Consider the following 57,025-nt stretch of genomic DNA (forward strand, 5'->3'; position numbering starts at 1 on the left):
TTAACTATATTGTGAGGCTTGCATAATGGCATTCAGAATGAGTGAACAACCACGGACCATAAAAATTTATAATCTGCTGGCCGGAACTAATGAATTTATTGGTGAAGGTGATGCATATATTCCGCCTCATACAGGTCTGCCAGCAAACAGTACCGATATTGCACCGCCAGATATTCCGGCTGGCTTCGTGGCTGTTTTCAACAGTGATGAGTCATCGTGGCATCTTGTTGAAGACCATCGGGGTAAAACAGTTTATGACGTGGCATCAGGGGACGCGTTATTTATTTCTGAACTCGGCTCATTACCGGAAAATGTTACCTGGTTATCCCCGGAAGGGGAGTTTCAGAAGTGGAACGGCACAGCCTGGGTGAAGGATACGGAAGCAGAAAAACTGTTCCGGATCCGGGAGGTGGAAGAAACAAAAAACAGCCTGATGCAGGTAGCCAGTGAGCATATTGCGCCACTTCAGGATGCTGTAGATCTGGAAATCGCAACGGAGGAAGAAACCTCATTGCTGGAAGCCTGGAAAAAGTATCGGGTGTTGCTGAACCGTGTTGATACATCAACTGCACCTGATATTGAGTGGCCGGAAGAACCAGACACAATGTAAGCAAAAAAGAAAAACCGCAGACACGACGTATGCAGGACGTGCTGCGGTTTGGCTAGTAAACTTTTGATAGTGCGAGTATTGAATGATTTCCAGCCATTACTCATTTTACGCATTTCACGCGCAAGAGAAATTGAATTTTATTCCTCTGTCACCACATGACGGGGATTAATATTCTGGATTTTTTATTTCTAAATCAGATAAAGCATTAATTCTTATTTTTTCTAAGGCTTTATCCATGGCCCCCTTGATTCTGTATCCATAATCATCCGGTTCTTCATATTCCTGTGGGGACGGATTTGTACCAATATTCTCAATTAATTCATTTAAAATAACAGTTACTTCTTTATTAAGAAGGACTGCTTTAGTTAACATCATCTCTGTTAATGCTGTGAAGGCTAGGCTAAGTTTCTGTTGTAGCTCTTTATTTTTTAATTTAAGGTCTTCATCGTTTAGTGCTTTATCACGGTCTTCGTGAGCCTGTTGTACTTCATCCCAAAACTGCTTTTCTTGTTCTTGATTAAAATATCCTTGATAACTATTGGCTACATATGTTGGCATCATGTGAATCTCAATAATTTCAAATTCATTATCAGCCCATTTTTTTATACTAAGTAACTGAGTGTAAATGTACTCATACATATCGTACTTTTTTTGCCAGATTTGTTGAGAAATCCACAACTCAGAAGTAATCTTTTTTTCTATATCTTTGATAGTTGTTGTATTTAATGCTAACTGCTTTCTGAGTATTTCATAGTTAGCGTTGGTAGCAGAAATTTTTGCTTTTTCAGTTATAAAAGAAACAATAAAGTTCACTATGAGAGCTGCAATAATAATAGCGAAGCTCAACCCTAAAATCTCTGTGGTTGAGAAATTAGATGACTGTAATGCTTTGATAAGTTCAAAAAACTGTTTTTCTGTGAGCATGGTGCCTTACCAAAAATTAAGACTGTTATCTATATAAAAATGTTACCCAAGAGGGATTGTAATGAAATAACAAACCGGCACATTGGCCGGTTTGAAGTTCAAGGGGGTGAGATTGTAGAGGCGTTACCTTGTTCTATCACACCAGACCTAATCTTATAACTACCAAGGATGTTGACCGTTTTATTATTTTTCATCGCGTCAAAAATTAAGCCTATTTCATCAGGATCATTGATAAAACTGGTATCAACATAGATCGGGAATGAATCATCACCTGTTGGCTCATGGCAGCTTAACGTTAGCTTATCGGCTGAGCGTTTTATACTATCAATGACAACTTCCAATGTTTGCTGCTCTGACTTAGCCTTTTCAATTGGGTTCTTGATGATTTCTTGAACCTGACCTTGCGAAAGCTCAATATTGCTGGCCCCGCGGATCGTCACTTTGTCTGCATCAGATGCACCTTTAAGAACTCCAGTGTATGCCTTAGCTGTGTGCTCTTGGATACCTTCGGCGCGCTCTATCGTATCAATACCTTCATGTGCTTTTATTGCAGACAGCATACCATCGCGTAGAATTGTCATCCGCTCGGATTCTGCTCGCTGTTTTGCTTCTTCCAGTTGTAACTCAATAGTTTTGGTTTCGACTTGTGTCTGATGATCTAAGTAGGACGTACCGACCCATGCGCCGCCTAAAACTAAGACAGCAAACAGGAAACACATTGTTTTCTGTCTTGGGCTCATACCTTGTGTTACCTTCTCAAATGCGTTACCAAAGGAATCAATAAGTTCTTTAACTGAGGTGATAATTTCTGTGCAGCCAGGATTGATAGTAAAAACCAACTCTGCAGCTTCTCGATCCTCAGCAGTGAGCTTCTGTAAGTTAGAGGTTTTGTACTTGATTAGAGTAAAAACCTTGTACATCTCAGTTTGAAATTCACAGATACCCTGTGCCAAACTTGCAGGCAGAGTACCATTATACTTATCTTCATCACCAAAAAATTTGAAATCAATACTTTCTAAGAAGTTTAACTTCAAATTTTCAATGTGGATTTCTTCGCCTGAAATAACTCGTCCGAAAATATTTTCTATATCATCAATATCATTGATTTCATAGGCCTGAATTGCATCTTCCATGCGTGATCCTTGTGGCATACCAGTAAGAATGTGATCTAAATCACTTGGAGTTGTGTGTTAATGCGCTGATACTAGCGCGATTTAGATGGATACATAACCTGGTGTTTTATCAGTATATAATTGCTATTAATGCCACTGGTATCAGTGAATCACGTATATAAAAAGTCCTTGTTAAGGTGGCTGTCCATTAGCGGTTTTTTATTCTTCTGGAACCGCGGCTTCTTTGCGTATCTTTTGTTGTCTCTTCGCCGCCTAGTCTGTGTTCTGCTGAGACTGCTAATTTCTTGTTTTTGCTAGTGCTATAGTGGCATTGTCCAATCATGATTGGTGGGCTGCGGGAGTTGAAACCGCAGGCACGTCGTATGCAAGAACGTGCTGCGGTTGGCTGGTGAACTTCCGATAGTGCGAGTATTGAATGATTTCCAGCCGTTACTGATTTTACGTGCTAATTAGTGAACAAACCACTCGTCAGCAGATTCCCAGGTATCTTTCAGAGTTTCCTGAACAAAAGTTTTAGCTGAATCTTTATCGGCGGTGCGCGTAACAGAAAGGCCATCGTTGCTGGTGGCTTTTACGATCACCTCTACATCGTCATAACGCTTACTGATGCGTCGAGTTAATTCTTCCTTTAACGCATCCACAGCACCGTTTGGCATTTTAGTCATTTTCTCTTTGGCTATGCAGATCTCAATACGCATAAAAATCCCTCTACACTGTGTTTGTATACAGTGTTATTTTTAACTGTATGAATAAACAGTGTCAATAGAGCAAAGATTGCTGCATATACAAATGTTCTTTGGCTACAAATACACCTACTGATCATGTTCTGCTATGCTCTGATACCTCCAAAATGTACAATCAGCGGCATGAATTTTTCTTTGTACATATGATTGTACATAATCAAAGAGACAACAATTATGACAAGCCTTTTGGCCGCAGAGGTAGCGAAAAGAAGAACCTTTGCAATTATTTCTCACCCGGACGCCGGTAAGACTACCATCACCGAGAAGGTGCTGCTGTTCGGACAGGCCATTCAGACCGCCGGTACAGTAAAAGGCCGTGGTTCCAACCAGCACGCTAAGTCGGACTGGATGGAGATGGAAAAGCAGCGTGGGATCTCCATTACTACGTCTGTGATGCAGTTTCCGTATCACGATTGCCTGGTTAACCTGCTCGACACCCCGGGGCACGAAGACTTCTCGGAAGATACCTATCGTACCCTGACGGCGGTGGACTGCTGCCTGATGGTTATCGACGCCGCAAAAGGTGTTGAAGATCGTACCCGTAAGCTGATGGAAGTTACCCGTCTGCGCGACACGCCGATCCTCACCTTTATGAACAAACTTGACCGTGATATCCGCGACCCGATGGAGCTGCTCGATGAAGTTGAGAACGAGCTGAAAATCGGCTGCGCACCGATCACCTGGCCGATTGGCTGCGGCAAGCTGTTTAAAGGCGTTTACCACCTTTATAAAGATGAAACCTATCTCTATCAGAGCGGTAAAGGCCACACGATTCAGGAAGTCCGCATTGTTAAAGGGCTGAATAACCCGGATCTCGACGCTGCGGTTGGTGAAGATCTAGCACAGCAGCTACGTGACGAACTGGAACTGGTGAAAGGCGCGTCTAACGAGTTCGACAAAGAGCTGTTCCTTGCGGGCGAAATCACTCCGGTATTCTTCGGTACTGCGCTGGGTAACTTCGGCGTTGATCATATGCTGGATGGCCTGGTGGAGTGGGCTCCTGCGCCGATGCCGCGTCAGACTGATACCCGTACCGTAGAGGCGAGCGAAGACAAATTTACCGGCTTCGTATTTAAAATTCAGGCCAACATGGACCCGAAACACCGCGACCGCGTGGCGTTTATGCGTGTGGTGTCCGGTAAATATGAAAAAGGCATGAAGCTGCGCCAGGTGCGTACTGCGAAAGATGTGGTGATCTCCGACGCGCTGACCTTTATGGCGGGTGACCGTTCGCACGTTGAAGAAGCGTATCCTGGCGATATCCTTGGTCTGCACAACCACGGCACCATTCAGATCGGCGACACCTTTACCCAGGGTGAGATGATGAAGTTCACCGGTATTCCGAACTTCGCGCCAGAACTGTTCCGTCGTATCCGCCTGAAAGATCCGCTGAAGCAAAAACAGCTGCTTAAAGGGCTGGTACAGCTTTCCGAAGAGGGCGCGGTGCAGGTGTTCCGTCCGATCTCCAACAACGATCTGATCGTTGGTGCGGTTGGTGTGCTGCAGTTTGATGTGGTGGTAGCGCGTCTGAAGAGCGAATACAACGTTGAAGCAGTGTATGAGTCAGTCAACGTTGCCACTGCCCGCTGGGTAGAATGTGCGGACGCGAAGAAATTCGAAGAGTTCAAGCGTAAGAACGAAAGCCAACTGGCGCTTGATGGCGGCGATAACCTCGCTTACATCGCTACCAGCATGGTCAACCTGCGCCTGGCGCAGGAACGTTATCCAGACGTTCAGTTCCACCAGACCCGCGAGCATTAATTCTTGCCTCCAGGGCGCGGTAGCCGCTGCGCCCTGTCAATTTCCCTTCCTTATTAGCCGCTTACGGAATGTTCTTAAAACATTCACTTTTGCTTATGTTTTCGCTGATATCCCGAGCGGTTTCAAAATTGTGATCTATATTTAACAAAGTAATGACATTTCTGACGGCGTTAAATACCGTTCAATGCGTAGATATCAGTATCTAAAGCCGTTGATTGTCATTCTACCGATATTAATAACTGATTCAGAGGCTGTAATGGTCGTTATTCATCACCCATCGCTTTTGTGATGGCGGCCATTGACTTCTGTAGAGGGTGAAGTCTCTCCCTATTCAGCAATGCAACCTCGTGTTGCCAGGCTCAAATTACGAGCAAACATACAGGAATAAATCGATGACTATGACAAGACTGAAGATTTCGAAAACTCTGCTGGCTGTAATGTTGACCTCTGCCGTCGCGACCGGCTCTGCCTACGCGGAAAACAACGCGCAGACTACCAATGAAAGCACAGGGCAAAAAGTCGATAGCTCTATGAATAAAGTCGGTAATTTCATGGATGACAGCGCCATCACCGCGAAAGTGAAGGCGGCCCTGGTGGATCATGACAACATCAAGAGCACCGATATCTCTGTCAAAACCGATCAAAAAGTCGTGACCCTGAGCGGTTTCGTTGAAAGCCAGGCTCAGGCCGAAGAGGCAGTGAAAGTGGCGAAAGGCGTTGAAGGGGTGACCTCTGTCAGCGACAAACTGCACGTTCGCGACGCTAAAGAAGGCTCTGTGAAGGGCTACGCGGGTGACACCGCCACCACCAGTGAAATCAAAGCCAAACTGCTGGCGGATGACATTGTCCCTTCCCGTCATGTGAAAGTTGAAACCACCGACGGCGTGGTTCAGCTCTCCGGTACCGTCGATTCCCATGCACAGAGCGACCGTGCTGAAAGTATCGCCAAAGCGGTAGATGGTGTGAAAAGCGTTAAAAATGATCTGAAAACTAAGTAATTCGTCGTAATTCGACCTCCCGAACTTTGTCGGGAGGCGCGATGTGCACCACACTAAAAATATCGCGTTGAGTGATTTTCACGCTCATATCAAGCGGTGACATTAACTATGGTAAAGGAGACGCTTATGTTTCGTTGGGGCATCATATTTCTGGTTATCGCGTTAATCGCCGCCGCACTTGGGTTTGGTGGTCTGGCCGGTACTGCTGCAGGCGCAGCTAAAATTGTCTTTGTCGTCGGGATTATTCTGTTCCTGGTGAGTTTGTTCATGGGCCGAAAACGACCCTAGATTTCAGACCATTAAGAAAATTTTATCCAAAGCCAGTCCAGCGGACTGGCTTTTGCGGTTTTAGCGAATAATAAATTGCGTTACTTTGTCATTCTTTCACAACAAAAACAGGAAGGCAGAGGTGGGGCAGCGAATACCTGTAACGCTTGGTAACATTGCGCCGTTGTCGCTAAGGCCGTTCCAGCCTGGACGAATAGCTCTGGTGTGCGAAGGCGGCGGGCAGCGTGGAATTTTCACGGCTGGCGTGCTGGATGAGTTTATGCGCGCGCAGTTTAATCCTTTCGATCTTTATCTCGGCACATCTGCCGGGGCGCAGAACCTCTCGGCGTATATCTGCAATCAGCCCGGTTACGCGCGCAAAGTCATCATGCGCTATACCACAAAACGCGAATTTTTCGATCCATTGCGCTTTGTCCGTGGAGGAAATCTTATCGATCTCGACTGGCTGGTGGAGGCCACCGCAAGCCAGATGCCGTTGCAAATGGATACCGCCGCGCGGTTGTTTGACAGCGGCAAATCGTTTTATATGTGCGCCTGTCGTCAGGATGACTATGCGCCGAATTACTTTTTACCAACCAAACAAAACTGGCTGGATGTGATTCGCGCCTCCAGTGCGATACCTGGCTTTTATCGTAGCGGAGTGTCGCTGGAAGGCATTAACTACCTGGATGGTGGGATCAGTGATGCGATTCCGGTTAAAGAGGCGGCAAGGCAGGGCGCTAAAACGTTGGTCGTCATTCGCACTGTGCCGTCACAAATGTACTACACGCCGCAGTGGTTCAAACGCATGGAACGCTGGCTGGGTGACAGTAGCCTGCAGCCGCTGGTCAATCTGGTGCAGCATCATGAAACCAGCTATCGTGAGATTCAGCAATTTATTGAGAAACCACCGGGCCAGCTGCGGATATTCGAAATTTATCCGCCGAAGCCGTTGCATAGTATCGCGCTTGGCAGTCGGATTCCGGCGCTGCGTGAAGACTATAAACTTGGGCGTTTATGCGGTCGTTATTTTCTGGCAACGGTCGGTAAGTTATTAACTGAAAAAGCGCCGCTTACCCGCCATCTGGTGCCAGTGATGACGCCGGAATCGATCGTTATTCCGCCTGCGCCAGTCGCCAACGATACGCTGGTTGCCGAAGTGAGCGATGCTCCGCAGGCGAACGACCCGACATTTAACAATGAGGATCTGGCTTGATTTGCCGTTTTATCGACACCCACTGCCATTTTGATTTTCCGCCGTTTAGTGGCGATGAAGAGGCCAGCCTGCAACGCGCGGCACAAGCGGGCGTAGGCAAGATCATTGTTCCGGCGACAGAGGCGGAAAATTTTGCCCGCGTGCAGGCGTTAGCGGAAAAATATCAACCGCTGTATGCCGCATTGGGCTTGCATCCTGGTATGTTGAAAAAACATAGCGATGTGTCTCTTGATCAGCTACAGCAGGCGCTGGAAAGGCGTCCGGCGAAGGTGGTGGCGGTGGGGGAGATCGGTCTGGATCTCTTCGGCGACGATCCGCAATTTGAGAGGCAGCAGTGGTTACTCGACGAACAACTGAAACTGGCGAAACGCTACGATCTGCCGGTGATCCTGCATTCACGGCGCACACACGACAAACTGGCGATGCATCTTAAACGCCACGATTTGCCACGCACTGGCGTGGTTCACGGTTTTTCCGGCAGCCTGCAACAGGCCGAACGGTTTGTACTGCTGGGCTACAAAATCGGCGTAGGCGGTACTATCACCTATCCACGCGCCAGTAAAACCCGCGATGTCATCGCAAAATTACCGCTGGCATCGTTGTTGCTGGAAACCGACGCGCCGGATATGCCGCTCAACGGTTTTCAGGGGCAGCCTAATCGCCCGGAACAGGCCGCGCGGGTGTTTGCCGTGCTTTGCGAGTTACGCCCGGAACCAGAAGATGAAATTGCCGAAGTGTTGCTTAATAACACGTATACGTTGTTTAACGTGCCGTAGGCCGGACAAGGCGTTTACGCCGCATCCGGCCGTTGGCGCACAATGCCTGATGCGACGCTGACGCGTCTTATCATGCCTACAAGTCTGTGCCGAACCGTAGGCCGGATAAGGCGTTCACGCCGCATCCGGCAGCTGGCGCACAATGCCTGATGCGACGCTTGACGCGTCTTATCATGCCTACAGGTCTGTGCCGATCCGTAGGCCACATCCGGCATGTCACAAATATAGCGCCGGAAATATCAACCGGCTCACCCCGCGCTCCTGTAAAGCGCCAGCCAGGTGCTCAACATCTTCCGGCGTGGCGCTCGCCCAGCTTTGCGCTTCGCCATACACGCCGTGGGCATGAAACGCGTTCAGGCGTACCGGAACATCGCCAAGTCCCTTGATAAACGCCGCCAGTTCTTCGATGTGTTGCAAATAATCCACCTGGCCAGGGATTACCAGCAAACGCAGTTCTGCCAGCTTGCCGCGCTCGGCAAGCAAACAGATGCTGCGCTTAATCTGCTGATTATCGCGTCCGGTTAATTGCTGATGACATTCGCTCCCCCACGCTTTGAGATCGAGCATTGCGCCGTCGCACACCGGAAGTAATTTTTCCCAGCCGGTTTCGCTCAACATACCGTTACTGTCCACCAGACAGGTGAGATGGCACAGTTGCGGATCGTTTTTGATGGCAGTAAACAGCGCCACCACAAACGGCAGCTGGGTCGTGGCTTCGCCGCCGCTCACCGTTATCCCTTCAATAAACAGCACTGCTTTGCGGATATGGCTAAGCACCTCATCCACGCTCATGGATTGCGCCATTGGCGTGGCATGTTGCGGGCACATCTTCAGGCAGGTATCACATTGCTCGCAAACCACAGCGTTCCACACCACTTTGCCGTTAACAATCTGCAACGCCTGATGCGGACACTGCGGCACGCACTCTCCGCAATCATTACAGCGCCCCATCGTCCACGGATTGTGACAGTTTTTGCAGCGCAGATTGCAGCCCTGCAAAAACAGAGCCAGACGACTGCCTGGCCCGTCAACGCAGGAGAAGGGGATAATCTTACTGACTAAAGCGCATCTGCTGTTCATGGCTTATCACGCGCGGCTGGCGTTCCAGAATACGAGTGTTGCGTGCGGCTTCTTCTCCCAGCCAGGTGGTGTTGGTGCGTGAACCTTCGGCGCGATATTTTTCTAAATCCGACAAACGCACCATATAACCGGTAACGCGAACCAGATCGTTACCGCTGACATTGGCGGTAAATTCACGCATTCCGGCTTTAAAGGCACCGAGGCAAAGCTGTACCAGCGCCTGCGGATTACGTTTGATGGTTTCGTCGAGCGTCAGAATGTCGCTGATGCCGGAATAATAATAAGCATGATGCGGGGCGACGGTTTGCAGATGGGTGATCGGATCTGGCTCATCACCATACGGCAAGCGTGCACCCGGCGTGGTGCCAATATCGGAACTGATCCCCGACTGTGCGTGTAGCATGGCGCGTTTTTGCCAGCCATATTTCACGGGGGTATTGGCGACAAACTCCGCCAGTTGCGCGCTGATGCGATAACCCACTTCATTTGCAGCGGCTTCTTTACCGTAACGTGCGACAATTCCTTCTTTCTCACACAGTAAGTTAACTGCTTCCGCCAATCCGTACATGCCAAACATTGGCACAAAACGTTCAGGGTTAATCAGCCCTTCTTTCACCAGGAAGCTATTCTCAAAGAAGTGTGATTGTTGATAGAGGAATTCACACCGCGCATCGATGATGGCGATCTGCTGCTGGCAGTAGTGCGGTAGAGTGCGTGTAAAGAAGTCATCCAGCGATTCACTGCGCTCGGCAATGGCTTTCAGGTTAAGGCGTACCAGCGTGCTGCCACCACCCGCCAGCGGCAGTGAGTTGTAACAGCTCACAATCCCGTAGCCCCCTTTTGTGAAAATTTTATCATGCACCGGACCGTTGGCGATGTGCGGTTTGCTACATTCACAGATGTTCTTCGCCACTTCCAGCAGTAGGTCATCAGGGGTGATTTCAGGATCGTAGATAAAGGTCAGGTTCGGTGAAACCTGCTTCAACTCTGCGTCTGCACGTAAGATCGCGCGGGTAATGGGCGAATCAGACGGGCCGATATTGGCGTGCATAAAGGCGTCTGGCAGGGTTCTGTCGAGGTAACGCCAGAAACGTTTTATTCGAATATCGATCTCGTCTTGTGTTAGAATTCTAACATACGGTTGCAACAACGCATCCAGTTGCCCCAGGTAGACCGGCATCGATGTGACCGATGGTACGTGGTGGTAAAGAATGGTCAGCAGAGAGAGTGCATCATCAAGATCTTTCGCGCCTTCCAGCTCCAGCCATTCGGAACCGTTCGCCAGAAAACGGGCGTAATCGGGTAAGACATAGCGCGGTTTGTACGGCGCATGACCTTCAAACATATCGCAGATTACACCCTCATCCAGCGCGCGGCGGGCTTCGGCAGGAAGCTGCGGATAAGGCAGATTGTTTTCTGCTTCCAGAGCCAGAAAATGGCGCTTCTGCTCCGGGCTAAGCACTGGGCTGGTGACAATTTGCTGGCAACGTTGTTGCAGTGCATTTTCATGAGAAGTGGGCATCTTCTTTTCCTTTTATGCCGAAGGTGATGCGCCATTGTAAGAAGTTTCGTGATGTTCACTTTGATCCTGATGCGTTTGCCACCACTGACGCATTCATTTGAAAGTGAATTATTTGAACCAGATCGCATTACAGTGATGCAAACTTGTAAGTAGATTTCCTTAATTGTGATGTATATCGAAGTGTGTTGCGGAGTAGATGTTAGAATACTAACAAACTCGCAAGGTGAATTTTATTGGCGACAAGCCAGGAGAATGAAATGACTGATCTGAAAGCAAGCAGCCTGCGTGCACTGAAATTGATGGACCTGACCACCCTGAATGACGACGACACCGACGAGAAAGTAATTGCTCTGTGTCATCAGGCCAAAACTCCGGTCGGCAATACCGCCGCTATCTGTATCTATCCTCGCTTTATCCCGATTGCTCGCAAAACGCTGAAAGAGCAGGGCACCCCGGAAATCCGAATCGCTACGGTAACCAACTTCCCACACGGTAACGATGACATCGAAATCGCGCTGGCAGAAACCCGTGCGGCAATCGCCTACGGTGCTGATGAAGTTGACGTTGTGTTCCCGTACCGCGCGCTGATGGCGGGTAACGAGCAGGTTGGTTTTGACCTGGTGAAAGCCTGTAAAGAGGCTTGCGCGGCAGCGAATGTACTGCTGAAAGTGATCATCGAAACCGGCGAACTGAAAGACGAAGCGCTGATCCGTAAAGCGTCTGAAATCTCCATCAAAGCGGGTGCGGACTTCATCAAAACCTCTACCGGTAAAGTGGCTGTGAACGCGACGCCGGAAAGCGCGCGCATCATGATGGAAGTGATCCGTGATATGGGCGTAGAAAAAACCGTTGGTTTCAAACCAGCGGGCGGCGTGCGTACTGCGGAAGATGCGCAGAAATATCTCGCCATCGCAGATGAACTGTTCGGTGCTGACTGGGCAGATGCGCGTCACTACCGCTTTGGTGCTTCCAGCCTGCTGGCAAGCCTGTTGAAAGCGCTGGGCCACGGTGACGGTAAGAGCGCCAGCAGCTACTAAGTAAGATGCTTTACGCCTGATGCGCTGCGCTTATCAGGCCTACGAGACGTATCTACCCGTAGGCCGGATAAGGCGTAGACGCATCCGGCAAAAGCCGCCTCATACTCTTTTCCTCGGGAGGTTACCTTGTTTCTCGCACAAGAAATTATTCGTAAAAAACGTGATGGTCATGCGCTAAGCGATGAAGAAATTCGTTTCTTTATCAACGGTATTCGCGACAACACTATCTCCGAAGGGCAGATTGCCGCCCTCGCGATGACCATTTTCTTCCACGATATGACAATGCCTGAGCGTGTCTCGCTGACCATGGCTATGCGAGATTCAGGAACCGTTCTCGACTGGAAAAGCCTGCATCTGAATGGCCCGATTGTTGATAAACACTCGACCGGCGGCGTCGGCGATGTCACTTCGCTGATGTTGGGGCCGATGGTCGCAGCCTGCGGCGGCTATATTCCGATGATCTCCGGTCGCGGCCTCGGTCATACTGGCGGTACGCTCGACAAACTGGAATCCATCCCTGGCTTCGACATTTTCCCGGATGACAACCGTTTCCGCGAAATTATTAAAGACGTCGGCGTGGCGATTATCGGCCAGACCAGCTCACTGGCTCCGGCGGATAAACGTTTCTACGCGACCCGTGATATTACCGCAACCGTGGACTCCATCCCGCTGATCACTGCCTCTATTCTGGCGAAGAAACTGGCGGAAGGTCTGGACGCGCTGGTGATGGACGTGAAAGTAGGTAGCGGCGCGTTTATGCCGACCTACGAACTCTCTGAAGCCCTTGCCGAAGCGATTGTTGGCGTGGCTAACGGCGCTGGCGTGCGCACCACCGCGCTGCTCACCGATATGAATCAGGTACTGGCCTCCAGTGCAGGTAACGCGGTTGAAGTTCGTGAAGCGGTGCAGTTCCTGACGGGTGAATATCGTAACCCGCGTCTGTTTGATGTCACGATGGCACTGTGCGTGGAGATGCTGATCTCCGGCAAACTGGCGAAAGATGACGCCGAAGCGCGCGCGAAATTGCAGGCGGTGCTGGACAACGGTAAAGCGGCAGAAGTCTTTGGTCGTATGGTAGCGGCACAAAAAGGCCCGACCGACTTCGTTGAGAACTACGCGAAGTATCTGCCGACAGCGATGCTGACGAAAGCAGTCTATGCTGATACCGAAGGGTTTGTCAGTGAAATGGATACCCGCGCGCTGGGGATGGCAGTGGTTGCAATGGGCGGCGGACGCCGTCAGGCATCTGACACCATCGATTACAGCGTCGGCTTTACTGATATGGCGCGTCTGGGCGACCAGGTAGACGGTCAGCGTCCGCTGGCAGTTATCCACGCGAAAGACGAAAACAGCTGGCAGGAAGCGGCGAAAGCGGTGAAAGCGGCAATTAAACTTGCCGATAAAGCACCGGAAAGCACACCAACTGTCTATCGCCGTATCAGCGAATAACGGTATACTGATCTGATCATTTAAATTTGAAGCACTGAGTACGGAGAACATATGAAACGTGCATTTATTATGGTGCTGGACTCATTCGGCATCGGCGCTACAGAAGATGCAGAACGCTTTGGTGACGTCGGGGCTGACACCCTGGGTCATATCGCAGAAGCTTGTGCCAAAGGCGAAGCTGACCACGGTCGTAAAGGCCCGCTCAATCTGCCAAATCTGACCCGTCTTGGGCTGGCGAAAGCACACGAAGGTTCTACCGGTTTCATTCCGGCGGGAATGGATGGCAACGCTGAAGTTATCGGCGCGTACGCATGGGCGCACGAAATGTCATCCGGTAAAGACACCCCGTCTGGTCACTGGGAAATCGCCGGTGTCCCGGTTCTGTTTGAGTGGGGATATTTCTCCGATCACGAAAACAGCTTCCCGCAAGAGCTGCTGGATAAACTGGTTGAACGCGCTAATCTGCCGGGTTACCTCGGTAACTGCCACTCTTCCGGTACGGTCATTCTGGATCAACTGGGCGAAGAGCACATGAAAACCGGCAAGCCGATTTTCTATACCTCCGCTGACTCCGTGTTCCAGATTGCCTGCCATGAAGAAACCTTTGGTCTGGATAAACTCTACGAACTGTGCGAAATCGCCCGTGAAGAGCTGACCAACGGCGGCTACAACATCGGTCGTGTTATCGCTCGTCCGTTTATCGGCGACAAAGCCGGTAACTTCCAGCGTACCGGTAACCGTCACGACCTGGCTGTTGAGCCGCCAGCACCGACCGTGCTGCAGAAACTGGTTGATGAAAAACACGGCCAGGTGGTTTCGGTCGGTAAAATTGCAGACATCTATGCCAACTGCGGTATCACCAAAAAAGTGAAAGCGACCGGCCTGGACGCGCTGTTTGACGCCACCATCAAAGAGATGAAAGAAGCGGGTGATAACACCATCGTCTTCACCAACTTCGTTGACTTCGACTCTTCCTGGGGCCACCGTCGCGACGTCGCCGGTTATGCTGCGGGTCTGGAACTGTTCGACCGCCGTCTGCCGGAGCTGATGTCTCTGCTGCGCGATGACGACATCCTGATCCTCACCGCTGACCACGGCTGTGATCCGACCTGGACCGGTACTGACCACACGCGTGAACACATTCCGGTACTGGTTTACGGCCCGAAAGTAAAACCGGGCTCACTGGGTCACCGTGAAACCTTCGCGGATATCGGCCAGACTCTGGCAAAATATTTTGGTACTTCTGATATGGAATATGGCAAAGCCATGTTCTGATAATGGGTGCGGCTTGATGCCCTCACCCCGGCCCTCTCCCACAGGGAGAGGGTGAAAACATGTTGATAAGGATAAAACAATGGCTACCCCACACATTAATGCAGAAATGGGCGATTTCGCTGACGTAGTTTTGATGCCAGGCGACCCGCTGCGTGCGAAGTATATTGCTGAAACTTTCCTTGAAGATGCCCGTGAAGTGAACAACGTTCGCGGTATGCTGGGCTTCACCGGTACTTACAAAGGCCGCAAAATTTCCGTAATGGGCCACGGTATGGGTATCCCGTCCTGCTCCATCTACACCAAAGAACTGATCACCGATTTCGGCGTGAAGAAAATTATCCGCGTTGGTTCCTGTGGCGCTGTTCTGCCGCACGTAAAACTGCGCGACGTCGTTATCGGTATGGGTGCCTGCACCGATTCCAAAGTTAACCGCATCCGTTTTAAAGACCATGACTTTGCCGCTATCGCTGACTTCGACATGGTGCGTAACGCGGTAGACGCGGCTAAAGCACTGGGCGTTGATGCTCGCGTTGGTAACCTGTTCTCCGCTGACCTGTTCTACTCTCCGGACGGCGAAATGTTCGACGTGATGGAAAAATACGGCATCCTCGGCGTGGAAATGGAAGCCGCTGGCATCTACGGCGTCGCTGCAGAATTTGGCGCGAAAGCCCTGACCATCTGCACCGTGTCTGACCACATCCGCACTCACGAGCAGACCACTGCCGCTGAGCGTCAGACCACCTTCAACGACATGATCAAAATCGCACTGGAATCCGTTCTGTTGGGCGATAAAGAGTAATTGTGTTTTGCTGAAAGGCGATTGCCTTGTGAAGCCGGAGCGGGAGACTGCTCCGGCTTTTTAGTATCTATTCATCAATAGCAACTGATTTATAGATTTACTATTATTTTTCATATGGATAGAAAATAAAATCCATTCAAGTATCTATTCACGAATCTATTCATTTATGTTCAGCCGTCATCCAGGAAGGGCATATCAGCAACTCTGGTGGACAACCATAAATTCCTGCCATTTTGCTTTTGATGTTTGAACTAAGCCGTTCCGTCTTTTCGATCTGTTTTAGAGAATTAATGGAGATACCTAACATTTTACTTACTTCAGCAAGCGATAATTTATGCCTGATACGCACGGCGGTTAGCCAGGATATACCCTGGCTGAACATTAAATTGATAATCTCCCGTTCCTGGTTTTCCAGATCGATCATATTTCCTTCCCTGGATATTTTAATCAGCGAGTTACCTTACCGCCCCTGCCATCCACGCTGACAACTCCCGTAGCTCTTTTTCCTGTTCCGGGAAGTCAACCAGCAGCGCTTCGCACTCCTGTTGCAGCATATCCGCGCGGTACAGACAGCCTTGCAGTCGCCCGGCGAGGGCTTCCAGCGGCGCGGGGTTGAGGCTGTCGGTAAACACCTGGGCGCGGGTGATATGGCCTTTTTCAACGTCGAAATGCAGTTCCACGCCGCCCCAGGTAAAGCGTTCATCCAGCAGATGCGAGAATGCCGGAGCCTGACCGAAGTTCCATTCCCAGCTACTCTGGCGGGCAAAGGTTTCGGCGAAGTTTGGCAAGTCTGGCGTTTTGTCCGGGGAGATGATTTCCGCTTCCACGCGCTCGCCATAATGGGCGAAAAAGGCCTCGGTTATGGCCTCGCAAATCTGCTCATGGGTGATCCCCGGCAGCAATTCGGTCAGATTGGTCACACGGGAACGCACTGAGGTAATGCCTTTCGCCGCCAGTTTCTTTTTATCCGGATTGAGATAGTTTGCCAGGCGGCTAAGGTCGGCATTGAGTAGCAAGGTGCCGTGATGGAAGCCGCGATCTTTGGTTTCGCGATAGGCTGAGCCTGAGACTTTGCGGTCGCCTTCGGCGGTTTTCACCACCAGATCGTTACGTCCGGACGCTTCGGCGCTGACGCCGAGCGCGTTCAGAGCATTGAGCACAATCGACGTGGAGATGGTTTTATCGTACTCCGGCTTGCCAGCCATAAAGGTAAAGCAGGTATTGCCGAGATCGTGGAACACCGCGCCGCCACCGCTACTGCGCCGCGCCAGGCGGACGTTATCTTCTTCCATCCGCCGGGTATTACACTCTTTCCACGGGTTCTGCGCGCGACCAATCACTACCGTGTCGGCATTGCGCCAGAGAAACAGAACGCGCTGCGTGGCGGGCATCTGGCGAAAAATACACTCCTCCACCGCCAGGTTAAACCACGGGTCGTAAGAGTCAGAGATGAGCAGGCGTAATGTGGACATAACGATTTCCTTTCTTGTAGTAATGGGTCACTCTTTTTTCTCGCTTTCTTCCTCTTCCGGCACCGGTTTACTGGCGGTTAACAGGAAGGGCGATTGCTGCCAGCGGGTGCGTTTACCCTGTAGCAGCGTGCGGGTCAGCACTACGCCGATTGCCAGCGAGAGCAGCAACATCAGGCGTAAAATGTTAGTGGTGTTATCCACCTGTTGGGCTTCGGTGGCGAGCGTATGGGTGTCGAGCGTCAGGCGCAGATAGCCGAGCGGTCCGTTTTTACCCGCAATGGGTTCGACAATCTGCTGGTTAAAATAGCCGCCCGCTTTTTTGCCGTCGAGCGCCAGCCGGTCGCGCACGTCGACGCTTTCGCCAGAACGGGCGATAAGATCGCCTTGTTCATCATATACGCCCGCGTCGAGGATACGGCTTTCATCCGTTAACTGATCGAGGATCGCCTGAATGCGTTTTTCATCTGGTGACTCGGTACGCATCAGCGGTGCAACGTTCAGCGTCACCTGACGCGCCAGGGTGCGGGCCAGTTCTTCCAGCTGCGGATTACGCTGTCGCTGGTGGTTTTGACTAAACCATGACGCTCCCTGCATCAGCGCCACTAACAAGGCAAGACAGAACAGGACAATCACTGCCCGATGCAGCCGGAATTTCAGTTTTGTGCGAGCCATCTTCCACCCTTTGAAAATTTGAGACTTAATGTTGCCAGAAGCAATGGATACAAGGTAGCCTCATGCGTTATTTTCCCTGCTTCGAACGATTTTACAGGAGCCTTAATGCCTAACATTACCTGGTGCGACCTGCCTGAAGATGTCTCTTTATGGCCCGGTCTGCCTCTTTCATTAAGTGGTGATGAAGTGATGCCACTGGATTACCACGCAGGTCGTAGCGGCTGGCTGCTGTATGGTCGTGGGCTGGATAAACAACGTCTGACCCAATACCAGAGCAAACTGGGCGCGGCGATGGTGATTGTTGCCGCCTGGTGCGTGGAAGATTATCAGGTGATTCGTCTGGCAGGTTCACTCACCGCGCGGGCTACGCGCCTGGCCCACGAAGCGCAGCTGGATGTCGCGCCGCTGGGGAAAATCCCGCACCTGCGCACGCCGGGTTTGCTGGTGATGGACATGGATTCCACCGCCATCCAGATTGAATGTATTGATGAAATTGCCAAACTGGCCGGAACGGGCGAGAGGGTGGCGGAGGTAACCGAACGGGCGATGCGCGGCGAACTCGATTTTACCGCCAGCCTGCGCAGCCGTGTGGCGACGCTGAAAGGCGCTGACGCCAATATCCTGCAACAGGTGCGTGAAAATCTGCCGATGATGCCAGGCTTAACGCAGCTGGTACTCAAGCTGGAAACGCTGGGCTGGAAAGTGGCGATTGCCTCCGGCGGCTTTACTTTCTTTGCTGAATACCTGCGCGACAAGCTGCGCCTGACAGCCGTGGTAGCCAATGAACTGGAGATCATGGACGGTAAATTTACCGGCAATGTGATCGGCGACATCGTTGACGCGCAGTACAAAGCGAAAACTCTGACTCGCCTCGCGCAGGAGTATGAAATCCCGCTGGCGCAGACCGTGGCGATTGGCGATGGAGCCAATGACCTGCCGATGATCAAAGCGGCAGGGCTGGGGATTGCCTACCATGCCAAGCCAAAAGTGAATGAAAAAACGGAAGTCACCATCCGTCACGCTGACCTGATGGGTGTATTCTGCATCCTCTCTGGCAGCCTGAATCAGAAGTAATTGCCTGCCCGTCATCCTGCGGGCGGCACAGCATTAACGAGGTACACCGTGGCAAAAGCTCCAAAACGCGCCTTTGTTTGTAATGAATGCGGGGCCGATTATCCGCGCTGGCAGGGGCAGTGCAGCGCCTGTCATGCCTGGAACACCATCACCGAGGTGCGTCTTGCTGCGTCGCCAACGGTGGCGCGTAACGAGCGTCTCAGTGGCTATGCCGGTAGCGCCGGAGTGGCAAAAGTCCAGAAACTTTCCGACATCAGCCTTGAAGAGCTGCCGCGTTTTTCCACCGGATTTAAAGAGTTCGACCGCGTACTAGGCGGCGGCGTGGTGCCGGGAAGTGCCATTCTGATTGGCGGTAACCCAGGTGCCGGGAAATCCACGCTGCTGTTGCAAACGCTGTGCAAACTGGCGCAGCAGATGAAAACGCTGTATGTCACTGGCGAAGAGTCGCTGCAACAGGTGGCAATGCGCGCTCATCGCCTTGGCCTGCCGACTGACAATCTCAATATGTTGTCGGAAACCAGCATCGAACAAATCTGCCTGATTGCCGAAGAAGAGCAACCGAAGCTGATGGTAATTGACTCGATCCAGGTGATGCATATGGCGGATGTACAATCATCGCCTGGCAGCGTGGCGCAGGTGCGTGAAACGGCGGCTTATCTGACGCGCTTCGCCAAAACGCGCGGCGTGGCGATTGTCATGGTGGGGCACGTAACCAAAGATGGCTCGCTGGCTGGCCCTAAAGTGCTGGAACACTGTATCGACTGTTCAGTGCTTCTGGATGGCGATGCCGACTCCCGTTTTCGCACCTTACGCAGCCATAAAAACCGCTTCGGCGCGGTGAATGAGCTGGGCGTCTTCGCGATGACCGAACAGGGGCTGCGTGAAGTTAGCAACCCTTCCGCCATCTTTTTAAGCCGCGGTGATGAAGTGACCTCCGGTAGCTCAGTGATGGTGGTATGGGAAGGAACGCGTCCACTGCTGGTGGAGATTCAGGCATTGGTCGATCACTCGATGATGGCGAACCCACGCCGCGTGGCAGTGGGGCTGGAGCAAAACCGTCTGGCAATCCTGCTGGCGGTGCTGCACCGTCACGGTGGGTTGCAAATGGCCGATCAGGATGTATTTGTTAACGTGGTCGGCGGCGTGAAGGTGACGGAAACCAGCGCCGACTTAGCGTTACTGCTGGCGATGGTTTCCAGCCTGCGCGACAGACCGCTGCCGCAGGATCTGGTGGTGTTTGGTGAAGTCGGGCTGGCAGGGGAGATCCGCCCGGTGCCCAGCGGCCAGGAACGAATCTCTGAAGCGGCGAAACACGGTTTTCGGCGGGCGATTGTTCCGGCGGCTAACGTGCCGAAAAAAGCGCCGGAAGGGATGCAGATTTTTGGCGTTAAAAAACTCTCCGACGCGCTTAGCGTGTTCGACGACTTATAATGAGAGATACGGAGGGAGATATGTCGTCATTTGATTACCTGAAAACTGCCATCAAGCAACAGGGCTGCACGCTACAGCAGGTAGCTGATGCCAGCGGTATGACCAAAGGGTATTTAAGCCAGTTACTGAATGCCAAAATTAAAAGCCCCAGCGCGCAAAAGCTGGAGGCGTTGCACCGTTTTTTGGGGCTTGAATTTCCCCGCCAAAAGAAAACCATTGGTGTCGTATTCGGTAAGTTCTACCCGCTACATACCGGACATATCTACCTTATCCAGCGCGCCTGTAGCCAGGTTGACGAGCTGCATATCATTATGGGCTTTGACGATACCCGCGACCGCGCGTTGTTTGAAGACAGCGCCATGTCGCAGCAGCCCACCGTGCCGGATCGTCTGCGCTGGTTATTGCAAACCTTTAAATATCAGAAAAATATCCGTATTCATGCCTTCAACGAAGAGGGCATGGAGCCGTATCCGCACGGCTGGGATGTGTGGAGCAACGGCATCAAAAAGTTTATGGCTGAAAAGGGGATCCAGCCGGACCTGATCTACACCTCGGAAGAAGCCGATGCGCCACAGTATATGGAACATCTGGGGATCGAAACGGTGCTGGTCGATCCGAAACGCACCTTTATGAGTATCAGCGGTGCGCAGATCCGCGAAAACCCGTTCCGCTACTGGGAATATATCCCCACTGAAGTGAAGCCGTTTTTTGTGCGTACCGTGGCGATCCTTGGCGGCGAGTCGAGCGGTAAATCCACCCTGGTAAACAAACTTGCCAATATCTTCAATACCACCAGTGCGTGGGAATATGGTCGCGATTATGTCTTTTCACACCTCGGCGGTGATGAGATCGCATTGCAGTATTCCGACTACGATAAAATCGCGCTGGGACACGCACAATACATTGATTTTGCAGTGAAATATGCCAATAAAGTGGCGTTTATCGACACTGATTTTGTCACTACCCAGGCGTTCTGCAAAAAGTACGAAGGGCGGGAGCATCCGTTCGTGCAGGCGCTGATCGATGAATACCGTTTTGATCTGGTTATCTTGCTGGAGAACAACACCCCTTGGGTGGCGGATGGTTTACGCAGCCTCGGCAGTTCGGTGGATCGCAAAGAGTTCCAGAACTTGCTGGTGGAGATGCTGGAAGAGAACAATATCGAATTTGTGCGGGTTGAAGAAGACGATTATGACAGCCGTTTCCTGCGCTGCGTGGAGCTGGTGCGGGAGATGATGGGGGAGCAAAGATAATCATCTTTATAAGATGTTGAGTGGGATTACTGATTCAAAAGTGTACTTAGCACTCCATTTTGGTGTACAATGTACCTGCCAGGGAGGGGTAATGGGTAAGGCGATAATATTTATAGAGACGCCAATGTTTACGCGTCAGATCAAGCAGATTGCAACCGATGATGAATTAAAGGAATTGCAAAAAGAACTCATCGGAACTCCCGATAAAGGTGATCTCATTCAGCAGACTGGTGGATTGCGTAAAGTCCGAATGGTTGCGGGTTCACAGGGAAAAAGTGGCAGTGTCAGAATAATTTACTTTCTGGCGACGGAAGAGATTATTTATTTGATTATGGCCTATCCGAAAAATGCCAAAGATAGTCTGACAGATACGGAAAAAGCTCAACTAAAGAAGTTGACGAAACTGCTCAAAGGCGAGATATAAAATGAGTTTTTTTGATGAGTTGAAAACCTCTCTGGAAGAGGCTGTCGAGATTAAACAAGGTTTAAAAGAACCTGCACGGGTGACCCGCTACGAAATTGCGGATGTTAAAGCTATTCGTGAGCAACTCAACGTTTCGCAAAGTGAGATGGCAAAAGCTCTGGGAACCAGTGTGGATACCATTAAAAGCTGGGAATCGAAGCGAAGAAATCCTACGGGATTGGCTGCAAAAGTACTTGCCACAATTAAAGAAAATCCTGCCTTTTTCCGGGAACTTGCCTCCCATTAATCATTTAACTAATACCGGATGCGATGCTGGCGCGCCGCATCCGGCATTTTACGCATTACTTCGCAATACGCTTGTACTTGATACGCTTCGGCTCCAGCGCGTCTGCGCCCAGCGTGCGTTTCTTGTACTCTTCGTACTCGGTAAAGTTACCTTCGAAGAACTCAACTTTACCTTCATCCTGGTAGTCCAGGATGTGCGTGGCGATACGGTCGAGGAACCAACGGTCGTGCGAGATAACCATCGCGCAGCCCGGGAACTCCAGCAGGGCGTTTTCCAGCGCACGCAGGGTTTCGATATCCAGGTCGTTGGTCGGTTCGTCGAGCAGCAGCATGTTGCCGCCAACTTGCAGCAGCTTCGCCAGATGCAGACGACCGCGCTCACCGCCGGAGAGTTCACCAACGCGTTTACCCTGATCAACCCCTTTAAAGTTAAAGCGGCCAACGTAGGCACGGCTTGGCATCTCGGTGTTGCCGATCTTCATGATATCCAGCCCGCCGGAAACTTCTTCCCAAACGGTTTTGCTGTTATCCATTGAGTCACGGAACTGATCAACCGATGCCAGTTTCACCGTTTCACCTAAAGTGATGGTGCCGCTGTCCGGCTGTTCCTGACCGGAGATCATACGGAACAGGGTCGATTTACCCGCACCGTTCGGACCGATGATCCCGACGATCGCTCCTTTCGGGATCGAGAAGCTCAGGTCATCAATCAGCAGACGATCGCCATAGGATTTACGCAGGTTGTTGACTTCCAGCACTTTATCGCCAAGACGCGGTCCCGGTGGAATAAACAGTTCGTTGGTTTCGTTACGTTTCTGATATTCGGTGCTGTTCAGCTCTTCAAAACGCGCCAGACGTGCTTTACCTTTCGACTGACGGCCTTTAGTCCCCTGACGTACCCACTCCAGCTCTTTCTCAATCGACTTACGACGCGCAGCTTCTTGTGAAGCTTCCTGCGCCAGACGTTGATCTTTCTGCTCCAGCCAGGAGGAGTAGTTACCTTCCCACGGAATACCTTCACCACGGTCCAGTTCGAGGATCCAGCCCGCCACGTTATCGAGGAAGTAACGGTCGTGGGTAATCGCCACAACGGTGCCTTCGAAGTCGTGCAGGAAGCGTTCCAGCCACGCCACGGATTCGGCATCCAGGTGGTTCGTCGGTTCGTCGAGCAGCAGCATGTCTGGTTTTTCCAGCAGCAGGCGGCACAACGCCACGCGACGACGCTCACCACCGGAGAGGTTAGCGATTTTCGCGTCCCAGTCCGGCAGACGCAGCGCATCCGCCGCACGCTCCAGCTGAACGTTCAGGTTGTGACCGTCGTGAGCCTGAATGATCTCTTCCAGACGGCCTTGTTCAGCGGCCAGCTTGTCAAAATCGGCATCCGGATCGGCGTACAGCGCATACACTTCATCTAGGCGTTTCAGGGCGTTAACCACTTCAGAAACCGCTTCTTCAATGGACTCACGCACGGTGTGTTCCGGGTTCAGCTGCGGTTCCTGCGGCAGATAACCAATCTTGATATCCGGTTGCGGACGCGCTTCGCCTTCGATGTCTTTATCAATGCCCGCCATAATGCGCAGCAGGGTGGACTTACCCGCGCCGTTCAGACCCAGGACACCAATTTTTGCCCCAGGGAAGAAACTCAGAGAGATGTTTTTCAAAATATGACGTTTCGGCGGAACAACTTTGCCGACACGATGCATGGTATAAACGAATTGAGCCACGTTGGACTTCGCCTCTATGTTTATCGTGATGATGAGTTTTCAAAGGCGAAGTGTAGCCTGTTTCCTTATCTAATCCCAGCCGGTCGATCACCCTCGCAGTATACTCGTCATACTTCAAGTTGCATGTGCTGCGCTTACGCTCGCTCACCCCAGTCACTTACTTCTGTAAGCTCCTGGGGACTCACTCACTTATCGCCTTCCTGCAACTCGAATTATTTAGAGTATAAAAGTAAAAAAGTGTCCGTAACGTGGCGTAAACGGCAATGACTGGTTAGCATAAATCTATTACGCGGCATGACGCTGCATTGATGTATTTACACTTAGAGGATGCGCTTGTGGAAAAAGCCAAACAAGTTACCTGGCGGCTGTTGGCTGCCGGTGTCTGTCTGCTGACGGTCAGCAGCGTGGCGCGAGCCGACTCACTGGATGAGCAGCGTAGCCGCTACGCCCAAATCAAGCAGGCCTGGGATAATCGACAAATGGATGTGGTCGAACAAATGATGCCTGGACTGAAGGATTATCCGCTTTATCCCTACCTGGAATACCGCCAGATCACCGATGACCTGATGAATCAACCGGCGGTGACGGTGACTAACTTTGTTCGCGCTAACCCCACGCTTCCTCCCGCTCGCACGCTGCAATCTCGTTTCGTCAATGAACTGGCGCGGCGTGAAGACTGGCGTGGCTTGTTAGCCTTTAGTCCGGAAAAGCCCGGAACTACCGAAGCGCAATGTAATTACTACTATGCGAAATGGAACACCGGGCAGAGTGAAGAAGCCTGGCAAGGGGCGAAAGAGCTGTGGCTAACCGGCAAGAGCCAGCCTAACGCCTGTGACAAGTTATTTAGCGTCTGGCGTGCGTCAGGTAAACAAGATCCGCTGGCGTATTTAGAGCGTATCCGTCTGGCGATGAAAGCGGGTAACACTGGACTCGTAACAGTGCTGGCAGGGCAGATGCCTGCCGATTACCAGACTATCGCCTCGGCAATCATTTCACTGGCGAACAACCCTAATACGGTACTGACCTTCGCGCGTACAACCGGAGCGACCGATTTTACCCGTCAAATGGCGGCGGTGGCGTTTGCCAGTGTGGCGCGGCAGGATGCTGAAAATGCACGGCTGATGATCCCGTCGCTTGCCCAGGCGCAGCAGCTTAATGAAGATCAGATTCAGGAGCTGCGCGATATCGTCGCCTGGCGTTTGATGGGCAATGATGTCACCGATGAGCAGGCGAAATGGCGCGATGACGCCATTATGCGTTCGCAATCTACTTCGCTTATTGAACGGCGCGTGCGAATGGCGCTTGGCACCGGCGATCGTCGCGGCCTGAATACCTGGCTGGCGCGTTTGCCGATGGAGGCGAAAGAGAAAGATGAATGGCGTTACTGGCAGGCGGATTTACTGCTGGAACGCGGACGTGAAGCTGAAGCAAAAGAGATTTTGCATCAACTCATGCAACAGCGTGGTTTCTACCCGATGGTTGCAGCACAACGCATCGGTGAAGAGTATGAGCTGAAGATTGATAAAGCGCCGCAGAATGTTGACAGCGCCCTGACTCAGGGGCCGGAGATGGCGCGCGTGCGCGAGTTGATGTACTGGAATCTCGATAATACCGCGCGTAGCGAGTGGGCCAATCTGGTGAAGAGCAAGTCAAAAACAGAGCAGGCGCAACTGGCTCGGTATGCTTTCAATAACCAATGGTGGGATCTTAGCGTTCAGGCAACGATCGCCGGGAAGCTTTGGGATCATCTGGAAGAGAGGTTCCCGCTGGCCTACAACGATCTTTTCAAACGTTACACCAGTGGGAAGGAGATCCCGCAAAGCTATGCGATGGCGATTGCCCGTCAGGAGAGCGCCTGGAATCCGAAAGTGAAATCACCGGTAGGGGCCAGCGGCCTGATGCAGATTATGCCGGGCACGGCGACCCATACGGTGAAGATGTTCTCTATTCCTGGTTATAGCAGCCCTGGGCAATTGCTGGATCCGGAAACGAACATCAACATTGGCACCAGTTACCTGCAATATGTTTATCAGCAGTTTGGCAATAACCGTATTTTCTCCTCAGCAGCTTATAACGCCGGACCTGGACGGGTGCGAACCTGGCTTGGCAACAGCGCCGGGCGTATCGACGCTGTGGCATTTGTCGAGAGTATTCCGTTCTCCGAGACGCGCGGTTATGTGAAGAACGTGCTGGCTTATGACGCTTACTACCGCTATTTCATGGGGGATAAACCGACGTTGATGAGCGCCACGGAATGGGGACGTCGTTACTGATCCGCACGTTTATGATATGCTATCGTACTCTTTAGCGAGTACAACCGGGGGAGGCATTTTGCTTCCCCCGCTAACAATGGCGACATATTATGGCCCAACAATCACCCTATTCAGCAGCGATGGCAGAACAGCGTCACCAGGAGTGGTTACGTTTTGTCGACCTGCTTAAGAATGCCTACCAAAACGATCTCCATTTACCGTTGTTAAACCTGATGCTGACGCCAGATGAGCGCGAAGCGTTGGGGACTCGCGTGCGTATTGTCGAAGAGCTGTTGCGCGGCGAAATGAGCCAGCGTGAGTTAAAAAATGAACTCGGCGCGGGCATCGCGACGATTACGCGTGGATCTAACAGCCTGAAAGCCGCGCCCGTGGAGCTGCGCCAGTGGCTGGAAGAGGTGTTGCTGAAAGATCACTGATACACCGCATTATGAAACGGACTCAGCGCCAGGATCACCGCCTGGTGATAGACGCTGGCGCGGGTAAGTTTCCCGGCGGTAAACACGCCGATCGCCCCTTCCTTACGACCAATCTCATCAATACCGGTATAACGTGACATCACGGGACCGAGCGCCTCGCCTTCACGCACTTTTTCCAGAATCACCGCAGGTAACGGCAAAGTTGCCGAACGCGCCTCGCCGCGCTGGCTGGCGTTTTCAATCACCACCCAACTGAAGGTGCTGTCGCCATCAATGCCTGCTTCAATCGCCACCCAAAAATCAGCCTCTGGATGTAAACGGCGGGCATTTGCTACCCGATTTCGTGCGCCAGCGCGCGTTTCCTCACTGCCAAAGGGTTGTTCCGGTACACCGCTCTCGACGGCAACGGATGCAATATGGCAGGATCCTTCGCCGAAGATCTCGTGAAATGCCTGCAGAATGGCCTGAATTTTAGCGGGATTGGTGGTCGCACAGACAACTTGGTGCATAATCAGCATTACTCAGAAAATTAACGTTACAGCAGTATACGGAAAAAAAGCATGTTACAGGTATACCTAGTCCGCCACGGTGAAACGCAGTGGAACGCCGAGCGACGTATTCAGGGCCAGTCTGACAGCCCGCTGACCGCCAAAGGTGAGCAACAGGCGATGCAGGTGGCAACCCGTGCCAAAGAGCTTGGCATTACGCATATCATCAGTAGCGATTTAGGACGGACCCGGCGCACGGCGGAAATCATCGCCCAGGCCTGCGGCTGTGACATCATCTTTGATTCTCGCCTGCGTGAATTAAATATGGGTGTACTGGAAACAAGAAATATCGATTCACTCACCGAAGAAGAAGAGAACTGGCGTCGGCAGCTGGTCAATGGCACCGTTGACGGGCGTATTCCTGAAGGCGAGTCAATGCAGGAGCTCAGCGATCGCGTCAATGCGGCACTGGAATCTTGCCGGGACTTACCGCAGGGAAGCCGACCGCTGCTGGTGAGCCATGGTATTGCACTGGGATGTCTGGTGAGTACGATTCTCGGATTACCAGCATGGGCAGAGCGCCGCTTACGTCTGCGTAACTGTTCTATTTCGCGCGTGGATTATCAGGAAAGCCTGTGGCTGGCGTCTGGCTGGGTCGTTGAAACCGCAGGGGACATCTCGCATCTGGACGCCCCTGCATTAGATGAGCTGCAGCGTTAACGACGGATCGGAATCAGTAGTTCACAGCGCAGATTAATTGGGCGATCTCCCGCTTTGGCATCTTCTGCCGGGTAGTATCGCTCAATATCCTGACCTTTACGGCGCGTCAGGTTGAGCATTGGCATGCACGTCCCGTATACCGTCAGGATAAACTCCTGCACGCCGGTTCCCAGACCTTCATAGGTAAACATCACATATTCGCCGCCCTGCAGCATCACCGGATGCCCCGTCAGTACATAGCCATCTGCCTGATCCTGGGCTAACGCGGTGGTATAGAATACTTCTTGTTCGTCGTCTTTATCCTGACTCGGACGCGTTTCATTCAGGCCGTAGAGCACCGGCGGAATGGTCGGCGCGTTGCCGAGAAAATCGTGCCAGAACTGATAACGCATTTCATGGCGGAAATCAGAGATTTGCTCCAGCGAACAGGAGTAGCTCTGGGTAACACCAATCAGCGGCGTATCTTCCAGGGTGACAAATTTGTGCTCTGGCATAGTGAATTCACCCAGACGTAGCGGCGGGCGAATACCAAAGGCGCTCCATTCAGGAGAACGGCGGTAAAGTGCAGGAGTCTGGGCAAACTGCTTCTTGAATGCGCGGGTAAATGTCTGTTGAGAGTCGAAGCGGTATTGCAGCGCGATGTCCAGAATCGGACGCGCAGTCAGGCGTAGTGCGACCGCCGATTTCGACAAACGACGAGCACGAATATACGCGCCAATAGCATGGCCAGTGACATCTTTAAACATTCTCTGTAAGTGCCACTTGGAATAACCTGCTTTCGCCGCTACATTGTCGAGCGACAGGGGCTGATCCAGATGACCTTCCAGCCAGATTAAAAGGTCGCGAATAATGCCGGCCTGATCCATAAAATATCCTCATCCTTTCAACAACGAGCACCTGACATCAGGTAATTGGATAATAGCATTTTTTGCTGTTTTAGCATTCAGTGTTTTTTTCTTAGTAGAGTATGTTTTAGGACTTGACGGAAATAAAAGTATTGAGATTTTGTTCTTAATCAATATGTTATTTACCGTGACGAACTAATTGCTCGTGTAATAGATAAAAATGGTAACAATATGAAATACAAGCATTTGATCCTGTTTTTAAGCCTGATAATGCTGGGGCCATTGGCTCATGCAGAAGAGATTGGTTCGGTCGACACCGTATTTAAAATGATCGGCCCGGATCACAAAATTGTTGTGGAAGCCTTTGATGATCCCGATGTGAAAAATGTCACCTGTTATGTGAGCCGGGCGAAAACCGGTGGTATTAAAGGGGGATTGGGTCTGGCGGAAGATACCTCCGATGCGGCCATTTCTTGTCAGCAAGTCGGGCCGATTGAACTGTCGGATCGTATTAAAAACGGCAAAGCTCAGGGCGAGGTAGTATTCAAAAAACGCACGTCCCTGGTCTTTAAGTCGTTACAGGTCGTGCGCTTTTATGACGCCAAACGCAACGCGCTCGCTTATCTGGCTTACTCCGACAAAGTTGTAGAAGGTTCGCCGAAAAACGCGATTAGCGCGGTTCCTGTCATGCCGTGGCGGCAATAACAGAGGCGATTTATGCAACGGGAAACGGTCTGGTTAGTGGAAGATGAGCAAGGGATAGCCGACACGCTGGTCTACATGTTGCAGCAGGAAGGTTTTGCCGTCGAGGTCTTTGAGCGAGGCTTGCCGGTGCTGGATAAAGCTCGTCAGCAGGTTCCCGATGTCATGATTCTCGACGTTGGTTTGCCTGATATCAGTGGCTTTGAATTGTGCCGCCAGTTACTGGCGCTCCATCCGGCGTTACCTGTACTGTTCCTGACGGCCCGAAGTGAAGAGGTCGATCGCCTGCTTGGGCTGGAAATTGGCGCTGACGACTATGTGGCTAAACCGTTTTCACCCCGCGAAGTGTGCGCCAGGGTGCGCACCTTACTGCGTCGGGTGAAGAAGTTCTCGACGCCGTCTCCCGTCATCCGTATTGGACATTTTGAATTGAATGAACCCGCGGCGCAGATCAGCTGGTTTGACACGCCATTAGCGCTGACGCGGTATGAGTTTTTATTGTTGAAGACGTTACTCAAGTCACCGGGCCGCGTCTGGTCCCGCCAGCAACTGATGGATAGCGTATGGGAAGATGCGCAGGACACCTACGATCGCACCGTCGATACCCACATTAAAACGCTGCGTGCCAAGCTGCGCGCCATCAACCCCGATCTTTCACCGATTAATACTCATCGCGGCATGGGATATAGCCTGAGGGGCCTGTAATGCGTATCGGCATGCGGTTGTTGCTGGGCTATTTTTTACTGGTGGCGGTGGCAGCCTGGTTCGTACTGGCCATTTTTGTCAAAGAAGTTAAACCGGGCGTGCGAAGAGCAACGGAGGGGACGTTGATCGACACCGCAACGTTGCTGGCGGAGCTGGCGCGTCCCGATTTGCTCTCTGGGGACCCAACGCATGGGCAACTGGCGCAGGCGTTTAATCAGCTACAACATCGCCCGTTTCGCGCCAATATCGGTGGCATTAACAAAGTGCGCAATGAATATCATGTCTATATGACCGATGCGCAGGGCAAAGTATTGTTCGATTCGGCAAATAAAGCCGTTGGACAGGATTATTCGCGCTGGAATGACGTCTGGCTAACGTTGCGTGGTCAGTATGGTGCGCGCAGCACGTTGCAAAATCCTGCCGATCCCGAAAGTTCTGTGATGTATGTTGCCGCGCCGATTATGGACGGCTCGCGGCTTATTGGCGTTTTGAGCGTAGGCAAACCGAACGCGGCGATGGCTCCGGTCATTAAGCGCAGCGAGCGGCGAATTTTATGGGCCAGCGCCATTTTGTTGGGGATTGCACTGGTGATTGGCGCAGGCATGGTTTGGTGGATCAACCGCTCCATTGCCCGGCTCACTCGCTATGCTGATTCCGTCACTGACAATAAGCCCGTTCCTCTTCCTGAACTCGGCAGTAGCGAGCTGCGTAAGCTTGCGCAGGCGCTGGAAAGTATGCGCGTGAAGCTGGAGGGGAAAAACTATATTGAGCAATATATTTATGCGTTAACTCATGAGCTAAAAAGCCCACTGGCGGCGATTCGTGGCGCGGCGGAAATTTTACGCGAAGGTCCGCCGCCGGAAGTGGTGGCTCGTTTTACTGACAACATTCTGACGCAAAATGCGCGTATGCAGGCATTGGTAGAAACGTTACTACGCCAGGCAAGACTGGAGAATCGTCAGGAAGTCGTTCTGACTGCTGTTGATGTGGCGGCATTATTCCGCCGCGTCAGCGAAGCGCGCACCGTGCAGTTGGCAGAAAAAAAAATCACTCTGCATGTTACGCCCACCGAGGTTAACGTTGCTGCTGAACCGGCGTTACTGGAGCAGGCGCTGGGAAATTTACTGGATAACGCCATCGATTTTACTCCCGAGAGCGGTCGCATAACGCTAAGCGCCGAAGTGGATCAGGAATACGTCACCCTTAAGGTGCTGGATACCGGTAGTGGTATTCCTGACTACGCGCTGTCACGTATTTTTGAACGCTTTTACTCTTTGCCGCGTGCAAATGGGCAAAAAAGCAGCGGTCTGGGGTTGGCGTTTGTCAGTGAGGTCGCCCGTTTGTTTAACGGCGAAGTCACGCTGCGCAACGTGCAGGAAGGTGGCGTGCTGGCCTCGCTTCGACTTCACCGTCACTTCACATAGCTTCAAATTCTTCCCACATAGTCTTCGTATCCTGCTGCCATTGCAAAGGAGAAGACTATGTTGAAATCCCCCCTGTTCTGGAAAATGACTAGCCTGTTTGGTGCAGTATTGCTGTTGTTGATTCCGATAATGCTGATTCGGCAGGTGATTGTCGAACGTGCTGATTACCGTAGCGATGTGGAAGATGCGATTCGCCAAAGTACCAGCGGGCCGCAAAAACTCGTTGGGCCGCTCATCGCTATTCCTGTGACCGAGCTTTATACGGTGCAGGAAGAGGATAAAACCGTGGAGCGGAAACGAAGTTTTATCCATTTTTGGTTACCTGAGTCATTGATGGTTGATGGCAATCAGAACGTGGAAGAACGCAAGATAGGGATTTATACCGGTCAGGTCTGGCACAGTGATTTAACGCTAAAAGCCGATTTCGATGTTTCGCGTCTTAGCGAACTCAACGCGCCAAATATCACCTTAGGCAAGCCATTTATTGTGATTAGCGTCGGGGATGCGCGTGGTATTGGTGTGGTGAAAGCGCCTGAAGTTAACGGAACGGCGCTGACCATTGAACCCGGCACCGGGTTAGAGCAAGGCGGGCAGGGCGTGCATATCCCTTTACCCGAAGGGGACTGGCAGAAGCAGAACCTGAAGCTGAATATGGCACTGAATTTAAGCGGTACCGGCGATCTTTCTGTGGTGCCTGGCGGGCGTAATAGCGAAATGACCTTAACCAGCAACTGGCCGCATCCCAGTTTTTTAGGTGATTTTCTACCAGCCAAACGGGAAGTTAGTGAGTCAGGTTTTCAGGCGCAATGGCAAAGCAGCTGGTTTGCTAATAATCTCGGTGAGCGTTTTGCTTCAGGCAATGATACCGGCTGGGAAAACTTCCCGGCGTTTAGCGTCGCAGTAACGACGCCAGCCGATCAATACCAATTAACTGACCGGGCGACTAAGTACGCCATTCTGCTGATTGCACTGACTTTTATGGCGTTCTTTGTTTTTGAAACGCTCACCGCGCAACGTTTACACCCAATGCAATATTTGCTGGTGGGGCTTTCATTGGTGATGTTTTATTTGCTCTTGCTGGCGCTTTCTGAACATACCGGTTTTACCGTGGCATGGATAATCGCCAGTCTGATTGGGGCGATAATGAACGGTATTTATTTGCAGGCGGTATTGAAAGGTTGGTGCAACAGCATGTTGTTTACCCTCGCGCTGTTGTTGCTGGATGGTGTGATGTGGGGACTGCTCAACTCTGCCGATAGCGCGCTGTTGTTGGGAACCAGTGTGCTGGTGGTGGCGCTGGCTGGCATGATGTTTGTGACCCGTAATATCGACTGGTATGCGTTTTCACTGCCGAAAATGAAAGCCAGTAAAGACGTTACAATGGACGATGAATTACGTATCTGGAAATAAGGTTGAAAAATAAAAACGGCGCTAAAAAGCGCCGTTTTTTTGACGGTGGTAAAGCCGATTAATCTTCCAGATCACCGCAGAAGCGATAACCTTCACCGTGAATGGTGGCGATGATTTCCGGCGTATCCGGCGTAGATTCGAAATGTTTACGAATACGGCGGATCGTCACGTCTACAGTACGGTCGTGCGGTTTCAGCTCACGGCCGGTCATTTTCTTCAGCAGTTCAGCACGGGACTGAATTTTGCCTGGGTTTTCACAGAAGTGAAGCATGGCGCGGAACTCGCTGCGCGGCAGCTTGTACTGCTCGCCATCAGGGCCGATCAACGAACGGCTGTTGATGTCCAGTTCCCAACCATTGAACTTGTAGCTTTCAACGCTACGACGTTCTTCGCTGACAGTACCTAGATTCATGGTACGGGACAGCAGGTTGCGTGCACGAATCGTCAGTTCACGCGGGTTGAACGGTTTGGTGATGTAGTCATCTGCACCGATTTCGAGGCCGAGAATTTTATCGACTTCGTTGTCACGGCCAGTCAGGAACATCAACGCAACATTCGCCTGCTCGCGCAGTTCACGCGCTAACAGAAGACCGTTCTTACCCGGCAGATTGATATCCATGATCACCAGGTTGATGTCATATTCAGAGAGGATCTGATGCATTTCCGCGCCATCTGTCGCTTCGAAAACATCATAGCCTTCCGCTTCGAAAATACTTTTCAACGTGTTGCGTGTTACCAACTCGTCTTCAACGATAAGAATGTGCGGGGTCTGCATGTTTGCTACCTAAATTGCCAACTAAATCGAAACAGGAAGTACAAAAGTCCCTGACCTGCCTGATGCATGCTGCAAATTAACATGATCGGCGTAACATGACTAAAGTACGTAATTGCGTTCTTGATGCACTTTCCATCAACGTCAACAACATCATTAGCTTGGTCGTGGGTACTTTCCCTCAGGACCCGACAGTGTCAAAAACGGCTGTCATCCTAACCATTTTAACAGCAACATAACAGGCTAAGAGGGGCCGGACACCCAATAAAACTACGCTTCGTTGACATATATCAAGTTCAATTGTAGCACGTTAACAGTTTGATGAAATCATCGTATCTAAATGCTAGCTTTCGTCACATTATTTTAATAATCCAACTAGTTGCATCATACAACTAATAAACGTGGTGAATCCAATTGTGGAGATTTATTTTTTATAAAATTATCCTAAGTAAACAGAAGGATATATAGCATTTTTTAACAATTCAACCGTTAGTACAGTCAGGAAATAGTTTAGCCTTTTTTAAGCTAAGTAAAGGGCTTTTTCTGCGACTTACGTTAAGAGTTTGTAAATTTGCACCGCGTAATAAGTTGACAGTGATCACCCGGTTCGCGGTTATTTGATCAAGAAGAGTGGCAATATGCGTATAACGATTATTCTGGTCGCACCCGCCAGAGCAGAAAATATTGGGGCAGCGGCGCGGGCAATGAAAACGATGGGTTTTAGCGAACTGCGGATTGTTGATAGTCAGGCACACCTGGAGCCAGCCGCCCGTTGGGTCGCACATGGATCTGGTGATATTATTGATAATATTAAAGTTTTCAAGACACTAGCTGAATCGTTACACGATGTCGATTTCACTGTTGCCACCACTGCGCGCAGTCGGGCGAAATATCATTACTACGCTACGCCAGTAGAACTGGTGCCGCTGTTAGAGGAAAAATCTTCATGGATGAGCCATGCCGCTCTGGTGTTTGGTCGCGAAGATTCCGGGCTGACTAACGAAGAGTTAGCGTTGGCTGACGTTCTTACTGGTGTGCCGATGGTGGCGGATTATCCTTCGCTCAATCTGGGGCAGGCGGTGATGGTCTATTGCTATCAATTAGCAACATTAATACAACAACCGGCGAAAAGTGACACAACGGCAGACCAACATCAACTGCAAGCTTTACGCGAACGAGCCATGGTATTGCTGACGACTCTGGCAGTGGCAGATGACATAAAACTGGTCGACTGGTTACAACAACGCCTGGGGCTTTTAGAGCAACGAGACACGGCAATGTTGCACCGTTTGCTGCATGATATTGAAAAAAATATCACCAAATAAAAAACGCCTTAGTAAGTATTTTTCAGCTTTTCATTCTGACTGCAACGGGCAATATGTCTCTGTGTGGATTAAAAAAAGAGTGTCTGATAGCAGCTTCTGAACTGGTTACCTGCCGTGAGTAAATTAAAATTTTATTGACTTAGGTCACTAAATACTTTAACCAATATAGGCATAGCGCACAGACAGATAAAAATTACAGAGTACACAACATCCATGAAACGCATTAGCACCACCATTACCACCACCATCACCATTACCACAGGTAACGGTGCGGGCTGACGCGTACAGGAAACACAGAAAAAAGCCCGCACCTGACAGTGCGGGCTTTTTTTTCGACCAAAGGTAACGAGGTAACAACCATGCGAGTGTTGAAGTTCGGCGGTACATCAGTGGCAAATGCAGAACGTTTTCTGCGGGTTGCCGATATTCTGGAAAGCAATGCCAGGCAGGGGCAGGTGGCCACCGTCCTCTCTGCCCCCGCCAAAATCACCAACCACCTGGTGGCGATGATTGAAAAAACCATTAGCGGCCAGGATGCTTTACCCAATATCAGCGATGCCGAACGTATTTTTGCCGAACTTTTGACGGGACTCGCCGCCGCCCAGCCGGGGTTCCCGCTGGCGCAATTGAAAACTTTCGTCGATCAGGAATTTGCCCAAATAAAACATGTCCTGCATGGCATTAGTTTGTTGGGGCAGTGCCCGGATAGCATCAACGCTGCGCTGATTTGCCGTGGCGAGAAAATGTCGATCGCCATTATGGCCGGCGTATTAGAAGCGCGCGGTCACAACGTTACCGTTATCGATCCGGTCGAAAAACTGCTGGCAGTGGGGCATTACCTCGAATCTACCGTCGATATTGCTGAGTCCACCCGCCGTATTGCGGCAAGTCGTATTCCGGCTGATCACATGGTGCTGATGGCAGGTTTCACCGCCGGTAATGAAAAAGGCGAACTGGTGGTGCTTGGACGCAACGGTTCCGACTACTCTGCTGCGGTGCTGGCTGCCTGTTTACGCGCCGATTGTTGCGAGATTTGGACGGACGTTGACGGGGTCTATACCTGCGACCCGCGTCAGGTGCCCGATGCGAGGTTGTTGAAGTCGATGTCCTACCAGGAAGCGATGGAGCTTTCCTACTTCGGCGCTAAAGTTCTTCACCCCCGCACCATTACCCCCATCGCCCAGTTCCAGATCCCTTGCCTGATTAAAAATACCGGAAATCCTCAAGCACCAGGTACGCTCATTGGTGCCAGCCGTGATGAAGACGAATTACCGGTCAAGGGCATTTCCAATCTGAATAATATGGCAATGTTCAGTGTTTCCGGCCCGGGGATGAAAGGAATGGTCGGCATGGCGGCGCGCGTCTTTGCAGCGATGTCACGCGCCCGTATTTCCGTGGTGCTGATTACGCAATCATCTTCCGAATACAGCATCAGTTTCTGCGTTCCACAAAGCGACTGTGTGCGAGCTGAACGGGCAATGCAGGAAGAGTTCTACCTGGAACTGAAAGAAGGCTTACTGGAGCCGCTGGCGGTGACGGAACGGCTGGCCATTATCTCGGTGGTAGGTGATGGTATGCGCACCTTGCGTGGGATCTCGGCGAAATTCTTTGCCGCGCTGGCCCGCGCCAATATCAACATTGTCGCCATTGCTCAGGGATCTTCTGAACGCTCAATCTCTGTCGTGGTAAATAACGATGATGCGACCACTGGCGTGCGCGTTACTCATCAGATGCTGTTCAATACCGATCAGGTTATCGAAGTGTTTGTGATTGGCGTCGGTGGCGTTGGCGGTGCGCTGCTGGAGCAACTGAAGCGTCAGCAAAGCTGGCTGAAGAATAAACATATCGACTTACGTGTCTGCGGTGTTGCCAACTCGAAGGCTCTGCTCACCAATGTACATGGCCTTAATCTGGAAAACTGGCAGGAAGAACTGGCGCAAGCCAAAGAGCCGTTTAATCTCGGGCGCTTAATTCGCCTCGTGAAAGAATATCATCTGCTGAACCCGGTCATTGTTGACTGCACCTCCAGCCAGGCAGTGGCGGATCAATATGCCGACTTCCTGCGCGAAGGTTTCCACGTTGTTACGCCGAACAAAAAGGCCAACACCTCGTCGATGGATTACTACCATTTGTTGCGTCATGCGGCGGAAAAATCGCGGCGTAAATTCCTCTATGACACTAACGTTGGGGCTGGATTACCGGTTATTGAGAACCTGCAAAATCTGCTCAATGCAGGTGATGAATTGATGAAGTTCTCCGGCATTCTTTCAGGTTCGCTTTCTTATATCTTCGGCAAGTTAGACGAAGGCATGAGTTTCTCCGAGGCGACCACGCTGGCGCGGGAAATGGGTTATACCGAACCGGACCCGCGAGATGATCTTTCTGGTATGGATGTGGCGCGTAAACTATTGATTCTCGCTCGTGAAACGGGACGTGAACTGGAGCTGGCGGATATTGAAATTGAACCTGTGCTGCCCACTGAGTTTAACGCCGAGGGTGATGTTGCCGCTTTTATGGCGAATCTGTCACAGCTCGACGATCTCTTTGCCGCGCGCGTGGCGAAGGCCCGTGATGAAGGAAAAGTTTTGCGCTATGTTGGCAATATTGATGAAGATGGCGTCTGCCGCGTGAAGATTGCCGAAGTGGATGGTAATGATCCGCTGTTCAAAGTGAAAAATGGCGAAAACGCTCTGGCCTTCTATAGCCACTATTATCAGCCGCTGCCGTTGGTGCTGCGCGGATATGGTGCGGGCAATGACGTTACAGCTGCTGGTGTCTTTGCCGATCTGCTACGTACCCTCTCATGGAAGTTAGGAGTCTGACATGGTTAAAGTTTATGCCCCGGCTTCCAGTGCCAATATGAGCGTCGGGTTTGATGTGCTCGGGGCGGCGGTGACACCCGTTGATGGTGCATTGCTCGGAGATGTAGTCACGGTTGAGGCGGCAGAGACATTCAGTCTCAATAACCTCGGACGCTTTGCCGATAAGCTGCCGTCAGAACCTCGGGAAAATATCGTTTATCAGTGCTGGGAGCGTTTTTGCCAGGAACTGGGTAAGCAAATTCCAGTGGCGATGACCCTGGAAAAGAATATGCCGATCGGTTCGGGCTTAGGCTCCAGTGCCTGTTCGGTGGTCGCGGCGCTGATGGCGATGAATGAACACTGCGGCAAGCCGCTTAATGACACTCGTTTGCTGGCTTTGATGGGCGAGCTGGAAGGCCGTATCTCCGGCAGCATTCATTACGACAACGTGGCACCGTGTTTTCTCGGTGGTATGCAGTTGATGATCGAAGAAAACGACATCATCAGCCAGCAAGTGCCAGGGTTTGATGAGTGGCTGTGGGTGCTGGCGTATCCGGGGATTAAAGTCTCGACGGCAGAAGCCCGGGCTATTTTACCAGCGCAGTATCGCCGCCAGGATTGCATTGCGCACGGGCGACATCTGGCAGGCTTTATTCACGCCTGCTATTCCCGTCAGCCTGAGCTTGCCGCGAAGCTGATGAAAGATGTTATCGCTGAACCCTACCGTGAACGGTTACTGCCAGGCTTCCGGCAGGCGCGGCAGGCGGTCGCGGAAATCGGCGCGGTAGCGAGCGGTATCTCCGGCTCCGGCCCGACTTTGTTCGCTCTGTGTGACAAGCCGGATACCGCCCAGCGCGTTGCCGACTGGTTGGGTAAGAACTACCTGCAAAATCAGGAAGGTTTTGTTCATATTTGCCGGCTGGATACGGCGGGCGCACGAGTACTGGAAAACTAAATGAAACTCTACAATCTGAAAGATCACAATGAGCAGGTCAGCTTTGCGCAAGCCGTAACCCAGGGGTTGGGCAAAAATCAGGGGCTGTTTTTCCCGCACGACCTGCCGGAATTCAGCCTGACTGAAATTGATGAGATGCTGAAGCTGGATTTTGTCACCCGCAGTGCGAAGATCCTCTCGGCGTTTATTGGTGATGAAATCCCGCAGGAAATCCTGGAAGAGCGCGTACGCGCGGCGTTTGCCTTCCCGGCTCCGGTCGCCAATGTTGAAAGCGATGTCGGTTGTCTGGAGTTGTTTCACGGGCCAACGCTGGCATTTAAAGATTTCGGCGGTCGCTTTATGGCACAAATGCTGACCCATATTGCGGGCGATAAGCCAGTGACCATTCTGACCGCGACCTCCGGTGATACCGGAGCGGCAGTGGCTCATGCTTTCTACGGTTTGCCGAATGTGAAAGTGGTTATCCTCTATCCACGAGGCAAAATCAGTCCACTGCAAGAAAAACTGTTCTGTACATTGGGCGGCAATATTGAAACTGTTGCCATCGACGGCGATTTCGATGCCTGTCAGGCGCTGGTGAAGCAGGCGTTTGATGATGAAGAACTGAAAGTGGCGCTGGGGCTAAACTCAGCTAACTCGATTAACATCAGCCGTTTGCTGGCGCAGATTTGCTACTACTTTGAAGCTGTTGCGCAGCTGCCGCAGGAAGCGCGCAACCAGCTGGTTGTCTCGGTGCCAAGCGGAAACTTCGGCGATTTGACGGCGGGTCTGCTGGCGAAGTCACTCGGTCTGCCGGTGAAACGTTTTATTGCTGCGACCAACGTGAACGATACCGTGCCACGTTTCCTGCACGACGGTCAGTGGTCACCCAAAGCGACTCAGGCGACGTTATCCAATGCGATGGATGTTAGCCAGCCAAACAACTGGCCGCGTGTGGAAGAGTTGTTCCGCCGCAAAATCTGGCAACTGAAAGAGCTGGGGTATGCAGCCGTGGATGATGAAACCACGCAACAGACAATGCGTGAGTTAAAAGAACTGGGCTATACCTCGGAGCCGCACGCTGCCGTAGCTTATCGTGCGCTGCGTGACCAGTTGAATCCAGGCGAATATGGCTTGTTCCTCGGCACCGCGCATCCGGCGAAATTTAAAGAGAGCGTGGAAGCGATTCTCGGTGAAACGTTGGATCTGCCAAAAGAGCTGGCAGAACGTGCTGATTTACCCTTGCTTTCGCATAACCTGCCCGCCGATTTTGCTGCGTTGCGTAAATTGATGATGAATCATCAGTAACGTCTATTCATTATCTCAATCAGGCCGGGTTTGCTTTTATGCAGCCCGGCTTTTTTATGAAGAAAATATGGAGAAAAACGACAGGGAAAAAGGAGAAATTCTCAATAAATGCGGTAACTTAGAGATTAGGATTGCGGAGAATAACAACTGCCGTTCTCATCGCGTAATCTCCGGATATCGACCCATAACGGGCAATGATAAAAGGAGTAACCTGTGAAAAAGATGCAATCTATCGTACTCGCACTTTCCCTAGTTCTGGTCGCTCCCATGGCAGCGCAGGCTGCGGAAATTACGCTAGTCCCGTCAGTAAAATTACAGATAGGCGATCGTGATAATCGTGGCTATTACTGGGATGGCGGTCACTGGCGCGACCACGGCTGGTGGAAACAACATTATGAATGGCGAGGCAATCGCTGGCACCCACACGGACCGCCGCCACCGCCGCGCCACCATAAGAAAGCTCCTCATGATCATCACGGCGGTCATGGTCCAGGCAAACATCACCGCTAAATGACAAATGCCGGGTAACAATCCGGCATTCAGCGCCTGATGCGACGCTGGCGCGTCTTATCAGGCCTACGTTAATTCTGCAATATATTGAATCTGCATGCTTTTGTAGGCCGGATAAGGCGTTCACGCCGCATCCGGCATTGGCTACAAACTTAACGCTGCTCGTAGCGTTTAAACACCAGTTCGCCGTTGCTGGAGGAAGCTTCATCAAAGAAGTAACCTTCGCTATTAAAACCAGTCAGTTGCTCTGGTTTGGTCAGCCGATTTTCAATAATGAAACGACTCATCAGACCGCGTGCTTTCTTAGCGTAGAAGCTGATGATCTTAAATTTGCCGTTCTTCTCATCGAGGAACACCGGCTTGATAATCTCGGCATTCAATTTCTTCGGCTTCACCGATTTAAAATACTCATCTGACGCCAGATTAATCACCACATTATCGCCTTGTGCTGCGAGCGCCTCGTTCAGCTTGTTGGTGATGATATCTCCCCAGAATTGATACAGATCTTTCCCTCGGGCATTCTCAAGACGGATCCCCATTTCCAGACGATAAGGCTGCATTAAATCGAGCGGGCGCAGTACGCCATACAAGCCGGAAAGCATTCGCAAATGCTGTTGGGCAAAATCGAAATCGTCTTCGCTGAAGGTTTCGGCCTGCAAGCCAGTATAGACATCACCTTTAAATGCCAGAATCGCTTGTCGGGCATTCTCTGGCGTGAAATCTGGCTGCCAGTCATGAAAGCGAGCGGCGTTGATACCCGCCAGTTTGTCGCTGATGCGCATCAGCGTGCTAATCTGCGGAGGCGTCAGTTTCCGCGCTTCATGGATCAACTGCTGGGAATTGTCTAACAGCTCCGGCAGCGTATAGCGCGTGGTGGGCAACGGGCTTTGGTAATCGAGCGTTTTCGCAGGTGAAATAAGAATCAGCATATCCAGTCCTTGCAGGAAATTTATGCCGACTTTAGCAAAAAAAGAGAATGAGTTGATCGATAGTTGTGATTACTCCTGCGAAACATCATCCCACGCGTCCGGAGAAAGCTGGCGACTGATATCCGGATAACGCAACGGATCAAACACCGGGCGCACGCCGAGTTTACGCTGGCGTAGATAATCACTGGCAATGGTATGAACCACAGGCGAGAGCAGTAAAATGGCGGTCAAATTGGTAATAGCCATGCAGGCCATTATGATATCTGCCAGTTGCCACATCAGCGGAAGACTTAGCAAGGTGCCGCCGATGACCGTTGCGAAGGTGCAGATTCGCAGACACCAGATCGCTTTAGGGTTGTTCAGGCGTAAGAAGAAGAGATTGTTTTCGGCATAAATGTAGTTGGCAACGATGGAGCTGAAGGCAAACAGAATAACCACGAGGGTAACAAACTCCGCACCCCAGGAGCCCATTAGCACCCGCATCGCCTTCTGGATAAGCTGAATACCTTCCAGCGGCATGTAGGTTGTGCCGTTACCCGCCAGTAATATCAGCATGGCGCTTGCCGTACAGATGACCAGGGTGTCGATAAAAATGCCAATCATCTGGACAATCCCTTGCGCTGCGGGATGCGGAGGCCAGGACGCAGCTGCCGCTGCCGCGTTTGGCGTCGACCCCATTCCCGCCTCATTGGAAAACATACTGCGCTGAAAACCGTTAGTAATCGCCTGGCTTAAGGTATATCCCGCCGCGCCGCCTGCCGCTTCCTGCCAGCCAAAAGCACTCTCAAAAATAGACCAAATGACGTGGGGAAGTTGCCCGATATTCATTACGCAAATTACCAGGCTGGTCAGTACCCAGATTATCGCCATCAACGGGACAAACCCCTGCATGAGCCGGGCGACGCCATAAAGACCGCGAGTGATTGCCAGCAGAGCAAAGACAGCAAGAATAATGCCTGTCACCAGCGGGGGAAAATCAAAAGAAAAACTCAGGGCTCGGGCAACGGCGTTCGCCTGAACTCCGCTGAAAATTATGCCGTAGGCGATGAGCAAAAAGAGGGCGAACAGAACGCCCATCCAGCGCATCCCCAGCCCGCGCGCCATATACCATGCCGGTCCGCCACGAAACTGCCCATTAACGTCACGTTCTTTATAAAGTTGTGCAAGGGAACATTCGGCAAACGAGGTCGCCATGCCGATAAACGCGGCAACCCACATCCAGAAGACGGCACCTGGTCCACCGGCGGTAATAGCCAGCGCAACGCCAGCCAGGTTGCCGCTACCCACGCGCGCCGCAAGACTGGTACACAATGACTGAAATGAGGTTAAACCGCCTGGCTGTGGATGAATGCTATTTTTAAGACTTTTGCCAAACTGGCGGATGTAGCGAAACTGCACAAATCCGGTACGAAAAGTGAACCAACAACCTGCGCCGAAGAGCAGGTAAATCATTACCGATCCCCAAAGGACGCTGTTAATAAAGGAGAAAAAATCTGGCATGCATATCCCTCTTATTGCCGGTCGCGATGACTTTCCTGTGTAAACGTTACCAATTGTTTAAGAAGTATATACGCTACGAGGTACTTGATAACTTCTGCGTAGCATACATGAGGTTTTGTATAAAAATGGCGGGCGATATCAACGCAGTGTCAGAAATCCGAAACAGTCTCGCCTGGCGATAACCGTCTTGTCGGCGGTTGCGCTGACGTTGCGTCGTGATATCATCAGGGCAGACCGGTTACATCCCCCTAACAAGCTGTTTAAAGAGAAATACTATCATGACGGACAAATTGACCTCCCTTCGTCAGTACACCACCGTAGTGGCCGACACTGGGGACATCGCGGCAATGAAGCTGTATCAACCGCAGGATGCCACAACCAACCCTTCTCTCATTCTTAACGCAGCGCAGATTCCGGAATACCGTAAGTTGATTGATGATGCTGTCGCCTGGGCGAAACAGCAGAGCAACGATCGCGCGCAGCAGATCGTGGACGCGACCGACAAACTGGCAGTAAATATTGGTCTGGAAATCCTGAAACTGGTTCCGGGCCGTATCTCAACTGAAGTTGATGCGCGTCTTTCCTATGACACCGAAGCGTCAATTGCGAAAGCAAAACGCCTGATCAAACTCTACAACGATGCAGGGATTAGCAACGATCGTATTCTGATCAAACTGGCTTCTACCTGGCAGGGTATCCGTGCTGCAGAACAGCTGGAAAAAGAAGGCATCAACTGTAACCTGACCCTGCTGTTCTCCTTCGCTCAGGCTCGTGCTTGTGCGGAAGCGGGCGTGTTCCTGATCTCGCCGTTTGTTGGCCGTATTCTTGACTGGTACAAAGCGAATACCGATAAGAAAGAGTACGCTCCGGCAGAAGATCCAGGCGTGGTTTCTGTATCTGAAATCTACCAGTACTACAAAGAGCACGGTTATGAAACCGTGGTTATGGGCGCAAGCTTCCGTAACATCGGCGAAATTCTGGAACTGGCAGGCTGCGACCGTCTGACCATCGCACCGGCACTGCTGAAAGAGCTGGCTGAGAGCGAAGGGGCTATCGAACGTAAACTGTCTTACACCGGCGAAGTGAAAGCGCGTCCGGCGCGTATCACTGAGTCCGAGTTCCTGTGGCAGCATAACCAGGATCCAATGGCAGTAGATAAACTGGCGGAAGGTATCCGTAAGTTTGCTGTTGACCAGGAAAAACTGGAAAAAATGATCGGCGATCTGCTGTAATCATTCTTAGCGTGACCGGGAAGTCGGTCACGCTACCTCTTCTGAAGCCTGTCTGTCACTCCCTTCGCAGTGTATCATTCTGTTTAACGAGACTGTTTAAACGGAAAAATCTTGATGAATACTTTACGTATTGGCTTAGTTTCCATCTCTGATCGCGCATCCAGCGGCGTTTATCAGGATAAAGGCATCCCTGCGCTGGAAGAATGGCTGACATCGGCGCTAACCACGCCGTTTGAACTGGAAACCCGCTTAATCCCCGATGAGCAGGCGATCATCGAGCAAACGTTGTGTGAGCTGGTGGATGAAATGAGTTGCCATCTGGTGCTCACCACGGGCGGAACTGGCCCGGCGCGTCGTGACGTAACGCCCGATGCGACGCTGGCAGTAGCGGACCGCGAGATGCCTGGCTTTGGTGAACAGATGCGCCAGATCAGCCTGCATTTTGTACCAACTGCGATCCTTTCGCGTCAGGTGGGCGTGATTCGCAAACAGGCGCTGATCCTTAACTTACCCGGTCAGCCGAAGTCGATTAAAGAGACGCTGGAAGGCGTGAAGGACGCTGCGGGTAACGTTGTGGTGCATGGTATTTTTGCCAGCGTACCGTACTGCATTCAGTTGCTGGAAGGGCCATACATTGAAACGGCACCGGAAGTGGTTGCAGCATTCAGACCGAAGAGTGCAAGACGCGACGTTAGCGAATAAAAAAATCCCCCCGAGCGGGGGGATCTCAAAACAATTAGTGGGATTCACCAATCGGCAGAACGGTGCGACCAAACTGCTCGTTCAGTACTTCACCCATCGCCAGATAGATTGCGCTGGCACCGCAGATCAGACCAATCCAGCCGGCAAAGTGGATGATTGCGGCGTTACCGGCAATGTTACCGATCGCCAGCAGGGCAAACAGCACGGTCAGGCTAAAGAAAACGAATTGCAGAACGCGTGCGCCTTTCAGCGTGCCGAAGAACATAAACAGCGTAAATACGCCCCACAGACCCAGGTAGACACCAAGGAACTGTGCATTTGGCGCATCGGTCAGACCCAGTTTCGGCATCAGCAGAATCGCAACCAGCGTCAGCCAGAAAGAACCGTAAGAGGTGAATGCGGTTAAACCGAAAGTGTTGCCTTTTTTGTACTCCAGCAGACCAGCAAAAATTTGCGCGATGCCGCCGTAGAAAATGCCCATGGCAAGAATAATACCGTCCAGAGCAAAATAACCCACGTTGTGCAGGTTAAGCAGAATGGTGGTCATGCCGAAGCCCATCAGGCCCAGCGGTGCCGGATTAGCCAACTTAGTGTTGCCCATAATTCCTCAAAAATCATCATCGAATGAATGGTGAAATAATTTCCCTGAATAACTGTAGTGTTTTCAGGGCGCGGCATAATAATCAGCCAGTGGGGCAGTGTCTACGATCTTTTGAGGGGAAAATGAAAATTTTCCCCGGTTTCCGGTATCAGACCTGAGTGGCACTAACCATCCGGCGCAGGCAGGCGATTTGCAGTACGGCTGGAATTGTCACGCGATAGGCAATGCCGCTGACCGCTTTAACCCCATTTAGTGCCGCGCCTACAGGGCCTCCCAGACCCGCGCCGCGCAGCAAACCATGCCCAAGTACGCTCATTGCTGCGTGGGTGCGTAAAATGCGGGTCAATTGGCTGGAAAGCAAATGCGACACGCCTTTTGCCAATAATTTGTCTTTCATCAGCAGCGGCAGCAGCTCTTCCAGCTCATTCACCCTGGCATCGACCGCGTGCAGAAACTCCTGCTTATGTTCCTCGTCCATTTTCTTCCAGGTGTTACGCAGAAATTGTTCCAGTAACTGTTGCTCAATCTCAAACGTAGACATCTCTTTGTCGGCTTTCAGCTTCAATCGCTTTGAAACATCGAGCAAAATGGCCCGATACAATTTACCGTGTCCACGCAGTTTGTTGGCGATACTATCGCCACCAAAATGCTGTAATTCTCCGGCAATCAGCTGCCAGTTGCGGCGATGTTGCTCGGGATGTCCCTCCATCGATTTAAACAGTTCGTTGCGCATCAGTACGCTGGAGAGGCGAGTTTTGCCTTTTTCATTATGGGTGAGCAATCGGGCGAAATTTGCCAATTGTTCCTCACTACAATGCTGGAGAAAATCCAGATCTGAATCATTCAGGTAATTAACATTCATTTTTTGTGGCTTCTATATTCTGGCGTTAGTCGTCGCCGATAATTTTCAGCGTGGCCATATCCGATGAGTTCACCGTATGACCAGAAAAGGTGATTTTTGAGACGCAGCGTTTATTGTCGTTATCGCTGTTAATGTTGATCCAGTCAGTGGTTTGCCCTTCTTTTATTTCTGAAGGAATATTCAGGGTCTGACTGGCGCTACGGGCGGCTTTGAAATAAACCGATGCACCGCTTAACTGTAAATCGCCATGGTCGGCTGAGAGTTGTATGCGTTTAACAATTCGGCAAACAGGAAGTTTCAGCGCCAGATCGTTGGTTTCGTTACGTGGCATTGCAATGACGCCGAGGATTTTATGGTCGTTTGCCTGCGCCGTGCAGCACAGCAGCAGGCTAATCGCCAGGCTGGCGGAAAGCGTAAAAACGGATTTCATAAGGATTCTCTTAGTGGGGAGAGGTAGGGGATGAATACCCACTAGTTTACTGCTGATAAAGAGAAGATTCAGGTACGTAATATTTTCTTTTTATTACAATTTTTCTATGAATGTCTTGTCTGCTATTCATTCTCTATATGAATAAAATTGCTGTCAGTTTCATGTCTTGTTCTGGCATATCGCGAAATTTCTGCGCAAAAGCACAAAAAATTTTTGCATCTCCCCCTTGATGACGTGGGTTACGACCCCATTTAGTAGTCAACCGCAGTGAGTGAGTCTGCAAAAAAATGAAATTGGGCAGTTGAAACCAGACGTTTCGCCCCTATTACAGACTCACAACCACATGATGACCGAATATATAGTGGAGACGTTTAGATGGGTAAAATAATTGGTATCGACCTGGGTACTACCAACTCTTGTGTAGCGATTATGGATGGCACCACTCCTCGTGTACTGGAGAACGCCGAAGGCGATCGCACCACGCCTTCTATCATTGCCTATACCCAGGATGGTGAAACTCTGGTTGGTCAGCCGGCTAAACGTCAGGCAGTGACGAACCCGCAAAACACCCTGTTTGCGATTAAACGCCTGATTGGCCGCCGCTTCCAGGACGAAGAAGTACAGCGTGATGTTTCCATCATGCCGTTCAAAATTATTGCTGCTGATAACGGCGACGCATGGGTCGAAGTTAAAGGCCAGAAAATGGCACCGCCGCAGATCTCTGCTGAAGTGCTGAAAAAAATGAAGAAAACCGCTGAAGATTACCTGGGTGAACCGGTAACTGAAGCTGTTATCACCGTACCGGCATACTTTAACGATGCTCAGCGTCAGGCAACCAAAGACGCAGGCCGTATCGCTGGTCTGGAAGTAAAACGTATCATCAACGAACCGACCGCAGCTGCGCTGGCTTACGGTCTGGACAAAGGTACTGGCAACCGTACTATCGCGGTTTATGACCTGGGTGGTGGTACTTTCGATATTTCTATTATCGAAATCGACGAAGTTGACGGCGAAAAAACCTTCGAAGTTCTGGCAACCAACGGTGATACCCACCTGGGTGGTGAAGACTTCGACAGCCGTCTGATCAACTACCTGGTTGAAGAATTCAAGAAAGATCAGGGCATTGACCTGCGCAACGATCCGCTGGCAATGCAGCGCCTGAAAGAAGCGGCAGAAAAAGCGAAAATCGAGCTGTCTTCCGCTCAGCAGACCGACGTTAACCTGCCGTACATCACTGCAGACGCGACCGGTCCGAAACACATGAACATCAAAGTGACTCGTGCGAAACTGGAAAGCCTGGTTGAAGATCTGGTAAACCGTTCCATTGAGCCGCTGAAAGTTGCACTGCAGGACGCTGGCCTGTCCGTATCTGATATCGACGACGTTATCCTCGTTGGTGGTCAGACTCGTATGCCAATGGTTCAGAAGAAAGTTGCTGAGTTCTTTGGTAAAGAGCCGCGTAAAGACGTTAACCCGGACGAAGCTGTAGCAATCGGTGCTGCTGTTCAGGGTGGTGTTCTGACTGGTGACGTAAAAGACGTACTGCTGCTGGACGTTACCCCGCTGTCTCTGGGTATCGAAACCATGGGCGGTGTGATGACGACGCTGATCGCGAAAAACACCACTATCCCGACCAAGCACAGCCAGGTGTTCTCTACCGCTGAAGACAACCAGTCTGCGGTAACCATCCACGTGCTGCAGGGTGAACGTAAACGTGCAGCTGATAACAAATCTCTGGGTCAGTTCAACCTGGATGGTATCAACCCGGCACCGCGCGGCATGCCGCAGATCGAAGTTACCTTCGATATCGATGCTGACGGTATCCTGCACGTTTCCGCGAAAGATAAAAACAGCGGTAAAGAGCAGAAGATCACCATCAAGGCTTCTTCTGGTCTGAACGAAGATGAAATCCAGAAAATGGTACGCGACGCAGAAGCTAACGCCGAAGCTGACCGTAAGTTTGAAGAGCTGGTACAGACTCGCAACCAGGGCGACCATCTGCTGCACAGCACCCGTAAGCAGGTTGAAGAAGCGGGCGACAAACTGCCGGCTGACGACAAAACTGCTATCGAGTCTGCACTGACTGCACTGGAAACTGCTCTGAAAGGTGAAGACAAAGCCGCTATCGAAGCGAAAATGCAGGAACTGGCACAGGTTTCCCAGAAACTGATGGAAATCGCCCAGCAGCAACATGCCCAGCAGCAGACTGCCGGTGCTGATGCTTCTGCAAACAACGCGAAAGATGACGATGTTGTCGACGCTGAATTTGAAGAAGTCAAAGACAAAAAATAATCGCCCTATAAACGGGTAATTATACTGACACGGGCGAAGGGGTATTTCCTCTCCGCCCGTGCATTCATCTAGGGGCAATTTAAAAAAGATGGCTAAGCAAGATTATTACGAGATTTTAGGCGTTTCCAAAACAGCGGAAGAGCGTGAAATCAAAAAGGCCTACAAACGCCTGGCCATGAAATACCACCCGGACCGTAACCAGGGTGACAAAGAGGCCGAGGCGAAATTTAAAGAGATCAAGGAAGCTTATGAAGTTCTGACCGACTCGCAAAAACGTGCGGCATACGATCAGTATGGTCATGCTGCGTTTGAGCAAGGCGGCATGGGCGGCGGCGGTTTTGGCGGCGGCGCAGACTTCAGCGATATTTTTGGTGACGTTTTCGGCGATATTTTTGGCGGCGGACGTGGTCGTCAACGTGCGGCGCGCGGTGCTGATTTACGCTATAACATGGAGCTCACCCTCGAAGAAGCTGTACGTGGCGTGACCAAAGAGATCCGCATTCCGACTCTGGAAGAGTGTGACGTTTGCCACGGTAGCGGTGCAAAACCAGGTACACAGCCGCAGACCTGTCCGACCTGTCATGGTTCTGGTCAGGTGCAGATGCGCCAGGGTTTCTTTGCCGTGCAGCAGACCTGTCCACACTGTCAGGGCCGCGGTACGCTGATCAAAGATCCGTGCAACAAATGTCATGGTCATGGTCGTGTTGAGCGCAGCAAAACGCTGTCCGTTAAAATCCCGGCAGGGGTGGACACTGGAGACCGCATCCGTCTTGCGGGCGAAGGTGAAGCGGGCGAGCATGGCGCACCGGCAGGCGATCTGTACGTTCAGGTTCAGGTTAAACAGCACCCGATTTTCGAGCGTGAAGGTAACAACCTGTATTGCGAAGTCCCGATCAACTTCGCTATGGCGGCGCTGGGTGGCGAAATCGAAGTACCGACCCTTGATGGTCGCGTCAAACTGAAAGTGCCTGGCGAAACCCAGACCGGTAAGCTGTTCCGTATGCGCGGTAAAGGCGTCAAGTCTGTCCGCGGTGGCGCACAGGGTGATTTGCTGTGCCGCGTTGTCGTCGAAACACCGGTAGGCCTGAACGAGAAGCAGAAACAGCTGCTGCAAGAGCTGCAAGAAAGCTTCGGTGGCCCAACCGGCGAGCACAACAGCCCGCGCTCAAAGAGCTTCTTTGATGGTGTGAAGAAGTTTTTTGACGACCTGACCCGCTAACCTCCCCAAAAGCCTGCCCGTGGGCAGGCCTGGGTAAAACCAGGGTGCGTTGAAGATATGCGAGCACCTGAAAAGTGGCGGGAATCACTCCCCGCCGTTGCTCTTACTCGGATTCGTAAGCCGTGAAAACAGCAACCTCCGTCTGGCCAGTTCGGATGTGAACCTCACAGAGGTCTTTTCTCGTTACCAGCGCCGCTACTACGGCGGTGATACAGATGACGATCAGGGCGACAATCATCGCCTTATGCTGCTTCATTGCTCTCTTCTCCTTGACCTTACGGTCAGTAAGAGGCACTCTACATGTGTTCTGCATATAGGGGGCCTCGGGTTGATAGTAAAATATCACTCGGGGCTTTTCTCTATCTGCCGTTCAGCTAATGCCTGAGACAGACAGCCTCAAGCACCCGCCGCTATTATATCGCTCTCTTTAACCCATTCTGTTTTATCGATTCTAATCCTGAAGACGCCTCGCATTTTTATGGCGTAATTTTTTAATGATTTAATTATTTAACTTTAATTTATCTCTTCATCGCAATTATTGACGACAAACTGGATTATTTTTGAAGTATTGGCCTAACAAACATCGCCGACTGACAACAAATTAATTATTACTTTTCCCAATTAATCCCTCAGAAATCCTTACCTTAAGCTATGATTATCAGGGCTTAGGGTCACACGTCAGCGCTTACAGCCGTCAAAAACTCATATCATCACTGATGACGCAAATCCTTCAATGCCTCGTAAAAAGCGAATTATTCCTACACTATAATCTGATTTTAACGATGATTCGTGCGGGGTAAGATAGTAAAAACGATCTATTCACCTGAAAGAGAAATAAAAAGTGAAACATCTGCATCGATTCTTTAGCAGTGATGCCTCGGGAGGCATTATTCTTATCATTGCCGCTATCCTGGCGATGATTATGGCCAACAGCGGCGCAACCAGTGGATGGTATCACGACTTTCTGGAGACGCCGGTTCAGCTCCGGGTTGGTTCACTCGAAATCAACAAAAACATGCTGTTATGGATAAATGACGCGCTGATGGCGGTATTTTTCCTGTTAGTCGGTCTGGAAGTTAAACGTGAACTGATGCAAGGATCGCTAGCCAGCTTACGCCAGGCTGCATTTCCAGTTATCGCCGCTATTGGTGGGATGATTGTGCCGGCATTACTCTATCTGGCCTTTAACCATGCCGATCCGATTACCCGCGAAGGGTGGGCGATCCCGGCGGCTACTGACATTGCTTTTGCACTTGGTGTGCTGGCGCTGTTGGGAAGTCGTGTTCCGTTAGCCCTGAAGATCTTTTTGATGGCTCTGGCTATTATCGACGATCTTGGGGCCATCATTATCATCGCATTGTTCTACACTAATGACTTATCGATGGCCTCTCTTGGCGTCGCGGCTGTAGCAATTGCGGTACTCGCGGTATTGAATCTGTGTGGTGTACGCCGCACGGGCGTCTATATTCTGGTTGGCGTGGTGTTGTGGACTGCGGTGTTGAAATCGGGGGTTCACGCAACCCTGGCGGGGGTAATTGTCGGCTTCTTTATTCCTTTGAAAGAGAAGCATGGGCGTTCTCCAGCGAAGCGACTGGAGCATGTGTTGCACCCGTGGGTGGCGTATCTGATTTTACCGCTGTTTGCATTTGCTAATGCTGGCGTTTCACTGCAAGGCGTCACGCTGGATGGCTTGACCTCCATTCTGCCATTGGGGATCATCGCTGGCTTGCTGATTGGCAAACCGCTGGGGATTAGTCTGTTCTGCTGGTTGGCGCTGCGTTTGAAACTGGCGCATCTGCCTGAGGGAACGACTTATCAGCAAATTATGGCGGTGGGGATCCTGTGCGGTATCGGTTTTACTATGTCTATCTTTATTGCCAGCCTGGCCTTTGGTAGCGTAGATCCAGAACTGATTAACTGGGCGAAACTCGGTATCCTGGTCGGTTCTATCTCTTCGGCGGTAATTGGATACAGCTGGTTACGCGTTCGTTTGCGTCCATCAGTTTGACAGGACGGTTTACCGGGGAGCCATAAACGGCTCCCTTTTCATTGTTATCAGGGAGAGAAATGAGCATGTCTCATATCAATTACAACCACTTGTATTACTTCTGGCATGTCTATAAAGAAGGTTCCGTGGTTGGCGCAGCGGAGGCGCTTTATTTAACACCACAAACCATTACCGGACAGATTCGGGCGCTGGAAGAGCGCCTGCAAGGCAAATTATTTAAGCGCAAGGGACGTGGCCTCGAGCCCAGCGAGCTGGGAGAGCTGGTCTATCGCTATGCCGATAAAATGTTCACCTTAAGCCAGGAAATGCTGGATATCGTGAACTATCGCAAAGAATCCAACTTATTGTTTGATGTTGGTGTGGCAGATGCACTTTCCAAACGTCTGGTCAGCAGTGTTCTGGATGCCGCAGTTGTGGAAGACGAGCAGATCCATCTACGCTGTTTCGAATCGACGCACGAGATGCTTTTAGAGCAGTTGAGTCAGCATAAACTGGATATGATCATCTCTGACTGTCCGATCGATTCCACTCAGCAGGAAGGGCTGTTTTCCATGAAAATTGGCGAATGTGGTGTCAGTTTCTGGTGCACTAACCCACTACCAGAAAAGCCGTTTCCTGCCTGTCTTGAAGAGCGTCGTTTACTTATTCCGGGGCGTCGCTCAATGTTGGGGCGTAAGCTATTAAACTGGTTTAACTCCCAGGGCTTGAACGTCGAAATTTTGGGTGAGTTTGATGATGCTGCGTTGATGAAAGCCTTTGGGGCGACGCATAACGCTATTTTCGTTGCACCTTCGCTTTACGCTAATGATTTCTATAACGATGACTCGGTTGTGGAGATAGGCCGTGTTGAGAACGTGATGGAAGAGTACCACGCGATTTTTGCCGAAAGGATGATTCAGCACCCTGCAGTACAGCGTATCTGCAATACAGACTATTCTGCGCTGTTTACTCCAGCTTCAAAATAAACATTTGTACTTTGCAGGCCGAATTTTGGCCTGCAGATGGATATAAAAAAACCCGCCAGAGCGGGTTTTTTTACAAAGCTGACAACAACAGGCAATTAAGCCAGTTTGTTGATCTGTGCAGTCAGGTTAGCCTTATGACGTGCAGCTTTGTTTTTGTGGATCAGACCTTTAGCAGCCTGACGGTCCACGATTGGTTGCATTTCGTTAAATGCTTTCTGTGCAGCAGCTTTGTCGCCAGCTTCGATAGCTGCGTATACTTTCTTGATGAAAGTACGCATCATAGAGCGACGGCTTGCGTTGTGCTTACGAGCCTTTTCAGACTGAATGGCGCGCTTCTTAGCTGATTTGATATTAGCCAAGGTCCAACTCCCAAATGTGTTCTATATGGACAATTCAAAGGCCGAGGAATATGCCCTTTTAGCCTTCTTTTGTCAATGGATTTGTGCAAATAAGCGCCGTTAATGTGCCGGCACTCGTTACGTAGTGATGGCGCAGGATTCTACCAGCTTGCGGGGTGTGAATACAGCTTTTCCGCGAGAAAAATTGCAGCAGGCGGTCAGTTTCTTCCCATGATTTGCGCCATAGCAATGAAAAGCCACTTCTTTCTGATTTCGGCACTCAATCGCCGGTTAACCTTGACCGCTGTACAAGGTATACTCGGACGATTTTCACTGTTTTGAGCCAGACATGAAGCTGATACGCGGCATACATAATCTCAGCCAGGCCCCGCAAGAAGGGTGTGTGCTGACTATTGGTAATTTCGACGGCGTGCATCGCGGTCATCGCGCGCTGTTACAGGGCTTGCAGGAAGAAGGGCGCAAGCGCAACTTACCGGTGATGGTGATGCTTTTTGAACCTCAACCACTGGAACTGTTTGCTACTGATAAAGCCCCGGCACGGCTCACCCGGCTGCGGGAAAAACTGCGTTATCTTGCAGAGTGTGGTGTTGATTACGTGCTGTGCGTGCGTTTTGACAGGCGTTTTGCGGCGTTAACCGCGCAAAACTTCATCAGTGATCTTCTGGTGAAGCACTTGCGGGTAAAATTTCTTGCCGTAGGTGACGATTTCCGCTTTGGCGCTGGTCGTGAAGGCGATTTCTTGTTATTACAGAAAGCGGGCATGGAATACGGCTTCGATATCACCAGCACGCAAACTTTTTGCGAAGGTGGCGTGCGTATCAGCAGCACCGCCGTGCGTCAGGCGCTTGCGGATGACAATCTGGCTCTGGCAGAAAGTTTACTGGGGCACCCGTTTGCTATCTCCGGGCGTGTAGTCCACGGTGATGAATTAGGGCGCACTATAGGTTTCCCGACGGCGAATGTACCGCTACGCCGTCAGGTTTCCCCGGTGAAAGGGGTTTATGCGGTAGAAGTGTTGGGCCTTGGCGAAAAGCCGTTACCCGGCGTTGCAAACATCGGAACACGCCCAACGGTTGCCGGTATTCGCCAGCAACTGGAAGTGCATTTGTTAGATGTTGCAATGGACCTTTATGGTCGCCATATACAAGTAGTGCTGCGTAAAAAAATACGCAATGAGCAGCGATTTGCATCGCTGGACGAACTGAAAGCGCAGATTGCGCGTGATGAATTAACCGCCCGCGAATTTTTTGGGCTAACAAAACCGGCTTAAGCCTGTTATGTAATCAAACCGAAATACGGAACCGAGAATCTGATGAGTGACTATAAATCAACCCTGAATTTGCCGGAAACAGGGTTCCCGATGCGTGGCGATCTCGCCAAGCGCGAACCGGGAATGCTGGCGCGTTGGACTGATGATGATCTGTACGGCATCATTCGTGCAGCTAAAAAAGGCAAAAAAACCTTCATTCTGCATGATGGCCCTCCTTATGCGAATGGCAGCATTCATATTGGTCACTCGGTTAACAAGATTCTGAAAGACATTATCATTAAGTCCAAAGGGCTTTCTGGATATGACTCGCCGTATGTGCCTGGCTGGGACTGTCATGGTCTGCCAATCGAACTGAAAGTAGAGCAAGAATACGGTAAGCCGGGGGAGAAATTCACCGCCGCTGAGTTCCGCGCCAAGTGCCGCGAATACGCTGCGACCCAGGTTGACGGTCAGCGCAAAGACTTTATCCGTCTGGGCGTGCTGGGCGACTGGTCGCACCCGTACCTGACCATGGACTTCAAAACTGAAGCCAACATCATCCGCGCGCTGGGCAAAATCATCGGCAACGGTCACCTGCACAAAGGCGCGAAGCCGGTGCACTGGTGCGTTGACTGCCGTTCTGCACTGGCAGAAGCGGAAGTTGAGTATTACGGCAAAACTTCTCCGTCCATCGACGTCGCTTTCCAGGCGGTCGATCAGGATGCGCTGAAAACGAAATTTGGCGTAAGCAATGTTAACGGCCCAATTTCGCTGGTTATCTGGACCACCACGCCGTGGACGCTGCCTGCTAACCGCGCAATCTCCATTGCACCTGATTTTGATTATGCGCTGGTGCAAATCGACGGTCAGGCCGTGATCCTCGCGAAAGATCTGGTTGAAAGCGTAATGCAGCGTATCGGCGTTAGCGATTACACCATTCTTGGCACGGTGAAAGGTGCCGAGCTGGAACTGTTGCGCTTTACCCATCCGTTTATGGACTTCGATGTTCCGGCAATTCTCGGCGACCACGTTACGCTGGATGCCGGTACCGGTGCCGTTCATACCGCGCCAGGCCACGGTCCGGACGACTATGTGATCGGTCAAAAATATGGTCTGGAAACCGCTAACCCGGTTGGCCCGGACGGCACTTATCTGCCGGGCACTTACCCGACGCTGGATGGCGTGAACGTCTTCAAAGCGAACGACATCGTCGTTGCGCTGCTGCAGGAAAAAGGCGCGCTGCTGCACGTTGAGAAAATGCAGCACAGCTATCCGTGCTGCTGGCGTCACAAAACGCCGATCATCTTCCGCGCGACGCCGCAGTGGTTCGTCAGCATGGATCAGAAAGGTCTGCGTGCGCAGTCACTGAAAGAGATCAAAGGTGTGCAGTGGATCCCTGACTGGGGCCAGGCGCGTATCGAGTCGATGGTTGCTAACCGTCCTGACTGGTGTATCTCTCGTCAGCGTACCTGGGGCGTGCCGATGTCACTGTTCGTGCACAAAGACACAGAAGAACTGCATCCGCGTACTCTCGAACTGATGGAAGAAGTGGCAAAACGCGTTGAAGTTGACGGCATTCAGGCGTGGTGGGATCTCGATGCGAAAGAGATCCTCGGCGACGAAGCTGACCAGTATGTGAAAGTACCGGATACGCTGGATGTATGGTTTGACTCCGGATCTACCCACTCTTCCGTTGTTGATGTGCGTCCGGAATTTGCCGGTCACGCAGCGGACATGTATCTGGAAGGTTCTGACCAACACCGTGGCTGGTTCATGTCTTCCCTGATGATCTCTACCGCGATGAAGGGCAAAGCGCCATATCGTCAGGTACTGACTCACGGCTTTACCGTGGATGGTCAGGGTCGCAAGATGTCTAAATCCATCGGTAACACCGTTTCGCCGCAGGATGTGATGAACAAACTGGGTGCGGATATTCTGCGTCTGTGGGTGGCATCAACCGACTACACTGGCGAAATGGCCGTTTCTGACGAGATCCTGAAACGTGCTGCCGACAGCTATCGTCGTATCCGTAACACCGCGCGCTTCCTGCTGGCAAACCTGAACGGTTTTGATCCGGCAAAAGATATGGTGAAACCGGAAGAGATGGTGGTACTGGATC

Annotated in this window: 57 protein-coding genes and 1 other annotated feature (1 of these 58 cut by a window edge); of the genes, 38 read left to right on the plus strand and 19 right to left on the minus strand. The window is 51.3% G+C overall.

The genetic code is table 11. From position 1 onward, the window contains the following. Positions 1–25: 25 nt before the first annotated feature. Entirely contained in the window at positions 26–610 is a 585-nt protein-coding gene (locus ACJHWT_RS08090; protein ID WP_064680907.1) for a tail fiber assembly protein, read from the plus strand. A 165-nt stretch (positions 611–775) separates the two neighbouring features. Here ACJHWT_RS08090 and ACJHWT_RS08095 read toward each other — a convergent pair whose 3' ends face one another. The 3 genes from ACJHWT_RS08095 to ACJHWT_RS08105 all read right to left on the minus strand — a co-directional run bounded on the left by ACJHWT_RS08095 (position 776) and on the right by ACJHWT_RS08105 (position 3,365). Beyond that, positions 776–1,534 (minus strand): hypothetical protein, encoded by a 759-nt coding sequence (locus tag ACJHWT_RS08095; RefSeq protein WP_041124208.1) that lies wholly within the window; start codon positions 1,532–1,534, stop codon positions 776–778. A gap of 98 nt (positions 1,535–1,632) precedes the next feature. Continuing rightward, entirely contained in the window at positions 1,633–2,667 is a 1,035-nt protein-coding gene (locus tag ACJHWT_RS08100; protein WP_001555707.1) for a hypothetical protein, read from the minus strand. Positions 2,668–3,116: 449 nt separating this feature from the next. Next, positions 3,117–3,365 carry a DinI-like family protein gene (locus tag ACJHWT_RS08105; RefSeq protein WP_001217539.1) on the minus strand — a complete coding sequence of 83 codons (249 nt, stop codon included), beginning with the start codon at positions 3,363–3,365 and terminating at the stop codon, positions 3,117–3,119. A 219-nt stretch (positions 3,366–3,584) separates the two neighbouring features. Here ACJHWT_RS08105 and prfC point away from each other — a divergent pair, with 219 nt between their 5' ends. From prfC to ACJHWT_RS08130, 5 genes are all read left to right on the plus strand, one after another. Beyond that, positions 3,585–5,171, plus strand: a complete 1,587-nt coding sequence (gene prfC, locus ACJHWT_RS08110) for a peptide chain release factor 3 (protein WP_000202563.1) — start codon at positions 3,585–3,587, stop codon at positions 5,169–5,171. A gap of 392 nt (positions 5,172–5,563) precedes the next feature. Beyond that, a complete protein-coding gene (osmY, locus tag ACJHWT_RS08115) occupies positions 5,564–6,169 on the plus strand; it encodes a molecular chaperone OsmY (RefSeq protein ID WP_001317606.1) in 606 nt (201 codons plus the stop codon). Between the two features lie 126 nt (positions 6,170–6,295). Beyond that, complete coding sequence (locus ACJHWT_RS08120) at positions 6,296–6,457, plus strand: DUF1328 domain-containing protein (RefSeq protein WP_000490275.1); 162 nt, start codon at positions 6,296–6,298, stop codon at positions 6,455–6,457. 121 nt (positions 6,458–6,578) lie between these two features. Continuing rightward, positions 6,579–7,652 (plus strand): patatin family protein, encoded by a 1,074-nt coding sequence (locus ACJHWT_RS08125; RefSeq protein WP_001317607.1) that lies wholly within the window; start codon positions 6,579–6,581, stop codon positions 7,650–7,652. Beyond that, positions 7,649–8,428 (plus strand): metal-dependent hydrolase, encoded by a 780-nt coding sequence (locus ACJHWT_RS08130; protein ID WP_000563081.1) that lies wholly within the window; start codon positions 7,649–7,651, stop codon positions 8,426–8,428. Before ACJHWT_RS08125 ends, ACJHWT_RS08130 begins: the two co-directional genes overlap by 4 nt. A gap of 216 nt (positions 8,429–8,644) precedes the next feature. Here ACJHWT_RS08130 and ACJHWT_RS08135 read toward each other — a convergent pair whose 3' ends face one another. Together ACJHWT_RS08135 and ACJHWT_RS08140 are read right to left on the minus strand one after the other, a co-directional pair. Next, on the minus strand, positions 8,645–9,508 hold the full coding sequence (locus tag ACJHWT_RS08135; protein WP_001088428.1) for a YjjW family glycine radical enzyme activase: 864 nt from the start codon (positions 9,506–9,508) through the stop codon (positions 8,645–8,647). Beyond that, positions 9,480–11,030: a YjjI family glycine radical enzyme gene (locus tag ACJHWT_RS08140; RefSeq protein WP_001143238.1), complete on the minus strand. Its 1,551-nt coding sequence runs from the start codon at positions 11,028–11,030 to the stop codon at positions 9,480–9,482. Before ACJHWT_RS08140 ends, ACJHWT_RS08135 begins: the two co-directional genes overlap by 29 nt. A gap of 257 nt (positions 11,031–11,287) precedes the next feature. Between ACJHWT_RS08140 and deoC the strand changes: the two genes are divergently transcribed. The 4 genes from deoC to deoD all read left to right on the plus strand — a co-directional run bounded on the left by deoC (position 11,288) and on the right by deoD (position 15,590). Next, the gene (gene deoC / locus ACJHWT_RS08145) at positions 11,288–12,067 is read left to right on the plus strand and encodes a deoxyribose-phosphate aldolase (RefSeq protein ID WP_001295412.1); all 780 of its coding nucleotides are present in this window, start codon (positions 11,288–11,290) and stop codon (positions 12,065–12,067) included. Positions 12,068–12,193: 126 nt separating this feature from the next. After that, entirely contained in the window at positions 12,194–13,516 is a 1,323-nt protein-coding gene (gene deoA / locus ACJHWT_RS08150) for a thymidine phosphorylase (RefSeq protein WP_000477811.1), read from the plus strand. A gap of 51 nt (positions 13,517–13,567) precedes the next feature. Further along, positions 13,568–14,791 (plus strand): phosphopentomutase, encoded by a 1,224-nt coding sequence (deoB, locus tag ACJHWT_RS08155; RefSeq protein WP_000816460.1) that lies wholly within the window; start codon positions 13,568–13,570, stop codon positions 14,789–14,791. 79 nt (positions 14,792–14,870) lie between these two features. Then, the gene (deoD, locus tag ACJHWT_RS08160; protein WP_000224879.1) at positions 14,871–15,590 is read left to right on the plus strand and encodes a purine-nucleoside phosphorylase; all 720 of its coding nucleotides are present in this window, start codon (positions 14,871–14,873) and stop codon (positions 15,588–15,590) included. A 160-nt stretch (positions 15,591–15,750) separates the two neighbouring features. On the opposite strand, the gene ACJHWT_RS08165 is transcribed toward deoD, so the two are convergent. From ACJHWT_RS08165 to ACJHWT_RS08175, 3 genes are read right to left on the minus strand one after another with little or no spacing between them, the layout of a single operon-like run. After that, positions 15,751–16,014 carry a helix-turn-helix domain-containing protein gene (locus ACJHWT_RS08165; RefSeq protein WP_000566145.1) on the minus strand — a complete coding sequence of 88 codons (264 nt, stop codon included), beginning with the start codon at positions 16,012–16,014 and terminating at the stop codon, positions 15,751–15,753. A gap of 31 nt (positions 16,015–16,045) precedes the next feature. Then, on the minus strand, positions 16,046–17,062 hold the full coding sequence (gene lplA, locus ACJHWT_RS08170) for a lipoate--protein ligase LplA (protein WP_000105834.1): 1,017 nt from the start codon (positions 17,060–17,062) through the stop codon (positions 16,046–16,048). A gap of 27 nt (positions 17,063–17,089) precedes the next feature. Next, positions 17,090–17,734 (minus strand): YtjB family periplasmic protein, encoded by a 645-nt coding sequence (locus tag ACJHWT_RS08175; protein WP_000124623.1) that lies wholly within the window; start codon positions 17,732–17,734, stop codon positions 17,090–17,092. Between the two features lie 105 nt (positions 17,735–17,839). Here ACJHWT_RS08175 and serB point away from each other — a divergent pair, with 105 nt between their 5' ends. The 5 genes from serB to nadS all read left to right on the plus strand — a co-directional run bounded on the left by serB (position 17,840) and on the right by nadS (position 22,202). Further along, entirely contained in the window at positions 17,840–18,808 is a 969-nt protein-coding gene (serB, locus tag ACJHWT_RS08180; RefSeq protein ID WP_001132967.1) for a phosphoserine phosphatase, read from the plus strand. A 48-nt stretch (positions 18,809–18,856) separates the two neighbouring features. Then, positions 18,857–20,239 carry a DNA repair protein RadA gene (gene radA, locus ACJHWT_RS08185; RefSeq protein WP_001029698.1) on the plus strand — a complete coding sequence of 461 codons (1,383 nt, stop codon included), beginning with the start codon at positions 18,857–18,859 and terminating at the stop codon, positions 20,237–20,239. A 20-nt stretch (positions 20,240–20,259) separates the two neighbouring features. After that, positions 20,260–21,492 carry a multifunctional transcriptional regulator/nicotinamide-nucleotide adenylyltransferase/ribosylnicotinamide kinase NadR gene (nadR, locus tag ACJHWT_RS08190; RefSeq protein ID WP_000093813.1) on the plus strand — a complete coding sequence of 411 codons (1,233 nt, stop codon included), beginning with the start codon at positions 20,260–20,262 and terminating at the stop codon, positions 21,490–21,492. A 91-nt stretch (positions 21,493–21,583) separates the two neighbouring features. Next, the gene (locus ACJHWT_RS08195; RefSeq protein WP_001317608.1) at positions 21,584–21,916 is read left to right on the plus strand and encodes a type II toxin-antitoxin system RelE/ParE family toxin; all 333 of its coding nucleotides are present in this window, start codon (positions 21,584–21,586) and stop codon (positions 21,914–21,916) included. Position 21,917: 1 nt separating this feature from the next. Beyond that, positions 21,918–22,202 carry a NadS family protein gene (nadS, locus tag ACJHWT_RS08200; RefSeq protein ID WP_000007436.1) on the plus strand — a complete coding sequence of 95 codons (285 nt, stop codon included), beginning with the start codon at positions 21,918–21,920 and terminating at the stop codon, positions 22,200–22,202. Between the two features lie 55 nt (positions 22,203–22,257). Here nadS and ettA read toward each other — a convergent pair whose 3' ends face one another. Next, positions 22,258–23,925, minus strand: a complete 1,668-nt coding sequence (ettA, locus tag ACJHWT_RS08205; protein WP_000046743.1) for an energy-dependent translational throttle protein EttA — start codon at positions 23,923–23,925, stop codon at positions 22,258–22,260. A gap of 335 nt (positions 23,926–24,260) precedes the next feature. Here ettA and sltY point away from each other — a divergent pair, with 335 nt between their 5' ends. After that, positions 24,261–26,198: a murein transglycosylase gene (sltY, locus tag ACJHWT_RS08210; RefSeq protein WP_000409451.1), complete on the plus strand. Its 1,938-nt coding sequence runs from the start codon at positions 24,261–24,263 to the stop codon at positions 26,196–26,198. Positions 26,199–26,287: 89 nt separating this feature from the next. Further along, a complete protein-coding gene (gene trpR / locus ACJHWT_RS08215) occupies positions 26,288–26,614 on the plus strand; it encodes a trp operon repressor (RefSeq protein WP_000068678.1) in 327 nt (108 codons plus the stop codon). On the opposite strand, the gene yjjX is transcribed toward trpR, so the two are convergent. After that, a complete protein-coding gene (gene yjjX, locus ACJHWT_RS08220; protein WP_001545810.1) occupies positions 26,608–27,123 on the minus strand; it encodes an inosine/xanthosine triphosphatase in 516 nt (171 codons plus the stop codon). The genes trpR and yjjX overlap by 7 nt on opposite strands. 51 nt (positions 27,124–27,174) lie before the next feature. On the opposite strand from yjjX, the gene gpmB reads away from it, so the two are divergent. Next, on the plus strand, positions 27,175–27,822 hold the full coding sequence (gpmB, locus tag ACJHWT_RS08225; protein ID WP_000942350.1) for a 2,3-diphosphoglycerate-dependent phosphoglycerate mutase GpmB: 648 nt from the start codon (positions 27,175–27,177) through the stop codon (positions 27,820–27,822). Here gpmB and robA read toward each other — a convergent pair. Then, a complete protein-coding gene (gene robA / locus ACJHWT_RS08230) occupies positions 27,819–28,688 on the minus strand; it encodes an MDR efflux pump AcrAB transcriptional activator RobA (RefSeq protein WP_000371666.1) in 870 nt (289 codons plus the stop codon). The two genes, gpmB and robA, sit on opposite strands and share 4 nt — an antisense overlap. 210 nt (positions 28,689–28,898) lie before the next feature. On the opposite strand from robA, the gene creA reads away from it, so the two are divergent. The 4 genes from creA to creD are packed head-to-tail and all read left to right on the plus strand — an operon-like array spanning position 28,899 to position 32,908. Continuing rightward, a complete protein-coding gene (creA, locus tag ACJHWT_RS08235) occupies positions 28,899–29,372 on the plus strand; it encodes a protein CreA (protein ID WP_054494966.1) in 474 nt (157 codons plus the stop codon). A 12-nt stretch (positions 29,373–29,384) separates the two neighbouring features. Continuing rightward, positions 29,385–30,074: a two-component system response regulator CreB gene (gene creB / locus ACJHWT_RS08240; RefSeq protein ID WP_001188671.1), complete on the plus strand. Its 690-nt coding sequence runs from the start codon at positions 29,385–29,387 to the stop codon at positions 30,072–30,074. Further along, complete coding sequence (gene creC / locus ACJHWT_RS08245; protein WP_001219593.1) at positions 30,074–31,498, plus strand: two-component system sensor histidine kinase CreC; 1,425 nt, start codon at positions 30,074–30,076, stop codon at positions 31,496–31,498. Before creB ends, creC begins: the two co-directional genes overlap by 1 nt. A 57-nt stretch (positions 31,499–31,555) precedes the next feature. Further along, positions 31,556–32,908: a cell envelope integrity protein CreD gene (creD, locus tag ACJHWT_RS08250; protein ID WP_065203302.1), complete on the plus strand. Its 1,353-nt coding sequence runs from the start codon at positions 31,556–31,558 to the stop codon at positions 32,906–32,908. A 58-nt stretch (positions 32,909–32,966) separates the two neighbouring features. Here creD and arcA read toward each other — a convergent pair whose 3' ends face one another. After that, a complete protein-coding gene (gene arcA, locus ACJHWT_RS08255) occupies positions 32,967–33,683 on the minus strand; it encodes a two-component system response regulator ArcA (protein WP_001194358.1) in 717 nt (238 codons plus the stop codon). A 95-nt stretch (positions 33,684–33,778) separates the two neighbouring features. On the opposite strand from arcA, the gene yjjY reads away from it, so the two are divergent. The 7 genes from yjjY (at position 33,779) to ACJHWT_RS08290 (ending at position 40,558) form a co-directional block, all read left to right on the plus strand. Further along, positions 33,779–33,919 (plus strand): protein YjjY, encoded by a 141-nt coding sequence (gene yjjY, locus ACJHWT_RS08260; protein ID WP_001303782.1) that lies wholly within the window; start codon positions 33,779–33,781, stop codon positions 33,917–33,919. Between the two features lie 399 nt (positions 33,920–34,318). Further along, on the plus strand, positions 34,319–35,005 hold the full coding sequence (locus ACJHWT_RS08265; protein ID WP_001223138.1) for a tRNA/rRNA methyltransferase: 687 nt from the start codon (positions 34,319–34,321) through the stop codon (positions 35,003–35,005). A 213-nt stretch (positions 35,006–35,218) separates the two neighbouring features. Continuing rightward, positions 35,219–35,284: a thr operon leader peptide gene (gene thrL / locus ACJHWT_RS08270; protein WP_001386572.1), complete on the plus strand. Its 66-nt coding sequence runs from the start codon at positions 35,219–35,221 to the stop codon at positions 35,282–35,284. Next, positions 35,220–35,339, plus strand: a sequence feature (Thr leader region). Its footprint overlaps the gene before it by 65 nt. Positions 35,340–35,364: 25 nt before the next feature. Next, complete coding sequence (thrA, locus tag ACJHWT_RS08275; protein WP_001317609.1) at positions 35,365–37,827, plus strand: bifunctional aspartate kinase/homoserine dehydrogenase I; 2,463 nt, start codon at positions 35,365–35,367, stop codon at positions 37,825–37,827. 1 nt (position 37,828) lies between these two features. Further along, positions 37,829–38,761: a homoserine kinase gene (gene thrB / locus ACJHWT_RS08280; RefSeq protein ID WP_000241660.1), complete on the plus strand. Its 933-nt coding sequence runs from the start codon at positions 37,829–37,831 to the stop codon at positions 38,759–38,761. Next, the gene (thrC, locus tag ACJHWT_RS08285; RefSeq protein ID WP_000781063.1) at positions 38,762–40,048 is read left to right on the plus strand and encodes a threonine synthase; all 1,287 of its coding nucleotides are present in this window, start codon (positions 38,762–38,764) and stop codon (positions 40,046–40,048) included. A gap of 213 nt (positions 40,049–40,261) precedes the next feature. Further along, positions 40,262–40,558, plus strand: coding sequence for a DUF2502 domain-containing protein (locus ACJHWT_RS08290; protein WP_000738723.1), 297 nt, complete (start codon positions 40,262–40,264; stop codon positions 40,556–40,558). 152 nt (positions 40,559–40,710) lie between these two features. Here the strand turns inward: ACJHWT_RS08290 and yaaA are convergent, their stop codons facing one another. After that, positions 40,711–41,487 carry a peroxide stress protein YaaA gene (gene yaaA / locus ACJHWT_RS08295; protein WP_000906178.1) on the minus strand — a complete coding sequence of 259 codons (777 nt, stop codon included), beginning with the start codon at positions 41,485–41,487 and terminating at the stop codon, positions 40,711–40,713. A gap of 69 nt (positions 41,488–41,556) precedes the next feature. Further along, on the minus strand, positions 41,557–42,987 hold the full coding sequence (locus ACJHWT_RS08300; protein ID WP_001112576.1) for an alanine/glycine:cation symporter family protein: 1,431 nt from the start codon (positions 42,985–42,987) through the stop codon (positions 41,557–41,559). A 278-nt stretch (positions 42,988–43,265) separates the two neighbouring features. Here ACJHWT_RS08300 and tal point away from each other — a divergent pair, with 278 nt between their 5' ends. Continuing rightward, the gene (tal, locus tag ACJHWT_RS08305) at positions 43,266–44,219 is read left to right on the plus strand and encodes a transaldolase (RefSeq protein WP_000130187.1); all 954 of its coding nucleotides are present in this window, start codon (positions 43,266–43,268) and stop codon (positions 44,217–44,219) included. 114 nt (positions 44,220–44,333) lie between these two features. Further along, positions 44,334–44,921, plus strand: coding sequence for a molybdopterin adenylyltransferase (gene mog, locus ACJHWT_RS08310; protein ID WP_001094681.1), 588 nt, complete (start codon positions 44,334–44,336; stop codon positions 44,919–44,921). A 34-nt stretch (positions 44,922–44,955) separates the two neighbouring features. Here mog and satP read toward each other — a convergent pair whose 3' ends face one another. The 3 genes from satP to ACJHWT_RS08325 all read right to left on the minus strand — a co-directional run bounded on the left by satP (position 44,956) and on the right by ACJHWT_RS08325 (position 46,814). Continuing rightward, a complete protein-coding gene (gene satP, locus ACJHWT_RS08315) occupies positions 44,956–45,522 on the minus strand; it encodes an acetate uptake transporter (RefSeq protein ID WP_000528538.1) in 567 nt (188 codons plus the stop codon). A gap of 148 nt (positions 45,523–45,670) precedes the next feature. Next, on the minus strand, positions 45,671–46,384 hold the full coding sequence (msyB, locus tag ACJHWT_RS08320; RefSeq protein ID WP_001102366.1) for an acidic protein MsyB: 714 nt from the start codon (positions 46,382–46,384) through the stop codon (positions 45,671–45,673). A 25-nt stretch (positions 46,385–46,409) separates the two neighbouring features. Beyond that, positions 46,410–46,814: a DUF2541 family protein gene (locus ACJHWT_RS08325; protein ID WP_000843575.1), complete on the minus strand. Its 405-nt coding sequence runs from the start codon at positions 46,812–46,814 to the stop codon at positions 46,410–46,412. A gap of 375 nt (positions 46,815–47,189) precedes the next feature. On the opposite strand from ACJHWT_RS08325, the gene dnaK reads away from it, so the two are divergent. Continuing rightward, on the plus strand, positions 47,190–49,106 hold the full coding sequence (gene dnaK / locus ACJHWT_RS08330) for a molecular chaperone DnaK (RefSeq protein WP_000516135.1): 1,917 nt from the start codon (positions 47,190–47,192) through the stop codon (positions 49,104–49,106). A gap of 88 nt (positions 49,107–49,194) precedes the next feature. Further along, the gene (gene dnaJ, locus ACJHWT_RS08335; RefSeq protein WP_001118464.1) at positions 49,195–50,325 is read left to right on the plus strand and encodes a molecular chaperone DnaJ; all 1,131 of its coding nucleotides are present in this window, start codon (positions 49,195–49,197) and stop codon (positions 50,323–50,325) included. A gap of 103 nt (positions 50,326–50,428) precedes the next feature. Here the strand turns inward: dnaJ and mokC are convergent, their stop codons facing one another. Further along, the gene (gene mokC / locus ACJHWT_RS08340; RefSeq protein WP_000809168.1) at positions 50,429–50,581 is read right to left on the minus strand and encodes a type I toxin-antitoxin system toxin MokC; all 153 of its coding nucleotides are present in this window, start codon (positions 50,579–50,581) and stop codon (positions 50,429–50,431) included. Positions 50,582–51,166: 585 nt separating this feature from the next. On the opposite strand from mokC, the gene nhaA reads away from it, so the two are divergent. After that, complete coding sequence (gene nhaA, locus ACJHWT_RS08345; RefSeq protein WP_000681352.1) at positions 51,167–52,333, plus strand: Na+/H+ antiporter NhaA; 1,167 nt, start codon at positions 51,167–51,169, stop codon at positions 52,331–52,333. 59 nt (positions 52,334–52,392) lie between these two features. Next, on the plus strand, positions 52,393–53,298 hold the full coding sequence (gene nhaR / locus ACJHWT_RS08350; RefSeq protein ID WP_000062878.1) for a transcriptional activator NhaR: 906 nt from the start codon (positions 52,393–52,395) through the stop codon (positions 53,296–53,298). 95 nt (positions 53,299–53,393) lie between these two features. Here nhaR and rpsT read toward each other — a convergent pair whose 3' ends face one another. Further along, positions 53,394–53,657, minus strand: coding sequence for a 30S ribosomal protein S20 (gene rpsT / locus ACJHWT_RS08355; RefSeq protein ID WP_001274021.1), 264 nt, complete (start codon positions 53,655–53,657; stop codon positions 53,394–53,396). 102 nt (positions 53,658–53,759) lie between these two features. Here rpsT and ACJHWT_RS08360 point away from each other — a divergent pair, with 102 nt between their 5' ends. The 3 genes in view from ACJHWT_RS08360 to ileS are tightly spaced (at most 42 nt apart) and all read left to right on the plus strand, a layout consistent with a single transcriptional unit that may run on beyond the window. After that, a complete protein-coding gene (locus ACJHWT_RS08360) occupies positions 53,760–53,978 on the plus strand; it encodes a DUF2575 family protein (RefSeq protein WP_001695414.1) in 219 nt (72 codons plus the stop codon). Between the two features lie 7 nt (positions 53,979–53,985). Beyond that, positions 53,986–54,927 (plus strand): bifunctional riboflavin kinase/FAD synthetase, encoded by a 942-nt coding sequence (gene ribF, locus ACJHWT_RS08365; RefSeq protein ID WP_000767329.1) that lies wholly within the window; start codon positions 53,986–53,988, stop codon positions 54,925–54,927. Positions 54,928–54,969: 42 nt separating this feature from the next. After that, positions 54,970–57,025, plus strand: the 5' portion of a protein-coding gene (gene ileS / locus ACJHWT_RS08370) for an isoleucine--tRNA ligase (RefSeq protein WP_065203301.1). Its footprint extends 761 nt past the window's final position; the window shows 2,056 of its 2,817 coding nt (coding positions 1–2,056); its start codon is at positions 54,970–54,972; its stop codon lies off the right edge, out of view.

It is taken from the genome of Escherichia sp. WS338 (assembly GCF_046486405.1).
Classification (GTDB): Bacteria; Pseudomonadota; Gammaproteobacteria; order Enterobacterales; family Enterobacteriaceae; genus Escherichia; species Escherichia coli.

Bases quoted from the DNA above. Each gene is read 5' to 3' on its own strand.
- ACJHWT_RS08090 (WP_064680907.1), top strand. From the start codon at position 26: ATGGCATTCAGAATGAGTGAACAACCACGGACCATAAAAATTTATAAT.
- ACJHWT_RS08095 (WP_041124208.1), bottom strand. From the start codon at position 1,534: ATGCTCACAGAAAAACAGTTTTTTGAACTTATCAAAGCATTACAGTCA.
- ACJHWT_RS08100 (WP_001555707.1), bottom strand. From the start codon at position 2,667: ATGGAAGATGCAATTCAGGCCTATGAAATCAATGATATTGATGATATA.
- ACJHWT_RS08105 (WP_001217539.1), bottom strand. From the start codon at position 3,365: ATGCGTATTGAGATCTGCATAGCCAAAGAGAAAATGACTAAAATGCCA.
- prfC (WP_000202563.1), top strand. From the start codon at position 3,585: ATGACAAGCCTTTTGGCCGCAGAGGTAGCGAAAAGAAGAACCTTTGCA.
- osmY (WP_001317606.1), top strand. From the start codon at position 5,564: ATGACTATGACAAGACTGAAGATTTCGAAAACTCTGCTGGCTGTAATG.
- ACJHWT_RS08120 (WP_000490275.1), top strand. From the start codon at position 6,296: ATGTTTCGTTGGGGCATCATATTTCTGGTTATCGCGTTAATCGCCGCC.
- ACJHWT_RS08135 (WP_001088428.1), bottom strand. From the start codon at position 9,508: ATGAACAGCAGATGCGCTTTAGTCAGTAAGATTATCCCCTTCTCCTGC.
- ACJHWT_RS08140 (WP_001143238.1), bottom strand. From the start codon at position 11,030: ATGCCCACTTCTCATGAAAATGCACTGCAACAACGTTGCCAGCAAATT.
- deoC (WP_001295412.1), top strand. From the start codon at position 11,288: ATGACTGATCTGAAAGCAAGCAGCCTGCGTGCACTGAAATTGATGGAC.
- deoB (WP_000816460.1), top strand. From the start codon at position 13,568: ATGAAACGTGCATTTATTATGGTGCTGGACTCATTCGGCATCGGCGCT.
- deoD (WP_000224879.1), top strand. From the start codon at position 14,871: ATGGCTACCCCACACATTAATGCAGAAATGGGCGATTTCGCTGACGTA.
- ACJHWT_RS08165 (WP_000566145.1), bottom strand. From the start codon at position 16,014: ATGATCGATCTGGAAAACCAGGAACGGGAGATTATCAATTTAATGTTC.
- lplA (WP_000105834.1), bottom strand. From the start codon at position 17,062: ATGTCCACATTACGCCTGCTCATCTCTGACTCTTACGACCCGTGGTTT.
- ACJHWT_RS08175 (WP_000124623.1), bottom strand. From the start codon at position 17,734: ATGGCTCGCACAAAACTGAAATTCCGGCTGCATCGGGCAGTGATTGTC.
- serB (WP_001132967.1), top strand. From the start codon at position 17,840: ATGCCTAACATTACCTGGTGCGACCTGCCTGAAGATGTCTCTTTATGG.
- nadR (WP_000093813.1), top strand. From the start codon at position 20,260: ATGTCGTCATTTGATTACCTGAAAACTGCCATCAAGCAACAGGGCTGC.
- ACJHWT_RS08195 (WP_001317608.1), top strand. From the start codon at position 21,584: ATGGGTAAGGCGATAATATTTATAGAGACGCCAATGTTTACGCGTCAG.
- nadS (WP_000007436.1), top strand. From the start codon at position 21,918: ATGAGTTTTTTTGATGAGTTGAAAACCTCTCTGGAAGAGGCTGTCGAG.
- trpR (WP_000068678.1), top strand. From the start codon at position 26,288: ATGGCCCAACAATCACCCTATTCAGCAGCGATGGCAGAACAGCGTCAC.
- yjjX (WP_001545810.1), bottom strand. From the start codon at position 27,123: ATGCACCAAGTTGTCTGTGCGACCACCAATCCCGCTAAAATTCAGGCC.
- gpmB (WP_000942350.1), top strand. From the start codon at position 27,175: ATGTTACAGGTATACCTAGTCCGCCACGGTGAAACGCAGTGGAACGCC.
- robA (WP_000371666.1), bottom strand. From the start codon at position 28,688: ATGGATCAGGCCGGCATTATTCGCGACCTTTTAATCTGGCTGGAAGGT.
- creA (WP_054494966.1), top strand. From the start codon at position 28,899: ATGAAATACAAGCATTTGATCCTGTTTTTAAGCCTGATAATGCTGGGG.
- creB (WP_001188671.1), top strand. From the start codon at position 29,385: ATGCAACGGGAAACGGTCTGGTTAGTGGAAGATGAGCAAGGGATAGCC.
- creC (WP_001219593.1), top strand. From the start codon at position 30,074: ATGCGTATCGGCATGCGGTTGTTGCTGGGCTATTTTTTACTGGTGGCG.
- creD (WP_065203302.1), top strand. From the start codon at position 31,556: ATGTTGAAATCCCCCCTGTTCTGGAAAATGACTAGCCTGTTTGGTGCA.
- arcA (WP_001194358.1), bottom strand. From the start codon at position 33,683: ATGCAGACCCCGCACATTCTTATCGTTGAAGACGAGTTGGTAACACGC.
- yjjY (WP_001303782.1), top strand. From the start codon at position 33,779: ATGACTAAAGTACGTAATTGCGTTCTTGATGCACTTTCCATCAACGTC.
- ACJHWT_RS08265 (WP_001223138.1), top strand. From the start codon at position 34,319: ATGCGTATAACGATTATTCTGGTCGCACCCGCCAGAGCAGAAAATATT.
- thrA (WP_001317609.1), top strand. From the start codon at position 35,365: ATGCGAGTGTTGAAGTTCGGCGGTACATCAGTGGCAAATGCAGAACGT.
- thrB (WP_000241660.1), top strand. From the start codon at position 37,829: ATGGTTAAAGTTTATGCCCCGGCTTCCAGTGCCAATATGAGCGTCGGG.
- thrC (WP_000781063.1), top strand. From the start codon at position 38,762: ATGAAACTCTACAATCTGAAAGATCACAATGAGCAGGTCAGCTTTGCG.
- yaaA (WP_000906178.1), bottom strand. From the start codon at position 41,487: ATGCTGATTCTTATTTCACCTGCGAAAACGCTCGATTACCAAAGCCCG.
- ACJHWT_RS08300 (WP_001112576.1), bottom strand. From the start codon at position 42,987: ATGCCAGATTTTTTCTCCTTTATTAACAGCGTCCTTTGGGGATCGGTA.
- tal (WP_000130187.1), top strand. From the start codon at position 43,266: ATGACGGACAAATTGACCTCCCTTCGTCAGTACACCACCGTAGTGGCC.
- mog (WP_001094681.1), top strand. From the start codon at position 44,334: ATGAATACTTTACGTATTGGCTTAGTTTCCATCTCTGATCGCGCATCC.
- satP (WP_000528538.1), bottom strand. From the start codon at position 45,522: ATGGGCAACACTAAGTTGGCTAATCCGGCACCGCTGGGCCTGATGGGC.
- msyB (WP_001102366.1), bottom strand. From the start codon at position 46,384: ATGAATGTTAATTACCTGAATGATTCAGATCTGGATTTTCTCCAGCAT.
- ACJHWT_RS08325 (WP_000843575.1), bottom strand. From the start codon at position 46,814: ATGAAATCCGTTTTTACGCTTTCCGCCAGCCTGGCGATTAGCCTGCTG.
- dnaK (WP_000516135.1), top strand. From the start codon at position 47,190: ATGGGTAAAATAATTGGTATCGACCTGGGTACTACCAACTCTTGTGTA.
- dnaJ (WP_001118464.1), top strand. From the start codon at position 49,195: ATGGCTAAGCAAGATTATTACGAGATTTTAGGCGTTTCCAAAACAGCG.
- mokC (WP_000809168.1), bottom strand. From the start codon at position 50,581: ATGAAGCAGCATAAGGCGATGATTGTCGCCCTGATCGTCATCTGTATC.
- nhaR (WP_000062878.1), top strand. From the start codon at position 52,393: ATGAGCATGTCTCATATCAATTACAACCACTTGTATTACTTCTGGCAT.
- ACJHWT_RS08360 (WP_001695414.1), top strand. From the start codon at position 53,760: ATGTGCCGGCACTCGTTACGTAGTGATGGCGCAGGATTCTACCAGCTT.
- ribF (WP_000767329.1), top strand. From the start codon at position 53,986: ATGAAGCTGATACGCGGCATACATAATCTCAGCCAGGCCCCGCAAGAA.